The organism is Acidovorax sp. GW835-FHT14B10 (genome assembly GCF_058793725.1).
In genome coordinates this window covers 1-55893 of the sequence record NZ_JBXAGC010000024.1, presented here as the reverse complement: position 1 = coordinate 55893, position 55893 = coordinate 1, and the positions used below count along the sequence as shown (strand labels likewise).

At 66.0% G+C, this 55893-nt stretch carries 51 protein-coding genes and 1 pseudogene (1 of these 52 only partly in view); 22 read left to right on the top strand and 30 right to left on the bottom strand.

Annotated features, from left to right (window positions below; genetic code table 11):
- Positions 1-19, bottom strand: partial view of an NAD-dependent epimerase/dehydratase family protein gene (locus AC1Q5S_RS16955; RefSeq protein ID WP_422206259.1) — the 5' portion only. It extends 932 nt beyond the left edge of the window; 19 of the gene's 951 nt are visible here — the first part of the coding sequence; its start codon is at positions 17-19; its stop codon lies off the left edge, out of view.
- A gap of 181 nt (positions 20-200) precedes the next feature.
- Here AC1Q5S_RS16955 and AC1Q5S_RS16950 point away from each other — a divergent pair, with 181 nt between their 5' ends.
- Both AC1Q5S_RS16950 and AC1Q5S_RS16945 read left to right on the top strand, forming a co-directional pair.
- The gene (locus tag AC1Q5S_RS16950) at positions 201-1259 is read left to right on the top strand and encodes a CDP-6-deoxy-delta-3,4-glucoseen reductase (protein ID WP_303837308.1); all 1059 of its coding nucleotides are present in this window, start codon (positions 201-203) and stop codon (positions 1257-1259) included.
- Between the two features lie 103 nt (positions 1260-1362).
- Positions 1363-2340: a tripartite tricarboxylate transporter substrate binding protein gene (locus AC1Q5S_RS16945; RefSeq protein WP_303837310.1), complete on the top strand. Its 978-nt coding sequence runs from the start codon at positions 1363-1365 to the stop codon at positions 2338-2340.
- A 136-nt stretch (positions 2341-2476) separates the two neighbouring features.
- Here AC1Q5S_RS16945 and folK read toward each other — a convergent pair whose 3' ends face one another.
- The 4 genes from folK to hda are packed head-to-tail and all read right to left on the bottom strand — an operon-like array spanning position 2477 to position 6095.
- On the bottom strand, positions 2477-2983 hold the full coding sequence (folK, locus tag AC1Q5S_RS16940; RefSeq protein WP_422206273.1) for a 2-amino-4-hydroxy-6-hydroxymethyldihydropteridine diphosphokinase: 507 nt from the start codon (positions 2981-2983) through the stop codon (positions 2477-2479).
- Positions 2984-3013: 30 nt separating this feature from the next.
- Complete coding sequence (gene pcnB / locus AC1Q5S_RS16935) at positions 3014-4603, bottom strand: polynucleotide adenylyltransferase PcnB (RefSeq protein WP_422206261.1); 1590 nt, start codon at positions 4601-4603, stop codon at positions 3014-3016.
- A 36-nt stretch (positions 4604-4639) separates the two neighbouring features.
- Complete coding sequence (locus AC1Q5S_RS16930) at positions 4640-5350, bottom strand: histidinol-phosphatase (RefSeq protein ID WP_422206263.1); 711 nt, start codon at positions 5348-5350, stop codon at positions 4640-4642.
- Between the two features lie 46 nt (positions 5351-5396).
- Positions 5397-6095 carry a DnaA regulatory inactivator Hda gene (gene hda, locus AC1Q5S_RS16925; protein WP_422206265.1) on the bottom strand — a complete coding sequence of 233 codons (699 nt, stop codon included), beginning with the start codon at positions 6093-6095 and terminating at the stop codon, positions 5397-5399.
- A 175-nt stretch (positions 6096-6270) separates the two neighbouring features.
- Between hda and purM the strand changes: the two genes are divergently transcribed.
- Together purM and AC1Q5S_RS16915 are read left to right on the top strand one after the other, a co-directional pair.
- Positions 6271-7347, top strand: a complete 1077-nt coding sequence (gene purM, locus AC1Q5S_RS16920) for a phosphoribosylformylglycinamidine cyclo-ligase (protein WP_422206267.1) — start codon at positions 6271-6273, stop codon at positions 7345-7347.
- Between the two features lie 76 nt (positions 7348-7423).
- Positions 7424-8488, top strand: a complete 1065-nt coding sequence (locus tag AC1Q5S_RS16915; RefSeq protein WP_422206269.1) for an AI-2E family transporter — start codon at positions 7424-7426, stop codon at positions 8486-8488.
- A 98-nt stretch (positions 8489-8586) separates the two neighbouring features.
- Here AC1Q5S_RS16915 and AC1Q5S_RS16910 read toward each other — a convergent pair whose 3' ends face one another.
- From AC1Q5S_RS16910 to AC1Q5S_RS16900, 3 genes are all read right to left on the bottom strand, one after another.
- On the bottom strand, positions 8587-9642 hold the full coding sequence (locus AC1Q5S_RS16910; RefSeq protein ID WP_492239111.1) for an extracellular catalytic domain type 1 short-chain-length polyhydroxyalkanoate depolymerase: 1056 nt from the start codon (positions 9640-9642) through the stop codon (positions 8587-8589).
- A gap of 358 nt (positions 9643-10000) precedes the next feature.
- Positions 10001-10951 (bottom strand): PA2778 family cysteine peptidase, encoded by a 951-nt coding sequence (locus AC1Q5S_RS16905; protein WP_422203175.1) that lies wholly within the window; start codon positions 10949-10951, stop codon positions 10001-10003.
- On the bottom strand, positions 10951-11340 hold the full coding sequence (locus tag AC1Q5S_RS16900) for a PA2779 family protein (RefSeq protein ID WP_422203173.1): 390 nt from the start codon (positions 11338-11340) through the stop codon (positions 10951-10953). The genes AC1Q5S_RS16905 and AC1Q5S_RS16900 overlap by 1 nt, the downstream gene beginning before the upstream one ends.
- 454 nt (positions 11341-11794) lie before the next feature.
- Between AC1Q5S_RS16900 and AC1Q5S_RS16895 the strand changes: the two genes are divergently transcribed.
- On the top strand, positions 11795-12193 hold the full coding sequence (locus AC1Q5S_RS16895; RefSeq protein ID WP_422203171.1) for a universal stress protein: 399 nt from the start codon (positions 11795-11797) through the stop codon (positions 12191-12193).
- 175 nt (positions 12194-12368) lie between these two features.
- Here AC1Q5S_RS16895 and AC1Q5S_RS16890 read toward each other — a convergent pair whose 3' ends face one another.
- Entirely contained in the window at positions 12369-13220 is an 852-nt protein-coding gene (locus tag AC1Q5S_RS16890) for a SirB1 family protein (RefSeq protein ID WP_422203169.1), read from the bottom strand.
- An 88-nt stretch (positions 13221-13308) separates the two neighbouring features.
- Positions 13309-14874, bottom strand: coding sequence for a murein biosynthesis integral membrane protein MurJ (murJ, locus tag AC1Q5S_RS16885; RefSeq protein ID WP_303838181.1), 1566 nt, complete (start codon positions 14872-14874; stop codon positions 13309-13311).
- Between the two features lie 199 nt (positions 14875-15073).
- Between murJ and rpsT the strand changes: the two genes are divergently transcribed.
- The gene (gene rpsT / locus AC1Q5S_RS16880; protein WP_015015385.1) at positions 15074-15376 is read left to right on the top strand and encodes a 30S ribosomal protein S20; all 303 of its coding nucleotides are present in this window, start codon (positions 15074-15076) and stop codon (positions 15374-15376) included.
- Positions 15377-15574: 198 nt separating this feature from the next.
- On the opposite strand, the gene AC1Q5S_RS16875 is transcribed toward rpsT, so the two are convergent.
- Entirely contained in the window at positions 15575-15898 is a 324-nt protein-coding gene (locus AC1Q5S_RS16875; RefSeq protein WP_422203166.1) for a DUF3579 domain-containing protein, read from the bottom strand.
- Between the two features lie 228 nt (positions 15899-16126).
- Between AC1Q5S_RS16875 and AC1Q5S_RS16870 the strand changes: the two genes are divergently transcribed.
- The 3 genes from AC1Q5S_RS16870 to AC1Q5S_RS16860 all read left to right on the top strand — a co-directional run bounded on the left by AC1Q5S_RS16870 (position 16127) and on the right by AC1Q5S_RS16860 (position 18750).
- Entirely contained in the window at positions 16127-17323 is a 1197-nt protein-coding gene (locus AC1Q5S_RS16870; RefSeq protein WP_422203164.1) for an aspartate aminotransferase family protein, read from the top strand.
- A 22-nt stretch (positions 17324-17345) separates the two neighbouring features.
- Entirely contained in the window at positions 17346-18266 is a 921-nt protein-coding gene (gene argF / locus AC1Q5S_RS16865) for an ornithine carbamoyltransferase (RefSeq protein ID WP_303837811.1), read from the top strand.
- A 157-nt stretch (positions 18267-18423) separates the two neighbouring features.
- The gene (locus tag AC1Q5S_RS16860) at positions 18424-18750 is read left to right on the top strand and encodes a YkgJ family cysteine cluster protein (protein WP_303837813.1); all 327 of its coding nucleotides are present in this window, start codon (positions 18424-18426) and stop codon (positions 18748-18750) included.
- 21 nt (positions 18751-18771) lie between these two features.
- Here the strand turns inward: AC1Q5S_RS16860 and AC1Q5S_RS16855 are convergent, their stop codons facing one another.
- From AC1Q5S_RS16855 to AC1Q5S_RS16840, 4 genes are all read right to left on the bottom strand, one after another.
- Positions 18772-19932 (bottom strand): sensor domain-containing diguanylate cyclase, encoded by a 1161-nt coding sequence (locus AC1Q5S_RS16855; protein ID WP_303837815.1) that lies wholly within the window; start codon positions 19930-19932, stop codon positions 18772-18774.
- Positions 19933-20082: 150 nt separating this feature from the next.
- Positions 20083-20319 (bottom strand): hypothetical protein, encoded by a 237-nt coding sequence (locus tag AC1Q5S_RS16850; protein ID WP_422203160.1) that lies wholly within the window; start codon positions 20317-20319, stop codon positions 20083-20085.
- Positions 20320-20321: 2 nt separating this feature from the next.
- The gene (gene feoB / locus AC1Q5S_RS16845) at positions 20322-22193 is read right to left on the bottom strand and encodes a ferrous iron transport protein B (RefSeq protein WP_303837818.1); all 1872 of its coding nucleotides are present in this window, start codon (positions 22191-22193) and stop codon (positions 20322-20324) included.
- A complete protein-coding gene (locus tag AC1Q5S_RS16840) occupies positions 22190-22507 on the bottom strand; it encodes a FeoA family protein (RefSeq protein WP_303837820.1) in 318 nt (105 codons plus the stop codon). Before AC1Q5S_RS16840 ends, feoB begins: the two co-directional genes overlap by 4 nt.
- 193 nt (positions 22508-22700) lie before the next feature.
- Between AC1Q5S_RS16840 and kynB the strand changes: the two genes are divergently transcribed.
- From kynB to AC1Q5S_RS16820, 4 genes are all read left to right on the top strand, one after another.
- Complete coding sequence (kynB, locus tag AC1Q5S_RS16835) at positions 22701-23327, top strand: arylformamidase (protein ID WP_303837822.1); 627 nt, start codon at positions 22701-22703, stop codon at positions 23325-23327.
- A gap of 88 nt (positions 23328-23415) precedes the next feature.
- Positions 23416-24726, top strand: a complete 1311-nt coding sequence (gene kynU, locus AC1Q5S_RS16830; RefSeq protein WP_422203155.1) for a kynureninase — start codon at positions 23416-23418, stop codon at positions 24724-24726.
- A gap of 14 nt (positions 24727-24740) precedes the next feature.
- Positions 24741-25625, top strand: coding sequence for a tryptophan 2,3-dioxygenase (gene kynA / locus AC1Q5S_RS16825; protein WP_422203153.1), 885 nt, complete (start codon positions 24741-24743; stop codon positions 25623-25625).
- Between the two features lie 259 nt (positions 25626-25884).
- Entirely contained in the window at positions 25885-27096 is a 1212-nt protein-coding gene (locus tag AC1Q5S_RS16820; RefSeq protein ID WP_492239113.1) for an MFS transporter, read from the top strand.
- Positions 27097-27150: 54 nt separating this feature from the next.
- Here the strand turns inward: AC1Q5S_RS16820 and AC1Q5S_RS16815 are convergent, their stop codons facing one another.
- From AC1Q5S_RS16815 to AC1Q5S_RS16800, 4 genes are all read right to left on the bottom strand, one after another.
- On the bottom strand, positions 27151-28359 hold the full coding sequence (locus tag AC1Q5S_RS16815; protein WP_422202788.1) for an FAD-dependent monooxygenase: 1209 nt from the start codon (positions 28357-28359) through the stop codon (positions 27151-27153).
- An 80-nt stretch (positions 28360-28439) separates the two neighbouring features.
- The gene (locus tag AC1Q5S_RS16810; RefSeq protein WP_492239110.1) at positions 28440-31370 is read right to left on the bottom strand and encodes an aconitate hydratase; all 2931 of its coding nucleotides are present in this window, start codon (positions 31368-31370) and stop codon (positions 28440-28442) included.
- A 578-nt stretch (positions 31371-31948) separates the two neighbouring features.
- Positions 31949-32236, bottom strand: a complete 288-nt coding sequence (locus tag AC1Q5S_RS16805) for an H-NS histone family protein (RefSeq protein ID WP_303834038.1) — start codon at positions 32234-32236, stop codon at positions 31949-31951.
- A 126-nt stretch (positions 32237-32362) separates the two neighbouring features.
- Entirely contained in the window at positions 32363-33667 is a 1305-nt protein-coding gene (locus AC1Q5S_RS16800) for a hemolysin family protein (RefSeq protein WP_303834040.1), read from the bottom strand.
- Positions 33668-33691: 24 nt separating this feature from the next.
- On the opposite strand from AC1Q5S_RS16800, the gene AC1Q5S_RS16795 reads away from it, so the two are divergent.
- Entirely contained in the window at positions 33692-34537 is an 846-nt protein-coding gene (locus AC1Q5S_RS16795; protein ID WP_303834042.1) for a symmetrical bis(5'-nucleosyl)-tetraphosphatase, read from the top strand.
- Between the two features lie 12 nt (positions 34538-34549).
- Here AC1Q5S_RS16795 and AC1Q5S_RS16790 read toward each other — a convergent pair whose 3' ends face one another.
- Together AC1Q5S_RS16790 and AC1Q5S_RS16785 are read right to left on the bottom strand one after the other, a co-directional pair.
- A complete protein-coding gene (locus tag AC1Q5S_RS16790; protein WP_422202790.1) occupies positions 34550-35590 on the bottom strand; it encodes an FAD:protein FMN transferase in 1041 nt (346 codons plus the stop codon).
- Positions 35591-35602: 12 nt separating this feature from the next.
- Complete coding sequence (locus AC1Q5S_RS16785; RefSeq protein ID WP_303834045.1) at positions 35603-36019, bottom strand: c-type cytochrome; 417 nt, start codon at positions 36017-36019, stop codon at positions 35603-35605.
- A 297-nt stretch (positions 36020-36316) separates the two neighbouring features.
- Between AC1Q5S_RS16785 and AC1Q5S_RS16780 the strand changes: the two genes are divergently transcribed.
- From AC1Q5S_RS16780 to AC1Q5S_RS16745, 8 genes are all read left to right on the top strand, one after another.
- Positions 36317-36709: a DUF2946 family protein gene (locus AC1Q5S_RS16780; RefSeq protein WP_492239109.1), complete on the top strand. Its 393-nt coding sequence runs from the start codon at positions 36317-36319 to the stop codon at positions 36707-36709.
- Between the two features lie 11 nt (positions 36710-36720).
- Positions 36721-38658, top strand: a complete 1938-nt coding sequence (gene nosZ / locus AC1Q5S_RS16775) for a TAT-dependent nitrous-oxide reductase (protein ID WP_303834047.1) — start codon at positions 36721-36723, stop codon at positions 38656-38658.
- Positions 38659-38776: 118 nt separating this feature from the next.
- A complete protein-coding gene (locus AC1Q5S_RS16770; protein WP_303834049.1) occupies positions 38777-41398 on the top strand; it encodes a NosR/NirI family protein in 2622 nt (873 codons plus the stop codon).
- Positions 41395-42672 carry a nitrous oxide reductase family maturation protein NosD gene (locus AC1Q5S_RS16765; protein ID WP_303834051.1) on the top strand — a complete coding sequence of 426 codons (1278 nt, stop codon included), beginning with the start codon at positions 41395-41397 and terminating at the stop codon, positions 42670-42672. The genes AC1Q5S_RS16770 and AC1Q5S_RS16765 overlap by 4 nt, the downstream gene beginning before the upstream one ends.
- Positions 42647-43588 (top strand): ABC transporter ATP-binding protein, encoded by a 942-nt coding sequence (locus AC1Q5S_RS16760; RefSeq protein WP_303834053.1) that lies wholly within the window; start codon positions 42647-42649, stop codon positions 43586-43588. Before AC1Q5S_RS16765 ends, AC1Q5S_RS16760 begins: the two co-directional genes overlap by 26 nt.
- A gap of 29 nt (positions 43589-43617) precedes the next feature.
- Complete coding sequence (locus AC1Q5S_RS16755; protein WP_303834055.1) at positions 43618-44433, top strand: ABC transporter permease; 816 nt, start codon at positions 43618-43620, stop codon at positions 44431-44433.
- Positions 44430-45023, top strand: coding sequence for a nitrous oxide reductase accessory protein NosL (locus AC1Q5S_RS16750; protein ID WP_422202792.1), 594 nt, complete (start codon positions 44430-44432; stop codon positions 45021-45023). Before AC1Q5S_RS16755 ends, AC1Q5S_RS16750 begins: the two co-directional genes overlap by 4 nt.
- 4 nt (positions 45024-45027) lie before the next feature.
- On the top strand, positions 45028-45684 hold the full coding sequence (locus AC1Q5S_RS16745; protein ID WP_422202793.1) for a nitrous oxide reductase accessory protein NosL: 657 nt from the start codon (positions 45028-45030) through the stop codon (positions 45682-45684).
- Between the two features lie 111 nt (positions 45685-45795).
- On the opposite strand, the gene AC1Q5S_RS16740 is transcribed toward AC1Q5S_RS16745, so the two are convergent.
- The 9 genes and pseudogenes from AC1Q5S_RS16740 to AC1Q5S_RS16700 form a co-directional block, all read right to left on the bottom strand.
- Positions 45796-47280 (bottom strand): DEAD/DEAH box helicase, encoded by a 1485-nt coding sequence (locus AC1Q5S_RS16740; RefSeq protein WP_303834061.1) that lies wholly within the window; start codon positions 47278-47280, stop codon positions 45796-45798.
- Positions 47281-47493: 213 nt separating this feature from the next.
- Complete coding sequence (ypfJ, locus tag AC1Q5S_RS16735; RefSeq protein WP_422202794.1) at positions 47494-48366, bottom strand: KPN_02809 family neutral zinc metallopeptidase; 873 nt, start codon at positions 48364-48366, stop codon at positions 47494-47496.
- A 430-nt stretch (positions 48367-48796) separates the two neighbouring features.
- Positions 48797-49960, bottom strand: a complete 1164-nt coding sequence (locus AC1Q5S_RS16730; RefSeq protein ID WP_303834066.1) for a benzoate/H(+) symporter BenE family transporter — start codon at positions 49958-49960, stop codon at positions 48797-48799.
- A 248-nt stretch (positions 49961-50208) separates the two neighbouring features.
- Positions 50209-51585, bottom strand: a complete 1377-nt coding sequence (locus AC1Q5S_RS16725) for an MFS transporter (protein ID WP_422202795.1) — start codon at positions 51583-51585, stop codon at positions 50209-50211.
- Positions 51586-51662: 77 nt separating this feature from the next.
- Positions 51663-52439 (bottom strand): 1,6-dihydroxycyclohexa-2,4-diene-1-carboxylate dehydrogenase, encoded by a 777-nt coding sequence (locus AC1Q5S_RS16720; protein ID WP_303834068.1) that lies wholly within the window; start codon positions 52437-52439, stop codon positions 51663-51665.
- Positions 52440-52453: 14 nt separating this feature from the next.
- Entirely contained in the window at positions 52454-53488 is a 1035-nt protein-coding gene (gene benC / locus AC1Q5S_RS16715) for a benzoate 1,2-dioxygenase electron transfer component BenC (RefSeq protein ID WP_303834070.1), read from the bottom strand.
- A gap of 17 nt (positions 53489-53505) precedes the next feature.
- Positions 53506-53994 carry a benzoate 1,2-dioxygenase small subunit gene (gene benB, locus AC1Q5S_RS16710; protein WP_303834072.1) on the bottom strand — a complete coding sequence of 163 codons (489 nt, stop codon included), beginning with the start codon at positions 53992-53994 and terminating at the stop codon, positions 53506-53508.
- The gene (locus AC1Q5S_RS16705) at positions 53991-55355 is read right to left on the bottom strand and encodes a Rieske 2Fe-2S domain-containing protein (protein ID WP_422202796.1); all 1365 of its coding nucleotides are present in this window, start codon (positions 55353-55355) and stop codon (positions 53991-53993) included. The genes benB and AC1Q5S_RS16705 overlap by 4 nt, the downstream gene beginning before the upstream one ends.
- A 113-nt stretch (positions 55356-55468) precedes the next feature.
- Positions 55469-55819, bottom strand: a pseudogene (locus AC1Q5S_RS16700) (dioxygenase family protein); the annotation flags it as partial.
- Between the last annotated feature and the right edge of the window lie 74 nt (positions 55820-55893).

Genomic DNA, 55893 nt, shown 5'->3' with positions numbered 1-55893 from the left:
TCAGGGCAACGGTGCTCATGCGGCCCCCTGCCACGCAAGGGTGTTGCGCACACCGTGGCGCGGACACGCAGCAGGCGTGCACGGCAGCCCCACGGGGCGGCAGGCCCGTGCGCTGTTAAGGGGACGATCAGGTACTAAAGGCAAAATCGGGACCATTCGCTTGAAGACAATTGGAAGAATAGCCCAAGGATACCCACCCTATGACCAGCACCGAGACTGCCAACGCAGCGTTCCAGATCACCGTACAACCCAGCGGCCGCGCTTTCAGCACCCATGCCGGCGAAGCCATCCTGGCGGCTGCCATCCGCAGTGGCGTGGGCCTGCCCTACGGCTGCAAGGACGGTGCCTGTGGCTCGTGCAAATGCAAGAAGATCAGCGGCGCCGTGCACCATGGCGAGCACCAGTCCAAGGCCCTGACGACCGACGAGGAAGCCGCGGGCTTCGTGCTGACCTGCTGCGCCCATCCGCTGACCGACGTGGTGCTCGAATCGCGCCAGGTCACCGACGAAAGCGCCTACCCCGTCAAGAAGTTGCCCGTGCGCGTGACCAGCTTCGAGAAAAAATCGCACGATGTCATGCAGCTGCGCCTTCAGCTGCCCGCCGCCGACACCTTCCGTTACCACGCGGGGCAATACATCGAGTTCCTGTTGCAGGGTGGCGTGCGCCGCGCCTATTCGATGGCCAACGCCCCCCACACCCAGGCCGACACGCCGGGGCTGGAACTGCACATCCGCCACATGCCGGGCGGCAAATTCACCGACCATGTGTTCGGCCCCCTGAAGGAAAAGGAAATCCTGCGCATCGAAGGCCCGTTCGGCAGCTTCTTCCTGCGCGAGGATTCGGACAAACCCATCGTGCTGCTGGCATCGGGCACCGGCTTTGCCCCCATCAAGGCACTGATCGAGCACATGCAGTTCAAGGGCATCGCACGCCCCACCACGGTGTACTGGGGGGGCCGCCGGCCCGGCGATCTGTACCTGCACGACTGGATGCTGTCGCGCGCCGCGCACATGCCCCACCTCACCTACGTGCCCGTGGTGTCCGATGCCCTGCCCGAGGACGGCTGGACGGGCCGCACCGGCTTTGTGCACCAGGCCGTGCTGCAGGACTTTGCCGACCTCTCGGGCCACCAGGTGTATGCCTGCGGTGCGCCCATCGTGGTGGACTCGGCGCGCACCGCCTACAGCGCGGAACGCGGCCTTCCGCCCGAGGAGTTCTTTGCCGATTCGTTCACCTCCGAGGCCGACAAGCACGGCTAACCCCCCCGGTGCCCGCACGGCACGCCGCCGGCAGCGGTGTGCACCGCACCGGCCCGCGGCCATTTTTGCGCCAGGGCGGTTCCATTTTTTGCACAATGGGGCCATGAACCGTCGAAACATCCTCCTCGCAAGTGCCGCTGCCGCAGCGGTTTTCTCTTCTTCCCTGGCCCTGGCGCAGGACGCGGGCGCGCCCATCCGCCTGATCGTGCCCTACGCCCCCGGCGGCCCGCTGGACATCACGGCGCGCGCGCTGGCCGAGCGGGTGCGCGAGTCGCTGGGCACGGTGATCATCGACAACAAGGGCGGCGCCGGGGGCAACATCGGCGCCGACGCCATCGCCAAGGCGGCTCCCGATGGCCTGACCATCGGCATCGCCGCCACCGCCACGCACGCCGTGAACCCCTGGCTGTATGCCCGCATGCCTTACGACGCTGGCAAGGACTTTGCCGGCATCACCCAGATGGTGCGTGTACCCAATGTGCTGGTGATGAATGCCGAGAAGGCAGCGCAACTGAAGATCAACAGCGTGGCCGACCTGATCGCCTACGCCAAGGCCAATCCGGCCAAGCTCAACTACGGCAGTGGCGGCAACGGCAGTGCGGGCCACCTGGCGGGCGAGATGTTCAAGCAGCGTGCCGGCATCTTTGCCCTGCACATCCCCTACCGGGGCGGCAACCCGGCCCAGCTGGCCCTGCTGAGCGGCGAGGTGGATTTCAACATCGACAACCTCGCCACCGCCGCGCCCAACATCCGCGCCGGCAAGCTCAAGGCCCTGGCCGTGACCAGCCTGCAGGCCAGCCCCGCCCTGCCCGGCGTGCCACCGCTGTCCAGCACCTTCAAGGGCTTTGCTATCGACACCTGGTGGGGCCTGGTGGCCCCCGCCGGCACGCCCAAACCGGTGATCGCCAAGCTGAACAAGGCCTTCGTGGCCGCCCTCAATGCGCCCGAAACCAAGACCCGCTTTGGCGCCCTGCTGGCAGAACCGGTGCCCACCACACCCGAGCAGTTCGACGCCTTCATGGCCAGCGAGCGCGCCAAATACCAGGCACTGGTCAAGGCCTCGGGTGCCAAGGTGGATTGATGGAGCGCAGGCCATCTGCCGCTGCAGCTGATGGCGATTTTTGAACGAAAAGTGGCTCCAGCGCTTTATTCATAAGCGCGAGCAGCCATATTTTCAGAAGCACCCCGTCACAGGTCAGACGGTTTTTCGGTGCCTGCTAGAACGCCCACCCCGCGTCCTGCACCCGGTCGATACGCTGCGCCGCAACGGCGGCCAGCAGGTGCTCCGGCACCCGATCGGGCGCCAGCTCGGCCAGGGGGCGCAGCACAAAGGCACGCTCGGGCATGCGCGGGTGCGGCACCGTGAGCGTGGGGGTGTCGATCACCTGGTCGCCATAGAGCAGGATGTCCAGGTCCAGCGTGCGCGGGGCGTTGCGGTAGGGGCGCTCGCGCCCGGCCGCCTGCTCGATCGCCTGCAGCTGCACCAGCAAGGCATGGGGCGCCAGGGTGGTCTCCACCTGCACCACGGCGTTCAGGTAGTCGGGTCCGCCCGCATCCACGGGCGCGCTGCGGTAAAGGGACGAGATGCGCTGCACGCGCGTGCCCGGCAAGCCGGCCACGGCGGTCAGCGCGGTGCGCAAGGTGGCCTGCCGATCACCCAGGTTGGCCCCGAGGCCGATCCAGACAGACACGGCCACAGGGGTCGCAGAGGCCGCAGGGGCCATGAACGGGCCAGCAGCCTGCATCACCAAAGCTTATTCGCCGGCGGCTGCGGAGGCAGTTCCTTCGCCATTGCCGCCACCCGGCTTGCGGCGGCGGCGGCGGCGCTTCTTGGGCGCATCGCCGTCGGCCAGCGGCGCGGCGTCGTCGGGCAACGGTGCAGCGCCAGCCGTCGCAGCACGGGGCGCCGCCCCGGCTGCCGGTGCAGCGCGCGGCACCCGCTTGACCACGGGCTGGGCCTTCTGGCGCGCCTTCTGCTCTTCGCGGGCCTGGTCCATCAGGTCGTCGCGGCGGTCATCGCTGGCGTTCTGGAAGTCCTGCCACCATTCGGCCAGGGCTTCCTCGACTTCGCCCACGTCGGCACGCAGGCGCAAGAAGTCGAATCCGGCACGAAAGCGCAGCTGGGCGACCATGCCAAAGGGGCCGTTGCCCACACGCTTTTCAAAGCGCGGCTGCATGACCCAGATCTCGCGCATGTCGGCGGCCAGCTTGCCGCGGCCCGACACGTCGCCGATGCGCTTGTCGAAAACGTCGTCGATCGCATCCTGCAAGGCCGGCAGCGGGTGCTGGCGCTGGTTCTGGCGCTCCGTCCAGCCCTTGTGCACGTCGTCCCACAGCACGCAGGCCAGCAGGAAGCTGGGGGCCACGGGCTTGCCTTCGCCCACGCGGCGGTCGGTGTCGGTGAGGGCCGCCTTCACGAAGGGCGTGTCGGCGCGCTCCACCACCACGTCCAGCAGCGGGTAAATGCCTGTGGCCATGCCCAGCTTCTTGAGCTGCTCGATGGTCGCAATGGCATGCCCCGTTTGCAGCAGCTTGAGCATTTCATCGAACATGCGGCTTTGCGGCACCTCGGCCAGCAGGGCCTGCGACTGCACCAGGGGCGCGGCGGTCTTGGCGTCGATGCTGAAGCCCAGGGGGCTGAGCTTGGCCGCAAAGCGCACGGCACGGATGATGCGCACCGGGTCTTCGCGGTAGCGCGTGGCCGGGTCGCCAATCATGCGCAGCGTCTTCTTCTTGGCGTCCTGCAGGCCCTTGTGGTAGTCCACCACCACCTGGCTGACCGGGTCGTAGTACATGGCGTTGACGGTGAAGTCGCGGCGCGTGGCGTCTTCGTCCTGCGGGCCCCAGACGTTGTCGCGCAGCACGCGGCCGCTGGCGTCAACGGCATGCTGCATGCCCGACAGCTGGGCCTTGCTGGTCTTCTCGTTGCCACTGACCTGGCCTGCCGCAGCGTTGTCGAGGTAGGCGCGAAAAGTGGACACCTCGATCACCTCGTGCTCGCGTCCCCGGCCATGCACCACGTGCACGATGCGAAAGCGCTTGCCGATGATGAAGGCGCGCCGGAACAGCCCCTTGACCTGCTCGGGCGTGGCGTCGGTGGCCACGTCAAAGTCCTTGGGGCGCAGGCCCAGCAGCAGATCACGCACGGCGCCGCCCACGATGTAGGCCTCAAAACCCGCCTGCTTGAGCGTGGCCACCACGTCGGCGGCGCGGCGATCCACCAGCTCGGGGTTGATGCCGTGGACCGATGCCGGAACCTCTGCGCGCTTGCCGAAATGGGGCTTGCCGCCCGAGGTGCCGGGCGTGGATTTGCCGAGCAGTTTGTCGATGAACTTCTTGATCATGGGTAATGGGTAATCAGGGGTGCCGGAGCACAGGTGTCAGGAGGCAGCCTGGCTGGCAGAGGCCGTGAACAGGTCCAGTATGCGCCAGCCGCGCTCCTGGGCCAGCGCGCGCAGGCGCGGGTCGGGGTTGGTGGCGACGGGGTGGTTCACCTTCTCCAGCAGCGGCACGTCGTTCATGGAGTCGCTGTAGAAGGTGCTCTCGACATCGCTCCAGGAAAGCCGCCGCTCGGCCAGCCATTGTTCCATGCGCAGCACCTTGCCTTCGCGCATGGTGGGAATACCGTCGATTTCGCCCGTGTACCAGCCCTGCGCATCCCGGGCCAGCCGCATGGCCAGCAATTCTTGCACGCCCAGGGCCTGCGCGATGGGCCGCGTCACGAACTCGTTGGTGGCGGTGATGATGAGCACGTCATCGCCGGCCGCCTGGTGCTGGCGCAGCAGCTCGCGTGCCTGCGGGTGGATGGCCGGCTCGATCACCTCGCGCATGAACTGCGCATGGGCGGCGGCGGCGGCCTCGGGGCCGCGCTGGCGCACGGCCTCGGTGGCAAACCGCACATAGTCGTGCACATCGAGCGTGCCGGCCTGGTAATGGGCATAGAACTCGTCGTTGCGGCGCGCGAACTCCACGGGATCGTTCCAGCCGATGCGGATGGTGAACTCGCCCCACTCGTAGTCGGAGTCAATGGGCAGCAGCGTATGGTCCAGGTCGAACAGCGCAAGCCGCGGGCGGCGGGGATCAGAGGTCATTCAGATTCACAAAAAGGGCAAAGGGGGGGCGCACCGGGTGGCGGCATCATTCCGATTCGAGCATGGCCTTGAGCAAGGGGATGGTGATGGCGCGCTGGGTGCGCAGCGCATAGGCATCGAGCTGGTCCAGCAGTTGCATGAGGCTGCCCAGATCACGCGAAAAACGGTTGAGCATGAAATCCATCACCTCGTCGCCCAGAAAAACCCCCCGGGCATCGGCCTCCTGGCGCAGCACCGCCCGGCGGGCGGCTTCGTCGAGCAGCTGCAGCTGGAACACATGGCCCCAGCCCAGGCGGGTGCGCAGGTCGTCGCGCAGTGGCAGGTCGGCCGGCGGCAGGCTGCCGGCAGCCAGCACCCCGCGTGGCATGCCGCTGGCGGGGCTGATGGCGTTCACGAACCAGTTGAAGGCCATGGCCTGCTGGGCAGTGCTGTACAGGTGCACATCGTCCATGACCACGGCGGTCCAGCGCTCGTCAAACTCTGCGGGCGCGGCCACCGACGCATCGAGCCAGCCAACGCTGGCTCCCTGGTCACTCAAGGCCTGGTGCACCGCCCGGAGCAGGTGGGTCTTGCCGCTGCCGGCCTCGCCCCACAGGTAAGTGGGAACCGGCGAACGGGTGCCCGGCGGGTGGCCCTCCCCCACCCACAGCCGCAGATGCTGCAGCGCGGCCTCGTTGGGGCCGGCAAAGAAACGCGCCAGGGTCGGGCCCGTCGCCAGGCCAATGTCCAGGGCCAGTTGCTTCATGGCTGCAGCCCGCGGGCACGCAGGCCAGCGCGGGGGAGAATGGCAGGAAACGGCATGGGCTGGAAAAGCAAAACGGGGCAAGAAGAAAGGGTGAACGGACGGCGTGCGGTGCACAACCCGTAAAATCTGCGCAAATTTTAGTCTGCCGCGCACGCTGGTCCGTGCCATCCCTGCCATGAGCTCCTCTGCATCCACCCCCACCCCCCTGTCCTACAAAGACGCTGGCGTTGACATTGACGCGGGCGACGCCCTGGTCGAACGCATCAAGCCGCTGGCCAAAAAGACCATGCGCGAGGGCGTTCTGGCCGGCATCGGCGGCTTTGGCGCGCTGTTCGAGGTGCCCAAGCGCTACCAGGAACCCGTGCTGGTCTCCGGCACCGACGGCGTGGGCACCAAGCTCAAGCTGGCGTTTGAATGGAACATGCACGACACGGTGGGCATCGACCTGGTGGCCATGAGCGTGAATGACGTGCTGGTGCAGGGCGCCGAACCGCTGTTTTTCCTCGATTACTTCGCCTGCGGCAAGCTCGATGTGGACACCGCCGCCGCCGTGGTGGGCGGCATCGCCAAGGGCTGCGAGCTCTCCGGCTGCGCGCTGATCGGCGGCGAAACCGCAGAGATGCCCGGCATGTACCCCGCTGGCGAATACGATCTGGCCGGTTTTGCCGTGGGCGCCGTCGAAAAATCCAGGATCCTCACCGGCAAGAACGTGAAGCCCGGCGACGTGGTGCTGGGCCTGGCGTCCAGCGGCGTGCATTCCAACGGCTTCTCGCTGGTGCGCAAGTGCATCGAGCGCGCGGGCGCCAATCTGCCCGCCACGCTGGACGGCAAGCCCTTCAAGCAGGCGGTCATGGAGCCCACGCGCCTGTATGTGAAGAACGTGCTGGCTGCGCTGGCGCAACATCCGCACTCGGAGGATTCCGCCTCGCCTGGCGGCATCAAGGCCCTGGCCCACATCACCGGTGGTGGCCTGCTGGAAAACATCCCCCGCGTGCTGCCCGAGGGTACCGCCGCCCACCTGCACAAAGGCAGCTGGCCCCAGACCGAGCTGTTTACCTGGCTGCAGAAGACGGCCGGCATCGACGACATCGAGATGAACCGCACCTTCAACAACGGCATCGGCATGGTGGTGGTGGTGGACGCCGCCGCCGCCGAAGCCACGGCCGCCACGCTGCGCGCTGCGGGCGAGCAGGTGTACGCCATTGGCACGATTGCTGCGCGCGGTGAAGGGGCCGCCGTGGTGGTGGCCTGATCGACACTTTCCCCGCTCCGTTCCGACGCCCTGCATGGCGCAGCGCCCCTCCCCAGGCCCCATTGCCCCCGCTTCGATGGAGGCCCCACCCACCCAGCTGCCAGCGCGTCCCTTGAGCCAGGGCGTCGTGGTGGCCAGCTACCTGCTGGTGGCGGCCACGCTGCTGCTGGTGATGTGGCGCGGCCTGCTGCCGGGTCTTTTGTGCGTGTGCCTGGGTTTTCTGCTGACGCGGGCGTTGACCCGCTGGTTTGCGCAAGGTCTGGGCCGCATGCGGCGCCCGTCCCATCCGCCCACCTCTGGCCTGCGGGCTGCGCAGATGACCGCTGCCGCCCTGGTGATGCTGCTGCCGCTGGCGCTGCTGGCAGTGGGCCTCACGCACTCGCGCGGCTATCTGGTGAACGCCCCGCAGCAATACCAGGAACTGCTGAACTACATGGCCCGCACGGTGCTGGAGCTGCGCCTGAAATTGCCGGCGGACATGGCCGCCCACCTGCCGGAAGGGGCGGCGGAGATCCAGCGCACCATCGCCAGCTACCTGGGCGCCAAGGCCGGTGCGCTGGCCATGGCCGGGCGCGCCTGGCTGGCTGGTGTGCTGTTTGCGTATGTGGGCCTGCTGATTGGCGCGCTGGCCGCCGTGCGCCCTGCGGTGCTGGCGCGTGGCCCGCTGGCGCAGCAGCTCAGGCTGCGCATCGCCCTGTTTGGCGAGGCATTCCGCCAGATCGTGGCGGCGCAGTTCTGGATTGCGGCGTTCAACACGCTGCTCACCGCGCTGTTCCTGCTTTTTCTGTTGCCGCTGTGGGGCCTGGAGCTGCCCTACACGCCGGTGCTGATCACGTTCACGTTTGTCGCGGGGCTGGTGCCCATTGTGGGCAATCTGGTGTGCAACGTGGTCATCACCATCGTGGGGCTGTCGGTGTCGCCGTTGGCGGCAGCGGCCTGCCTGGGATTTCTGATCCTCATCCACAAGGCCGAATACGTGATCAATGCCAAGGTGGTGGGCCGGCGCACGCAGATGGGGGTGTGGGAGCTGCTGTCGGTGATGTTCGTGGCCGAGGCCGTTTTCGGTCCGGCGGGGCTGGTGGCAGCGCCGCTGTTTTACGCCTACCTCAAGAAAGAGCTGGTGGCGGCGCGGCTGGTTTAGCCACCACCGGCCGGCCCGGCGCGCAATGCGGGGTCACTCAGACGCTTCGATCACAAGAGCTTTCTGCCCTCAAGACAAGGGGCAACGGCTATTTCACTTCATTGCTTGAACTGCCGTGCGACAAACGCCCACACCAGTGCCGACGCATCGGGCCCCGCCGGATCGCTGTAGGGCATGCCGGACGAGCCTCCGCTCCAGGCGTGGCCCAGGCCGACGATTTCGCGCAGTGTGACCTGTGCGCGGCCGCGTGCCTTGTACTCGGTCACTCGCATCGCATGGCGTTTGCCGCGCTGCAGGGTGCGCACCGTGCCGGCGCGCGCGCCCAATGCCGCGGCCCACAGCTCGGCCGTGGCCACCGCGTTGCGCACCGAGACCACGCTGTCGCCATCACCATGCAGGATCAGCAGCGGGGGCAGCGGCGCAAGCACCGGTCCTTGAGCGGCCAGCGCCGGTGAAGGACCGGGCAGATGCGCCGCGCGCCGCCCACGCATGGCCGCCATGGCGGTGGCGGCGGAATCGGCCGAACCGGGTGCCACACCCGAATGCATGGCCACGGCACAGAACCGGCCGGGGTAGCGCGCCGCCAGCAGCGCGGCCATGCTGGCGCCGGCCGACAGCCCTGCCACGCCCACGCGGGCGGTGTCCACCGGGTGGCGCCGCGCCACCCGGTCGATCGCGGCCAGCAGCGTGGCCGCCTCGGCATCGGCCTTGCCGCTTCGGCGGTCAAACCAGTTCCAGCAGCCATGGGCATTGGCCAGGCGCTCCTGCTCGGGATAGAGCACCAGAAAGCGATGGCGCACCGCCAGGCGGTTCATGCGCGAACTGGCCGCCAGTTCGCGCCCGGTCTGGCCGCAGCCATGCAGCATCACCAGAAGGGGCCGCTTTTCGCCCCGACGCAGCGCCAGCCCCGGCGGCACATACAGGTGAAACCGCCGCGCACCCGCAGGGCCGGGGGCAACACCGGCAATCCATTCCCCGCTGGCGGGCAGCGGCTTGTGCGGCGTGCGGAGGACGGGTACGGCTGGGGACCGCGCGCGCGGCACGGCCGCCGCCTTGGTGCGCACGGGTTGGGTGGCGCGCGCAAAGGCCTTGAGGTTGCGCCGGTACGCGCGCGCCAGAACAGACAGGGGAAACAGGGGTGAGCGGCGGGACATGGATGCGGTGGCCATTCATCTGGAACTACCCTGTTCAAGATAACAGCTTACGGGCCAGCGCGTCATTTGCTCCTTATTCAATAGCTACCAACGCTTGATCCATAAGCACGAACACTCTATTTTTCCAAAATTTCCCTGAAATTGCAGTGCAACCATGGTGCACCGGAGGTCCACCCTGCACGGCTTTGGGAACTTAGGGCTCCCTCTTCGTCCGGCATCCCCTGAAGGGATCGAATCTTGTCTGCGGCGGAGCGCACGCCCTGTTCGGGAGCAAACGCAAGCTGCGCGGTACGCTGCCTGGCGATGCGTTCCGGCACATGGTGGCGACCCCGCTCCGGAGGGTCGCCTTCAGCACGCTTTATGGTGCCCTGATTTTTTGCTGCAGCTCCTGGTACTGCGCCAGGCGTGGTCCGCCCAGCGCCACGGCACGGTCGATGGCAGCACGGGCCGCACGTCGCTGCCCTTGTTCCAGCCGCACCTGCGCCAGGTTATTCCATGCATCGGCAAAGTCGGGATGCGCCCGCGTGGCCGCCGCATAAGCCTGCCCGGCGCGCGCCAACTGGCGCTGCGCATACGCTGCATTGCCTGCCCCCAGCAGGCTGGCCCGATGGTCCGGCCAGCGTGCCAGCGCCGTGGCGTAGGCCGTCTGGGCGGCGCGTGGGTTCACGCGCTCCAGCGCTGCCACGGCCGTTGCCCAGACATCCGCCTCGGCCGTCACTGGCAAACGCTCCGGCGCCACCGCGCGCATCGCCCAGTACCCGGAACGCGCCCAGGTGTGCTCGAAGGTGGACAGCGCCATCACCATGCGCTCGGTGACACCGGAATGCAGCACCACCTCGTTGCGCGCGCGGTCGTAACCAATCACCACCGCGTAATGCCACAGGGGTGATATCGGCAGCGACAGGTTTTGCAGGATCAGCACCGGCTGCCCGCCCGCCACTTCCTGCAGCAGATCCTGCAGGCGCGGCGCCAGGGGATAGGCCACCAGCCCCTGCCGGCGTGTGGCTGCCAGCATTTCCAGCTGCAGCGCCCCCTGACGTCCCGGCACATAGACCTGCTCGGTGAGTTCGCCCGGCGTCACCGGGATGCCTGCCGCCTGCGCCACCATGGCCAGCGAGGCGGGGCCACACAGGTGGTCATCCTGCGCAAAGAACGGCACATGCTCCAGCAACGCTGTGGGCGGCAAGGCCTGCGGCCAGCGCTGGTCCAGGGCAGTGAGTTGCGGCGATGCACATCCTGACAGCAGCAGGGCGCAAAGAAGAACCCCCGCCGCAGCGGGGGTCCTCCAGCCAGCGCGGCGAGGGCTCATCAGCGAACCGAGCGGGTGAACGGAAATACCTTGGTCAGCCCCAGGATGTCCGTGACCAGCAGGACGATGAAGACCGTGAATACCACCCCCAAGATATCACCGCCGGCCGGCGCCTGGTCCACGCGGGAGGCCAGCTGGGCCACTTCCGCGTCGGACATGGCCTGCACGCGCGCGATGGCGGCATTGGCATCCACCCCCTGACCCTGCAGGGCGTTGCGCACATCGTCACGGGCCAGGAAAATGCTGACCCGATCACGGTCGGTACTCGATGCAGAAGTTGCCAGTACCTGGTCGGTGCCCACGATGCCCGCCTGGGCTGTGAGCGGCAGGCCCGCCAGCGTCAGCCCGGCCACCAGGCAGGAAACAACCACACGTTTGAATGCAGACATCGAAAACTCCAATCGGTATATTTTGTAAAGCATTGCACCGTGATGGCGCAACACCCTGGCGGCGAATCTACCGGATGCCCTGAAGCACCGTCAACGCGACTTACAAGCCAACACGCCAACCATCAGATCGTCACATTTCTTCGGCGCGCGCGGCCACGCACATCGGCTACGCGCCGCGCAATGCCGCCGAGAACCCTCTCTGCCCGGCATGGGCCAGCCCGCGATCGCGCCATTGCGCCGTTCAGATACGCCGGTGCGCCAGATCTGGCACCAGTTCGGCCCCCCGGAATACCGCCGGAGTGCGGCAGCCGGTCGCGTTGAGCACCGGAACAACACCGCCCCACCCTCCTGCGCCAGGCGTTACCATTTGCGAGCGCAGACTGCCCCGGTCACGCACGGCCAGCCCAAGCCTTGGGCGAGCCGCCATTCCGACAATACCAAGGAGATACAAGACATGACCATCCTCGTCGCATACGTACCCCGCCCCGAGGGCCGGGCCGCACTGGACAAGGGCATCGAAATCGCCAAGCGCCGGCAGGAACCCCTGGTGGTGGTGAACGCCGGCCCCGGTGGCCAGCAGGAAGACACTTCGCTGGCCGCCGGCTTCGAGGTGGAGCAGGTGGAAGAATTGCTGGCCGCGCAAGGCATCACCGCCGAGTTCAAGCAGTTTGTGCGCGGCAAGAGCGCCGTGGACGAGATCAACGACCTGGTGGAGTCGCGTGACATCTCCGTGCTGGTGATCGGCCTGCGCAGGCGCACCGCCGTGGGCAAGCTGATTCTGGGCAGCGTGGCCCAGGAACTGCTGATGACGGTGTCCTGCCCCGTCCTTTGCGTCAAGGCTGCGGGCGCCTGACAATTCGCCAGTCAAGCAAGAGCAAAAAGCGCTTGCCTGGCAAGCGCTTTTTTCATTTCAGACACCCATTCACGCAGATCTGTATTCAGCCGGAGAGCCAGGCGGGAAGCCACAGGCAGTGCTGTGGCACGGCAAGGCGAACCCACCACGTCATACGGTGGAAGGCCCATCCATATCAGCGGCCCGCGCTGCGCAGGGTGCTGATGCGCTCGGCGATGGCATCCACATCCAGCGCGTCTTCGGCATGCGCCAGATAGGTCTGCAGATCCGCCACGGCCTGCGCCGTGTTGCCGCGCTCGGCATGCGCCAGGCCCCGGTCACGCCATTCACTCCAGGTCTGGGGCAGCAGCACGATCAGGCGGTCCTGTACGGCGATGAGGCGCTGCCAGTCTTCCTGCGTGCGGTGTACTTCCTTGAGGTTGCGCAGCATGCGCGCAATGATGTCGCGCGGCGTGGCCGCCTGCAGGTACAGACCCAGCGGCACGTCGTAGTCGTCCACCAGGCCGCTCTGGCGCTTGTAGGGCTCCAGCCGCTCGGACAGCTCTTCCCGGCTGAGCGACTGCCCCGATACGGGGTCCATCACCACCTGCCCCTTGGGCAGCAGCACCTTGATCATGAAATGCCCCGGAAAGGCGATGCCCCGCGCGTGCAGGCCCAGGCCCTGGGCCAGTTCCATCCACAGCACGGCCAGCGATATCGGGATGCCGCGGCGCGTGCGCAGCACGGCGTTGAGATAGCTGTTTTCGGGGTCGTAGTAATTGTTGACGTTGCCGGCAAAACCCAGGTCGGCAAAGAAAAACTGGTTGAGCATGCGCAAGCGCTGCAGAGCGGACGCATCGGCCGGCATGCGGCGCTGCAGGCGCGCCGCCAGCTGGTCCACGTCGCCCAGCAGCTGCTGCACATCCAGGTCGATGTATTCGTCCTGCGCCAGACTGGCGGCGGCTTCGAGCAGCGGGAAATGCTCGTCGCTTTGCACCAGCGCGGCAAAGTACTCCAGCGCAGTGGGGACGGAATAGCTCAGGGACATGGAAGCGTTGTACGGTGGGCGCCCTGTGGCGTCAAGCCACACCAGGCGCGGATTGCAGGATCATGTCGACGCTCGCGGCGCAGCGGCATCAGCGCCGCAGCATCTGCCGCAGCTGGAGTCCGGCGGCCCACAGCGCGCCAAAATACAGCGCCACCGACGCGCTCAGCACCAGGGCCAGCAAACCCGCACGCTGGCCGCTGTGCGCGCGCATCTGCACCCACGGAAAATACTGCGCGGCCCACACCAGCAGCACCGCCAGCAAGGTGCTGGCAGCCACCACCTGCAAGGCAAAGCGTGTCCATCCAGGCTGCGGCTGGTAACTGCCGCGGCGCAGCAGGCCTACCAGCAGCCACAGCGCATTGACCAGTGCGCCCAGCCCGATCGACAGCGCCAGCCCCGCATGGGCCATGAACGGCACCAGGGCCACATTGAGCAGCTGCGTGATGACCAGCACCGCCACGGCGATCTTCACGGGCGTGCGGATGTCCTGGCTGGCGTAATAGCCTGGTGCCAGCACCTTGATGGCCACCAGCCCCAGCAGGCCAGCCCCGTAGCCGGCCAGGGCGATGGCGATGTTCCCCACGTCGCTGTCCAGCAGCGCGCCGTGGTGGAACAGCGTGGCCACCAGGGGCGTGGCAAAGGTCAGCAGCGCCACGGCACAGGGCACGGCCAGCAGCACCACGATGCGCAGGCCCCAGTCGAGCATGGCCGAATAGCGCAGTGCGTCGCCAGCGGCCTTGGCAGCAGCCAGCTGGGGCGTGAGCACCACCCCCAGCGCCACGCCGAGCAAGGCGGTGGGAAACTCCATCAGCCGATCGGCGTAAAACAGCCACGTGACGCTGCCCGGCGCCAGATACGAGGCGATCTGGGTGTTGACCATGAGCGACACCTGCGCCACCCCCACCCCCAGCAGCGCCGGCGCCATGAGGGTGAGGATGCGGCGCACGCCGGGCTCGGCCCAGGCGGCGCGCACGGCGCCCCAGGTCACCCCGATGCGCGGCAGCAGGCCCAGGCGGTACAGCACGGGCACCTGCACCGCCAGTTGCAGCATGCCGCCCAGCATCACACCGCCGGCCATGGCGTAGATGGGCTCGATCCCCCGTGCTGCCAGTTGCGGCGCGCCCAGCCAGGCGGCAGCGATCATGCACAGGTTCAGCAGCACCGGCGTGGCGGCCGGCACGGCAAAGCGCTTCCAGGTGTTGAGCACACCCGCCGACAGCGCCACCATCGACATGAAGCCGATGTAGGGGAACATCCAGCGCGTCATCAGCACGGCGGCATCGAAGCTGGCCGGGCTCTGGCGCAGGCCGCTGGCCAGCAGCCACACCAGCAGCGGGGCCCCCAGCACACCCAGCACGCAGGTGAGCAACAGCACCCAGGCCAGCGCCGTCGCCACGCTGGCAATCAGCACGCGCGTGGCGGCCTCGCCATGCTGGGCCTTGGAGGCGGCCAGCACCGGCACGAACGCCTGGCTGAAGGCGCCCTCGGCAAAAAGGCGCCGGAACAGGTTGGGAATGCGGAAGGCAACGTTGAAGGCATCGGTCAGCGCGTTGGCGCCAAACATCGAGGCCATCAGGAGGTCGCGCACCAGGCCCGTCACACGGGAGGCCAGGGTCAGCAGGGAGACAGTGGAGGCGGCTTTGAACAATGACACCGCAGGGAGTGTATTCGCCCTGCGCCGCTTCGCGTCTTCCCCCGAGGGGGACGCTCCCCGCCGCCTGGCAACGCCAGTTCCACGGGTGCGCTGGCGATGGCGCAGCGCCGGGCTGGGGTGACGCAGTGGTGACGAAAACCGCTCTGGGCTATAATCGCGGGCTTTGCTGGCATCATCCTCAGACTCAAGGAACTAAACCATGGCATCCGCTAAACCCAAGAAGAAGAACCCGCGCCTGGCGTCGGGCCGCAAGCGCGTCCGTCAGGACGTCAAGATCAACGCCGCGAACACCTCGCTGCGCTCCAAATACCGCACCGCTGTCAAGAACGTCGAAAAGGCGGTTCTGGCTGGCGACAAGACCAAGGCGACCGAACTTTTCGCCAAAATGCAAGCCGTGGTGGACACCGTGGCCGACAAGGGCATCTTCCACAAGAACAAGGCAGCTCGCGACAAGAGCCGTCTGTCTGCCAAGGTGAAAGCCCTGGCACCCGCAGCCGCTTAAATCCACCGCCTGCTTCGGCAGGCAAACAGCCCGGACGGGTCATACCGTTCGCCGTTTGTAACGGGTGCGCTGCCAGCAACGAACAAAACCGCCTTCGGGCGGTTTTTTCGTTTTCGAACCTGCTTCTTGCGACGAGAAAGGCGGGGCACAACAAAACGGCCCCGAGATTCTGGGGCCGCGTTGCAAACATTGCCGGTTTCAGGGCCCGGGCACGAGCGGGTCGGGCAGCAGGCAGGCCTCGGCCACCTGCAGATTGTTGTCACGGGCGAAATTGATGACGAAATCCCAGGCCATGGGCTCGTGGTCGCGCAGGTCGCTGTTCACCACCACGCATTTCACCCCATTGAGCGTGGTGGGAATGCACCAGGGCGAGTAGCTCAGGTGGCTGCCGGGCTTGGCGCCCCCCGGGCGAAAGCCGCTCATCACCCCGGCCAGCCGCTCGGCCCAGTCGCTGGGACGAAAGGTTTTTCCTTCGTGGGTGATGCCCTGGATGAAGACTTCTTTGGAGGAGGGGGAAACCATCGGGGTCTGAGTGGTGGAGGGCGGATAGCGCAGGATCACTGCGTGCTGCACCGCGCCGGGTATTCTAACTCTTATATAAGAGCTGAACCGCCTCCCCATCCACCAAGGCATTGCAGTGATGCGCAATCGTCATCTTCGGGGGCATGCGCTCGCCCTAGAATCGTGCTTCGCTTTTTCGGGTGCGGCCGCCACGGCCGGCCCTTCACCCTGTCGCCTGGAGTCCACTGCATGACCGCTTTCATTGAGGCCACCTCGCCCCACGTGATGAACACCTATGGCCGCGTGCCGATTGCGCTGTCGCACGGGCAAGGCTGCCGCGTGTGGGACGTGAACGGCAAGGAGTACCTCGATGCCCTCGGCGGCATCGCTGTGAACACGCTGGGCCACAACCATGCCAAGCTGGTGCCCGCGCTGCAGGACCAGATCGGCAAGATCATCCACTCGTCCAACTACTACCATGTGCCCGGCCAGGAGCAACTGGCCACCAGGCTGGTGGAGCGCTCGGGCATGACCAACGTGTTCTTCTGCAATTCGGGGCTGGAGGCCAACGAGGCCGCCATCAAGATTGCGCGCAAATACGGCGTGGACAAAGGCATCGCCAAGCCCGAGATCGTGGTGTATGAAAAAGCCTTTCATGGCCGCTCGATCGCCACCATGTCGGCCACCGGCAACCCCAAGATCTACAGCGGCTTTGGCCCGCTGGCCGAAGGTTTTGTGCGCGTGCCCGTGAACGACATCGACGCCATCAAGCAAGCCACTGAAGGCAACCCCAACGTGGTGGCCGTGTTCTTCGAGACCATCCAGGGCGAAGGCGGCATCAACCCCATGCGCATTGAATACCTGCAGCAATTGCGCAAGCTGTGCGACGAGCGCGACTGGCTGATGATGATCGACGAGGTGCAGTGCGGCATGGGCCGCACCGGCAAGTGGTTTGCCCACCAGTGGGCCGGCATCGTGCCCGACGTGATGCCTCTGGCCAAGGGCCTGGGCTCGGGCGTGCCGATCGGCGCCGTGGTGGCAGGCCCCAAGGCCGCCAACGTGCTGCAGCCCGGCAACCATGGCACCACGTTTGGCGGCAACCCGCTGGCCATGCGTGCGGGCAATGAGACCATCCGCATCATGGAAGAAGACGGCCTGCTGCACAACGCCACCACGGTGGGGCTGCACCTCAAGACTGCGCTGCAACACGCGCTGGGCAGCCTGCCCGGCGTGAAAGAAGTGCGCGGCCAGGGCCTGATGCTGGGCGTGGAACTGGCCCAACCCTGCGGCGTTCTGGTGGGCCAGGCGGCCGAGGCCGGCCTGCTGATCAGCGTCACGGCCGACAGCGTGATCCGCCTGGTGCCGCCACTGATCCTCACCATCGCCGAGGCCGACGAGATCGTCGCCAAACTCACCCCCCTGGTCAAAGCACTGCTGGCGCAATGAGCCAGCCCGCAACGAGAGCGCCATGAAACATTACCTGCAGTTCAACGACCTCAGCGCCGACGAATACACCTACCTGTTCGAGCGCGCCGCGCTCATCAAGAAGAAGTTCAAGGCCTACGAAAAGCACCACCCGCTGGCCGACCGCACGCTGGCCATGATCTTCGAGAAGGCCAGCACGCGCACGCGCGTGAGCTTCGAGGCCGGCATGTACCAGCTGGGCGGCTCCGTGGTGCACCTGACCACGGGCGACAGCCAGCTTGGCCGCGCCGAGCCGATAGAAGACAGTGCCAAGGTCATCAGCCGCATGGTGGACCTGGTGATGATCCGCACCTTCGAGCAGACAAAAATCGAGCGCTTTGCGGCCGACTCGCGTGTGCCCGTCATCAACGGCCTGACCAACGAGTACCACCCCTGCCAGATCCTGGCGGACCTCTTCACCTTCATCGAGCACCGCGGCTCCATCCAGGGCAAGACCGTGGCCTGGGTGGGCGACGGCAACAACATGGCCAACACCTGGCTGCAGGCCGCCGCGCTGCTGGGCTTCAAGGTGCATGTGAGCACCCCCCGTGGCTATGAGGTTGATGAGAAATTGGCCGCTGGCGCAGGTGGAATAAGCGCCAGCAGCTATCAGTTTTTCAGCAACCCGCTCGAAGCCTGCCGGGGCGCCGACCTGGTCACCACCGACGTGTGGACCAGCATGGGCTACGAAGCCGAGAACGAAGAACGCAAAAAAGCCTTTGCCGACTGGTGCGTGGATGCCGAGATGATGGCCGCCGCCAGGCCCGACGCCCTGTTCATGCACTGCCTGCCCGCGCACCGCGGCGAAGAAGTCGAGGCCGACGTGATCGACGGGCCGCAATCCGTCGTCTGGGACGAGGCAGAAAACAGGATGCACGTGCAGAAGGCACTCATGGAGTACCTTCTGCTCGGTCGTATTGCATGACATGCAATACGGTGGCGCGCCAGCGCCAGCAGCCTGTTTCGGCGCAGGCTCATATCCGCAACGCGGATGTGAAGCGGCCGAAGGTCGCGTGCCGCAGCCAAAATCGCATGCACCTCCAGAAGGCACTCATGGAGTACCTTCTGCTCGGTCGGGTTGCATGACCCACCCCTGCCTCACCTGCGGTGCCTGCTGCGCGAGCTTTCGTGTGGATTTTTCGGTGCATGAAACGCAGGAGTTGGGCGGTGATGTGCCCGATGGTCTGGCAGTGCAGGTAACGGGCGCAACCAGCCGCATGCGCGGCACCGACCACAGCCCGCCACGCTGCGCCGCACTCACCGGCCAGGTGGGCACGCGGGCGGCCTGCGGCATCTACGAATGGCGCCCCTCGCCTTGCCGCGAGTTTGCAGCAGGCAGCGCAGCCTGCGACCGGGCGCGCATGCGCCAGGGGCTGCCGCCCTATCCCGTCGAAACACCTTGGGCCTGACGGTCCCGCAAGCCCCCGGCGCTACGCGGCTGGCGTCACGGCCGTGGCAACACCATCGGCCTGTGCCTGCGGTGCAGCCGGCGCTGCGCACACCCGGTTGCGCCCGTCGGCCTTGGCCTGGTAGAGCGCCCGATCTGCCAGATCGATCAGCGCCGCCGGCTTCATGCCTGCGTCTTGCGCGCATGCCACTCCGATCGACAGCGTGACCTGCACCGATTGGCCATCGGCCAGCCAGCGCCGCTCGGCCACCTGCTGGCGCAGGGCCTGTGCGCGCTCCACGGCAGTTTGCAGGCCCATGCCGGGCAGCAGCAGCAAGAACTCTTCCCCGCCATAGCGGCAACAGCTGTCACTCGGTCGCATGGACTGCAGCAGCAGGGCCGCGACCTGGCACAGGACATCATCCCCGGCAGCATGGCCATGGCGGTCGTTGATCTGCTTGAAGTGATCGAGATCGAGGAGCAACAGCGCCAGCGTGGCGCCTTCGCGCGCGCAAGCGTCGATTTCGCGCGGCAGGGCCGTGTTCAGGTAGCGGCGGTTGTGCAGGCCGGTCAGGGGGTCGCGATGGGCCTGCTCGGTGAGCTGCTCCTGCAAGGACTGAACGGCCTGCAACTGGCTTTGCAGCGCGGCTTCGCTTTTGCGCAGCCGGGCCCGCGTGGCGCTGAGCGCGACGGTGCGGGTATGGGCGTCGCGGGCAAACAAGACCAGGTAAATCGACAGGCACAGCATGCTCATGGCGCTGACGCGCAGCGAGGTATCGGGGGTAAAGCGCCAACCGGCCACGGCCACCATCAGCGCCGCACCGGCCGCCACGGCAGCCAAGGCCTGCAGCAGGCCCTTGAGCGCCCGGAACGCGGTCAGGTTGATGCCGCCGCAAATGACCAGGGTGTAGGCGATCCAGAGCGGAAACCCGAGCGCTGCGGCCCAGAGGCCAAAACAGAAATTGTCGAGCAACAGGTTCTGGATTTCCGCCGCCAGCGGATCCTCGGCATGGCGGGCCCGCAGATACACCACATGCGGATAGACCAGAAACTGCAGCGCCATGAGCCACCATGTCCACGCGCCATGACCATACTCCAGAAAATGGGCGGCAAGGACGACCGCAAAGATCAGCCAGGACGCGCTGCGATTGCGGTGGTTCATTCGAACCACCCAGTGGGCGGGCACGGCAGGGATGGTGATCATGAAGTGGGTGACGGCAGCGGAAAAAAATCTCCCGAGAACGGGTGCAGGAAGAACCGCACCATCTGTCATCGCATCACGATCGCGGGCAGGGAATGTTTCGCACTGTAACAAAACCGGCAGATACGGGACCATCGGTCCGCACCTCTCCCGTCACCGCTTGGGATGCATCCACACCGCCTGGCTCTCCGGCTCCGGTGCCTGCGCACCGGTGGCGCGCGCTGGCGTGGCGCAGCCCCCGCAATCGCTACAGGCTCCGCAGGACGGCGCCTTGCCCAGGCCCGGCCGCAAAGCGTCCAGACGCCTGCGCAGCGCAGCGGGCATCCAGTACCAAGCCGCATAGCCCCCTGCCAGCGCCACGATGGCGCCCACCGCAATCTCTTGCCACATGGTCAACCCCCTCCCCACGCCAGCGCCAGCCGGTAGGTCATCCAGCTGGCCGCATAGGCCAGCGCAAACAGGTAGGTGGCCATCAGCAGCGCCAGGCCCCAGGAATCCGTCTCGCGCCGCACCGTGGCCAGGGTGGAGAGGCACTGCGGCGCAAACACGAACCACACCAGCAGCGACAGCGCCGTGGCCAGCGACCATTGCTGCGCAATCAGCGGCCCCAGTTGCGCCGCCACATCGTCACCCGAAGCGGACAGCGCATACACGGTGCCCAGCGCGCCCACCACCACCTCGCGGGCGGCCATGCCGGGCACCAGGGCAATGGAGATCTGCCAGTTGAAGCCCAGCGGCGCAAACACATGTTCCAGCATCCGGCCCAGCTGCCCGGCCAGGCTGTACTCGATGGCGGGCCCCGTGGCGCCCTCTGGGGGCGCGGGGAAGGTGGACAGGAACCACAGCAGCACCGTGAGCGCCAGGATGATGCCGCCCACGCGCTGGAGGAAGATGGCGGCACGCTCATACAAGCCCAGCGCCAGGTTGCGCGCGCTGGGCACGCGGTAGGGCGGCAGCTCCATCAGCAGCGGGGTGGGCCGCACCTTGCCGCGCCAGAGCTTGAGCACGGCGGCCACGGCCATGGCGCCGAGGATGCCGCCCAGGTAGAGCGCGAACATCACCAGCCCCTGCAGGTTGAACCAGCCCGCCACGGTGCGCTCAGGGATGAAGGCGGCGATCAGCAAGGCATACACCGGCAGGCGTGCCGAGCAGGTCATGAGCGGCGCAATCATGATGGTGACCAGCCGCTCGCGCCAGTGCGTGATGGTGCGCGTGGCCATGATGCCGGGGATGGCGCAGGCAAAGCTCGACAACAGCGGGATGAACGAGCGCCCCGACAGCCCCACCGTGCCCATGAGCCGGTCGAGCAGAAAGGCCGCGCGCGGCAGGTAGCCGGAGTCTTCCAGCGCCAGGATGAAGAAGAACAGGATCAGGATCTGCGGCAGGAACACCAGCACGCCGCCCACCCCCGCCACGATGCCATCGACCAGCAGGCTGCGCAGCACGCCCTCGGGCAGGCGTGCCTGCAGCCACTGGCCCAGCGCATCGACCGTGCCGGTGATGGCGTCCATGGGCGCAGCCGCCCAGCTGAACACCGCCTGGAACATCAGGAACATGGTGCAGGCCAGCAGCAGCGTGCCCCACAGCGGGTGCAGCACCACGCGGTCCAGGGTGTCGTCCACCTGCGCCAGGCCCTCGGGCTCGCGCACCGCCAGCCGCAGGATGCGGCGCGCCTCCTGCTGCGTGCGCAGCACCTGCTCCACACCCTGGGGCTGCCAGGGACGGGCCTGCAACGCGCCCTGGGCACGCCAGCCATCGAGCCACTGCAGCAGCTCGGCCGCGCCGCCCTTGCGGATGCCCACGGTTTCCACCACGGGCATGCCCAGTTCGTGCTCCAGCACGGCACGGTCGATGGTGATGCCCGCGCGGCGGGCGGCATCGCTCATGTTGAGCGCCAGCACCATGGGGATGCCCATGGCCTGCGTCTCCAGCACCATGCGCAGACCCAGCCGCAGGTTGGTGGCATCGACCACGCACACCAGCAGGCCGGGCGCGGCCTCGCCGGCGCGCTGGCCGGTGACCACGTCGCGCGTGACGGCTTCGTCCGCGCTCAGTGCATTGAGGCTGTAGGCGCCGGGCAGATCGAGCACGCGCACGCGCTGGCCCGACGGGGTGACGAGCTGGCCCTCCTTGCGCTCGACCGTCACCCCCGCATAGTTGGCCACCTTCTGGCGGCTGCCGGTGAGCAGGTTGAACAGCGCCGTCTTGCCGCTGTTGGGATGGCCCAGCAGCGCCAGGCTCAGGGGGGTGGTCTGCGCATTCATGCCGTCACCTCACCGACGGGTGCCGTGGTGCTGACGCGTACCAGCGCCGCCTCGCGCCGGCGCAGGGCAAAGGTGGTGCGCCCCACGCGCACGGCCAGCGGATCGCCCGCCGGAAAGGCCCGCGCCACTACGCGCACGGGTTCGCCCGGCAAGAAACCGATTTCGAGCAGCCGCAGCAGCACATCACCATCCTGCGGCGCGGCATCCATGTGCAACGCACTCACCCAGGCGTCCACCCGCAGCGGCAGATCGGCCAAGCCTAGAGAGTGTTCACGGGACGGAACGGATGCATCGCTGCGGGACAGATCGGTCAATGGCTTCACCAGATTTCAAATGAAAACAATTCTCATTCTATCGCGTGTCGCAACAAAATGCAGCGGCACCGGGACAACCCACGCTCTCTTGATGCGGCGCAAATCCGCTGGGCTGCTTCGCCGGGTCGGCTTTTTGCCCAGGCGTTGCCATAAAGCGACACCACGAATTTGCCAGCGCGCTACCTTGTCGCCCATGCAAAAGCTCTGGGACATTTCCCCCGCGATCCACCCCGGCGCGCCGGTATTTCCCGGTGACACGCCCTACCAGCAACAGTGGTCCGCCACGATCGCGCCCGGCTGCCCGGTGAACGTGAGCGCCATCACGATGTCGCCCCATGTGGGCGCGCACGCCGATGCGCCGCTGCATTACGACGCGCAGGGCGCAGCGGTGGGTGAACTGCCGCTGGCGCCTTTTCTGGGCCCCTGCCGCGTGGTCCACGCCATCGATTGCGGCGCGCTGATCACCTGGGAACACATTGCCCATGCGGTGGACGCCAACTTGCCTCCACGCGTGCTGGTGCGCACTTACGTCCAGGCCCCCGTGCAATGGGACGGCCAGCTCACCGCCTACGCCCCCGACACCATAGCGCGCCTGGCCGACCGGGGCGTGCTGCTGGTGGGCATCGACACCGCCAGCATCGACCCGGCCGACAGCAAGACACTCGACAGCCACCAGGTCATCCGCCGCCGGGGTCTGCGCGTGCTGGAAAACCTGGTGCTCGACGACGTGCCCGAGGGCGACTACGAGCTGATCGCCCTGCCGCTCAAGCTGACCACCGCCGACGCCTCGCCCGTGCGCGCCGTGCTGCGTGCGCTGTGATGCACTGAACTCAAGCCTTTTTTGGCTCTGACGCTTATCTCATCAGCGCTAGCAGCCAGCAAAACAGAAGCAACCGACCTGAACCGCCATGACCCTCACCCTCCAGGACTGCCGCGCCCTCGATGCGCAAGACCCGCTCGCGCCCCTGCGCGCGCACTTCAGCCTGCCGCCCGGCGTGATCTACCTCGACGGCAATTCGCTGGGCGTGGCGCCGAAGGCCACCGCCGCCCGCGTGGCCGATGTGGTCACGCGCGAATGGGGCATGGACCTCATCCAGTCCTGGAACACCGCGCGCTGGTTCGACCTGCCCCAGCGCCTGGGCAACCAGCTGGCCCCGCTGATCGGCGCGGGCCCGGAGGAAGTGGTGTGCACCGACAGCACCTCGATCAACCTCTACAAGGTGCTGAGCGCGGCGCTGAACATTGCCCGCGAAGACAGCCCCACCCGCCGCCGCATCGTGAGCGAGCGCAGCAACTTCCCCACCGACCTCTACATTGCCGAAGGCCTGTGCCAGGAGCGCGGCCTCGAACTCGTGCTGGTGGAGCCCGAAGACATGGCCGCCGCCCTCACCCGCGACGTGGCCGTGCTCATGCTCACGCATGTGAACTACCGCACCGGCGCCATGCACGACATGGCCGCCATCACCGCCGCAGCGCATGCCCAAGGCATCCTGTGCGTGTGGGACTTGGCGCACAGCGCGGGCGCGGTACCCGTCGATCTGAACGGAGCAGGCGCCGATTTCTCGATGGGCTGCGGCTACAAATACCTGAACGGCGGCCCCGGCGCGCCCGCGTTCGTGTGGGTGCACCCGCGCCATGCCAGCCGTTGCTGGCAACCGCTGTCCGGCTGGTGGGGCCACGCCGCGCCGTTTGCCTTCACGCCCGACTACCAGCCCGCGCCCGGCATCACGCGCTACCTGTGCGGCACGCAGCCCATCATCAGCCTGTCGGCCCTGCAGTGCGGGCTCGACGTGTTCACCGCCGCCGAGGCGCTGGGCGGCATGGCCGCGCTGCGCAGCAAGTCGCTGGCGCTCACCGATCTGTTCATCCAGCTCGCTCAGGAGCGCTGCGCGGGCCACGGCCTGGGCTTGGCCACGCCGCGCAACCATGCACAGCGCGGCTCGCAAGTCTGCTTGACCCGGGACGAAGGCGCAGGCATCAACGGCCAGGGCAGCGGCGCCTATGCCATCGTGCAGGCGCTGATCGCGCGCGTCGTGATCGGCGACTTCCGCAAGGGTGACGGCGGCCAGGGCCCGCACAAGGACATCCTGCGCTTTGGCTTCACACCGCTGTACATCGGCTTTGAAGACGTGTGGAATGCCGTGGAGCACCTGCGCCAGGTGCTGGAGGCCGCCGAGTGGCAGCGCCCCGAGTTCAACCAGCAACACGCCGTGACCTGAGAAGGAAACCCGCCATGTGCCCGTTTTCGCCAACACCCGACAGCACCGGCGCCCCGGCATCCGCCCTGCCCGAATCCATCGTCCACGCCGAGCACGCCCAGCTCGACTTCAGCCAGCGCATGAGCTATGGCGACTACCTGCAGCTCGATGCCGTGCTCAGCGCACAGAAGCCGCTGTCGCCCGCGCACGACGAGATGCTGTTCATCGTGCAGCACCAGACCAGCGAGCTGTGGATGAAGCTCATGCTGCACGAGCTGCGCGCCGCCATCGGCCATATCGCGCGCGACGAGCTGCAGCCCGCGTTCAAGATGCTGGCGCGCGTGAGCAAGATCCTGGAGCAGCTGGTGCACGCCTGGGACGTGCTGGCCACCATGACGCCGTCCGAATACAGCGCCATGCGCCCCTACCTGGGCAGCTCCAGCGGGTTCCAGAGCTACCAGTACCGCTGCATCGAATTCGCCCTGGGCAACAAGAACCGCGCCATGCTGCAGCCCCACGCCCACCGCCCCGACCTGCTCGCGCAGGTGCAAGCGGCCTACCAGGCGCCATCGCTGTACGACGAAGCCCTGCGCCTGCTGGCCCGGCGCGGCCTGCCCGTGCCCGCCAGCCACACCGACCGCGACTGGACCCTGCCCTATGCCGAAAGCGATGCGGTGGAACATGCCTGGCTCACCGTGTACCGCCACCCGGCGCAGCACTGGGACCTGTACCAGCTGGGGGAGGAACTGACCGACCTCGAAGATGCGTTTCGCCTCTGGCGCTTTCGCCATGTGACGACGGTGGAGCGCATCATCGGTTTCAAGCGCGGCACCGGGGGCACGGGCGGCGTGAGCTACCTGCGCAAGATGCTGGACGTGGTGCTGTTTCCCGAAATCTGGAAGCTGCGCACCGATCTGTAAATTTCAGGCAAAAATGGCTCCAGCGCTTGTGCGGCAAGCGCTGGCAGCTACCCAATGCGAAGCACCACCGCAGCAATGGCGACAGCGCCCGCACGCGCCAGCTGGTAGGCTGCATGTTCCTGGCAACACCCACCTTGCCCCCACCACTCCCGCTTCACCGCCCGTGCCCCATCCCGACGCCGCCCCGCCCCACCCCCCGCCCTTGCCCCCCTCCCCGCCAGAGGCAGCTGCGCCGCCTGCGCGGGCCACGCTGTGGTTCATGCTGCTGGCCCTGCTGTCGGCCTTTGCGCTGAGCCAGGCCTACCGCACCGTCACCGCCATCATGGCCACGGGGCTGCAGGCCGACTTTGCGCTCTCGCCAGCATCGCTGGGGGCGTTTGCGGGGCTGTTTGGCCTGTCGTTTGGCGTGACGCAATTTTTCATGGGCATCGGCATGGACCTGTACGGCCTGCGCCGCACGGTGCTCAGCGCCTTTCCGCTGGCCATTGCCGGGGCCGCCCTGTCGGCCTGGGCGCCCGGTTATGGCTGGCTGATGTGGGGCCAGCTGCTGATTGGCGTGGGCTGCGCGCCGGCCTTTCTGGCCTGCACGGTGTTCATTGCGCGGCATTTTCCGGCGTCGCGTTTTGCCTTCCTGTCGGGCGTGGGCATGGGTGTGGGCGGGCTGGGCCTGCTGCTCACCGGCACACCGCTGGCCTGGCTGGTGCAGCGCTCGGGCTGGCGCAGCGGCTTCGCGCTGCTGGCCGTGCTGTCGGCGCTGGCCTGGCTGCTGATCTGGCGCTGCGTGCACGAGCCGGCCGTGGCCGGCCCGGCGCCCGCGCGCGAGCGCTGGGGCACGGCCGTGCGCCGCTTTGGCGCGCTGTTCATGCTGCCGCACACGCTGGGCATCCTGCTGCTGGGCATGGTGGCCTACGCCTCGTTTCTGGCGCTGCGCGGCCTGTGGATAGCGCCGATGCTGATCGACCGCTATGCGTTCACGCTGGTCGAGAGCGGCAACATGGCCGTGGCCATGTCGCTGGTTTCGCTGTTCTCCCCGGCCTTTTTTGGCCGCCTCGACCCCGGCCCGGCGCGCCGGCGAGCCTGGATCGCCAACTTTTCGCTGCTGGTGGCGGCGCTCTACCTGGGCCTGGGGCTGGTGCACCACGCCACGCTGAACCTGGTGCTGGTGATGTGCATTGCGGTGCTGTCGGGGTACTCGGTGCTGCAGTATTCGGATGTGCGCTCGTCCTACCCGCCCGATCTGACGGGGCGCGCACTGTCGGTGTTCACCATGGCCATGTTCCTGGGCGTGGGCCTGGTGCAGTGGCTCACCGGCTGGGTCGCAGACTGGGCGCAGGGCCAGGGGCGGGAGCCCTACAGTGCGGTGATGGGCGCGATTGCCACCCTGCTGGCGCTCGGCTCGGTCGCGTTTCGCTGGCTGCCGCTATCCCCGCTGCTGCAGCCAGCCGGTGGGCCTGGCAAAGAATCTGCCTGAAAGGCACGCCAGCGCTCTGGATAAAGTGCCAGCAGCTATTTTTTATAGAGCGATCTATAGCGAACTGGCGCTGGAACCGTCGCCCCGGTAAAGCCAGGGCACGTCCAGCAACCGCTCGCCCAGCAGGCGTAGCGACACATCGCGCGCCCAGCGCACGGGGCCCGTGGCGTGGAAAATGCGGCCGTTGCGCGTGGAGCGGGCCTGCACGCGCGCGTTGCGCTGCCAGCGGTTGAGCGCATAGCGGGTCAGGCGCAGGGGTACATCCAGGTCGTGCATGGACAGCGCGCGCTGCAGCTCCGCCGCATCCTCGATGGCCATGCCGGCGCCCTGCGCCAGGTAGGGGCGCATCGGATGGGCGGCGTCGCCCAGCAAGGCCACCACGCCCCGGGCCATCTCGGCGGGTTCGCGCACAGGGGGGCGGTCGCACAGCGGCCACAGGCGCCAGCCACCGCCGGCATCGACCACGCCGCGCACCGCCTGCTGCAGCGCGGTGCAGGTGCCCTGCAGGGCGGCTTCGAGATCGGCGCTATTGGCCGCGTGGTCCCAGTTTTCCAGGTCCTGCGGCGCGGGGCCCTGCACGATGACCACCAGGTTCTGCAATTCGCCCCGGCGCACGGGGTACTGCACCACATGCAGGCGCGGCCCCAGCCAGGCGGTCACCTGGCGGGTGCGCAGCCCCTTGGGCAGCGCGTGCTGCGGCACCAGCGCCCGGTAGGCCAGGTGGCCCGATACGCGCGGGCGCTGTTCGCCCAGCAGCTGCGCGCGGGTGCGGCTCCACAGGCCGTCTGCCCCCACCAGCGCATCCCCCTCCACGTCCTTGCCCCGGCTGGTGCGCACCGTCACCACGCCATCGGCATCGGTGAAGCGGTCGATGGCCTGGTCCAGATGAAGTTGCGTGTCGGTGTATTTTTCGACGGCCGCCAGCAGCAGGCCATGCAGGTCGGCGCGGTGGATGGTGGCGTAGGCCGCGCCGTAGCGCTCCACCGCCGTACTGCCCAAGGGCAGTGCAGCCAGTTCCTGGCCCGTGAGCGCGCTGCGCACCTGCAGCCGCCCGGGAAAGGCCGCCACATCCTGCAAGGGGCGCTGCAGGCCCCAGGCCTGCAGGCGGCGCACCACATTGGGCCCCAGCTGCACGCCGGCGCCCACCTCGCTGAATGCGGCAGCACGTTCATACAGCCGCGCCTCCCACCCGGCGCGCGAAGCCCCCAGGGCCGCTGCCAAACCGCCAATGCCGCCTCCCGCGATCAACACCTGTTTTCTCATGACCGCATTGTGCCGCGCACGACCGGTGATCTGCCTGGAGTGGCCTGGAATTGGCCGCGCGTGCGCGTTCAGCGGACCGGTCACGCGCCCGTGAGCAGCTGGCGCAGCACGAACGGCAGAATGCCGCCCGCGCGGTAGTAGTCCACTTCGATCGGTGTGTCGATGCGCAGGGTGACCACCACTTCCTGGCGCGCCCCGCCCTCGCGGTGGATGACCAGCGTGGCATCGCTTTGCGGCGTGAGTGCGGCATCGGGCAGCACATCGATCACCTCGCGGCCCGTGAGGCCCAGCGACTGCCACGAATCGGCGCCCTTGAACTGCAGCGGCAGCACGCCCATGCCCACCAGGTTGGAGCGGTGGATGCGCTCGAAGCTGCGCGCCACCACCGCCTTGATGCCCAGCAGCTGCGTGCCCTTGGCGGCCCAGTCGCGGCTGGAGCCGGTGCCGTATTCCTCGCCGGCAAACACCACCGTGGGCGTCTTCTGCGCCATGTACTGCATGGCCGCATCGAAAATGAACATCTTCCGGCCCTGCAATGCCCCCTCGTTCTGGAACACCGTCACGCCACCTTCTTCGCGCGAGCCGTCGGCGGTGGGCGCAATCATCAGGTTCTTGATGCGCACGTTGGCAAAGGTGCCACGCATCATCACGTCGTGGTTGCCGCGGCGCGCGCCGTAGCTGTTGAAGTCGGCTTTTTGCACACCATGCTGCAGCAGCCACTGGCCGGCGGGCGAACTCTCCTTGATGGAACCGGCGGGTGAGATATGGTCGGTGGTGATGGAGTCGCCAAACAGCGCCATGATGCGGGCACCCTGTACGGATTCCGAGCCTTTTTGGCCTGCGGCGCTTTCACCGTTTTCTCTGGCTGCTACAGATTCCAGAGCAAAATCGGCAAAGAACGGTGGCTCGGCGATGTAGGTGCTGGCGGGCCACACGTAGGTGTTGCCGGTCACGCCCTTGATCTTGCCCCACAGCTTGCCCGGGTCGCTGGCCACCTTGGCGTAGTTATCGCGGAAGGCCTTGCCCTTCATGGCGAACTTCATAAGCTGGTGGATTTCGTCGCTGCTCGGCCAGATGTCGCCCAGGTAGATGTCCTTGCCGCCCTTGCCCTGGCCGACCGGCTCGGTCATCAGGTCCTTGAGCACCGTGCCGGCAATGGCGTAGGCCACCACCAGCGGCGGGCTGGCCAGGAAGTTGGCCTTGAGGTTGGGATGGATGCGCGCCTCGAAGTTGCGGTTGCCCGACAACACGGCGGCGCACACCAGGTCGTTGCGGGTGATGGCCTCGTTGAGCTCGGGCGTGAGGTCGCCGGCGTTGCCGATGCAGGTGGTGCAGCCGTAGCCCGCCAGCGCAAAGCCGAGCTTTTCCAGGTAAGGCAGCAAGCCGGTTTCGCTCAGGTATTCGGTGACGATGCGCGAGCCGGGCGCCAGCGATGTCTTGATGTGCGGTTGCACTTTGAGCCCCGCCTCCACCGCCTTCTTGGCCAGCAGGCCGGCGGCCAGCAGCACGCTGGGGTTGCTGGTGTTGGTGCAGCTGGTGATGGCGGCAATCAGCACATCGCCGTTGCCGATCCTGAGGGCCTGGTCGCCATCGCCGGGCAGGTCGCACACGGTGCTGGCTTGGCTGGCATGTTGCGCCGTGGCCAGCGTCGGGCGGTTGCTCACCATTTCCACCACCGAGCGCGCGGCGCCAGGCTGCGGCGCTGGCGCATCCTCGGCCGGGCCCCCTTCACCACAGCCAACCCGGTGGCGCTGCAACAGGCGCTCGGCCGACTGGTTGAAACCGTTTTCGGCATTGGACTTGCTGAACAGGTCGGCGAACTGGCCCGCCACCTTGCCCAGCTCGATGCGGTCCTGCGGGCGCTTGGGGCCGGCCAGGCTGGGGGTGACGCTGCCGAGGTCGAGCTTGACGACCTGCGAATAATCCACCTCGCCCGCCAGCGGCACGCCAAACAGGCCCTGGGCCTTGAAGTAGGCCTCGAAGGCTTCGATCTCGCCCTTGGTGCGGCCCGTGCCCTTGAAATACTCCATCGTCCGCTCATCCACCGGGAAGAAACCCATGGTGGCGCCATATTCGGGCGCCATGTTGCCGATCGTGGCGCGGTCGGGCAGCGCCAGGGTGCGCGTGCCTTCGCCAAAGAATTCGACGAACTTGCCCACCACCTTGTGCTGGCGCAGCAGCTCGGTGACGGTAAGCACCAGGTCGGTGGCGGTGACACCTTCGCGCAGCTGGCCGGTCAGCTCCATGCCCACCACGTCGGGCGTGAGAAAGTACACGGGCTGGCCCAGCATGGCGGCCTCGGCCTCGATGCCGCCCACGCCCCAGCCGACCACGCCAATGCCATTGATCATGGTGGTGTGGCTGTCGGTGCCCACCAGGGTATCGGGGTAGAAAACGCCGTCCTTGCGCTGGTGCACGCCACGCGCCAGGTATTCGAGGTTGACCTGGTGCACGATGCCAAAGCCCGGGGGCACGACGCCAAAGGTGTCAAAGGCCTGCATGCCCCATTTCATGAACTCGTAGCGCTCGCGGTTGCGCTCGAATTCGAGTTTCATGTTCAGGTCGAGCGAGTTCTTCTTGCCGTAGTGGTCGACCATGATGGAGTGGTCCACCACCAGGTCCACCGGCACCAGCGGCTCGATCTTCTTGGGGTTCTTCCCCAGTTTGGCGGCCACGCTGCGCATGGCGGCCAGGTCGGCCAGCAGTGGCACACCGGTGAAGTCCTGCAGCACCACGCGCGAAACGACAAACGGGATCTCGTCCTTGCGCGCAGCCTGCGGCGCCCAATGGGCCAGCTGCTGCACATGCTCGGCGGTCACCTTGCGGCCATCACAGTTGCGCAGCACCGATTCGAGCACGATGCGGATCGACACGGGCAAGCGGCTGATCTGCGGAAACTGCTTGGCCAGTGCAGGCAACGAATAGAACTGCCCCGACTTGCCGGACGCGGTCTTGAACTTCTTCAGCGTGGACGCAAAAGCGTGGCGGGCGGGCTTGGACGACGATGCCATGGCGAACTCCTGTGAGGGACAACAAGAGGCCATTCTGGCAGCGCCGTATATCGGCGCAATGCCTGGGGTCATGGAAGCGGGCGCGTTACCGATGGACCCACGCGGGAGCTGCCTTCGAATCAACCCCCGAGCGTATCGGGCATCCCGCATGAATGCCCCATTGCCGCCATCGCGCGCAGGGTGTAACACTTGGTATCGTAGGCAATGCGCATACTGCGCACTGAATAGAACGCCCGATCCATTGCAGGCCCATTCCATTCAAACCTGTGCAGACCCCGAGCTGTCGTTCCGGACGATATATGCGGGCGAGGGTAATGCCCCACTGCGTTCCAACACACCGTGGCGCGAGCGATTCATCTCCACACCCACGGTATGGGATGCACCCACCGATGCCACCGCGCAGGAACCGGCTGTGGCATTCATCCAGGGAACCACGATTCAAACGGCCGATACCGGGGAAATGCGCCCCTGCGCTGGCACCCGGAGAAGGCGCCGCGCCCCTTCATTCTGGCGCGGCGAATGGCCCATAAAAAAAGCCCGCATCGGCGGACTTTTTATGGACGCATACGCAGCCTGGATTAAATCGCAAACTGCTCGCGGTTCTCGTTCTGAATCCACTTTGGTGGTTTGCCGCGTCCGGTCCAGGTCTGACCCGTGGCGGGATTGCGGTATTTGGGAGCCACCTTGGAGCCAGCACTGGCACTGCGTGCCCGGCCAGCGGGAAAAACATCCTGCGCCGTCAGGCCAAACTCCGCAATCAGGGCGCGAACCTGCGCAACTGCTTCAGACAGCTCGTTGCGCCGGGCTTCATTGATCTTGCGCTCAAGGTCTTCACGCTGCTTCAGGAGTTCTTTGTAGCTGGACATGGTGTGTGATTAAAGGTAATTGCGAAGGAGCCTGCATTATAGGAATAATGCGCGGATTTGTGCACACCGTGTCGCATTGGGGTTGATTTCACCCGCACTTTTCAACACTGGCAGGGCGCTGGATATTCAATTCCTCTCCAATGGTTGATCGGGTTGCGCGAGCACCTTATCAATACGCTTGCCATCCAGGTCCAGGATTTCGAATATCCACCCGGCACAGGCAATGCGCTCTGCAACTGCCGGCAAATGGCCTGATTCGGCCATCAAAAGGCCTGCCAGGGTGTTATAACGGCCGCGGTCTTCTTCAGGCAAATCCCGAATATCGAGCCGCGCCTTGAGTTCCGTCACGGGCATCAAACCATCCAGGAGCCACGTACCATCGTCGCGCAGGGTTGCCCAGGCATCGGCCGATGCGCCCGGCTGCAATTCCCCGGTAATGGCTTCCAGCAAATCACGCGGCGTCATGATGCCCTGCACCACGCCGTATTCATCCACCACAAAGACCATGCGGCCCGACCGGGCGCGGAACTGTTCGAGCAACTCCATGCCGCTCAGGGTTTCGGGCACGAACGATGCAGGCTGCGCATAAGACTCCACGGTTCCGTGTGCCTCGGGGCCCAGTTCCAGCATGCGCGCCACGCTGATCACGCCCACCACTTCATCGAGGGAGGCGCGGCACACCGGGTACCAGGAGTGGGCGCCATGCTCGCCGCCCGTGCCCGCCATGCGCAGGCCTTCGAGCACTGTCAGGCCGGCATCGAGCCATTGCACATCGGTGCGCGGCACCATCAGCGAGGTCAGGGGCCGGTCGTCGAGACGGAACACGTTCTGCACCATCTGGTGCTCGTGGTGCTCGATCACCCCCGCATCGCGCCCCTCCTCCAGGCTGGCGGCAATTTCCTCCTCGGTCACCATCCGACCGGCATCGTTGTCCACCCGCAGCAGCTTGAGCACCCCCTGGGTGGACAGCGACAGCAGCCGCACGAAAGGCTTGGCGCCCTGGGCCACCCAGGTCATGGGGCGCGCCACGAAACGCGCGACGGCTTCAGGGTAAAGCTGGCCAATGCGCTTGGGCACCAGTTCGCCAAACACAATGGTGATGAAGGTGATCACCGTCACCACGATGGCCGTGGCGCTCACGCTGGCAGCGCCTTCTGGCGCCCCCAGGGTCTGCAGCCACAGGCCCAGGTCGTAACTGAAAGCGGCCTCGCCAATAATGCCGTTGAGCATGCCGATGGAGGTAATGCCCACTTGCACCGACGACAGGAACTGCGTGGGATTGTCGAGCAAGGTCAGGGCCGCCCGCGCGCCCTTGTCGCCGCCTTCTGCCATGGCAACGAGCCGGGATTTGCGACTGGACGCCAAGGCCAGTTCCGACATGGCGAACACGCCATTGAGCAGTGTCAGCAGCGTGATCAGCAGAAAATCCATGAATCAATAGGCAAGAAGAACACCATGGCACTTTACTGTATTGGCGATATCCAGGGTTGCGACCGCGCATTGGGACGCCTGCTGGATCTCATCGATTTTTCGGCGAGCCGCGACACCGCCTTCCTGCTGGGCGATCTCGTCAACCGGGGCCCCGACTCCGCTGCCGTGCTGCGCCGCTGCATGGCGCACGGCGATGCCCTGCGCCCCCTGCTGGGCAACCATGACCTGCACCTGCTGGCGACCGCATATGGCGCCCGCAAACCCTCGCGGCGCGACACACTGGCCAATGTGCTCGATGCCCCGGACCGGGATGCGCTGCTGCAATGGCTGCGCCTGCAGCCGCTGGCCCGCCAGCATGACCACGGGGGGAAACCTTTGCTGATGGTGCACGCAGGAGTGCTGCCCTCCTGGAATGCCGCGCAAACCCTGGATCTGGCCGACGAAGTGCACCGCGTCTTGCGCAGCGCCGATCTGCCCGCATTCCTGCAGCAGATGTACGGCAATACCCCGGACCACTGGGACGACTCCCTGACCGGACCGGACCGCCTGCGCGTGGTCGTGAATGCACTCACGCGACTGCGGTTCTGCTCGAAACAGGGGGTGATGGATTTCGAAAGCACCGAAAGCGCCAGTGCGGCGCCCCCCGGGCTGATGCCCTGGTTTGACGTGCCCGGTCGCGGTACGGCCCAGACCTTGGTCGCGTTCGGACATTGGTCCACCCTGGGCTGGCTGAACCGCCCCCACTGCCTGGGCCTGGACACGGGCTGCGTGTGGGGTGGCTGCCTGAGCGCGGTGCGCTTTGGCGGCTCCCTGGAGGAGCGCGAACTGCTGCAGGTGCACTGCGAGCAGGCGCAGGCCCCTGGCGCCTGAAGCAATCGCCCGTCAGGCGGCCCCACGCGCCAATGCGGCCGCCATGCCCGCGGAATACCACGCGCTGCCATCGCCCGCGACCATCAGCGCCTCCACCCCCGGCTGGCGCGCTACCAGTGCCTGCCCGGCCTGCGCGCCCTGCACCATCAGGGCAGCGCCCAGCCCATTGACTTGCGCCACATCGCGCGCCAGCAGGCTGACACCGTGCACACCGACGGTAGGGTATCCCGTGCGGGGATCCAGAATATGGTGCGCCCGCTTGCCGGCCGCGAAGAAATAGCGCTCGTAGTCACCGGACGATGCCACCACCGCCGGACCCTGCACCGAGAGCGCTCCCAGCAGGCGCTCGGGTGCGCGCGGATCACGCAGGCCCACGCGCCATGGACGCCCCTGCAGCTGCCCCATCACCAGGACATCGCCACCACCGTTGATGAGCGCATTGCCCACGCCCTGCTGGCGCAACACCCGCATGCCGGCTTCGAGGATAGGCAGCTTGGCAATGCCCCCGAGGTCCAGGGCCATGCCTTGCCGGGTCAGATAGGCCGTGCCCGCTGACTCGTCCAGCACCAGGCGGCGCGCGTCCACCAGTTGCCGTTGTCGGGCCACCACACCCGCCGCAGGCACAGTCTGGTGGCCTTCTTCAAAGTTCCAGCCCTTGAGGGAGCCCACCGTGATGTCAAAGGCACCGCCGCTGAGCCGGAACATCTGCTGCGCCGTTTTCAGCACGCCCATTACTTCGCTCGGAACCGCGACGGGCTGGATGCCTGCAGCACGGCTGATGCGGCTGACTACGCTGTCAGGCCGGTAGCGGCTGAAAAGCGCTTCCAACCGGGCCATTTCAGCATAGGTCCGGTCGATGGCATGGCGCAGCTCGGGCGCTTCGCCACCGTCGGCCACGATATCGACCTGCGTGCCCATGAGGGCCCGCGATCCCCGTTGCGGCGCCCCGAAAACCGGGGCCGCCGAAGCCCACGACACACACCCCAGCAAGGGCAGTGCCATGGCTATCCGGCGCCTGGTCGGGCTGAACACCGTCGATTCAGCGGATGTCATGGCGCGTCGCGGTCAGATGGACTGATCGGCCATGTAGTCCACAGCGGCCTTCACTTCGTCGTCGGTCAGGGTGGAGCCGCCGCCGCGCGCAGGCATCATGCCCTTGGCACCCGTGAAGCCCTCGATCGCATGCTTGTACAGCGTGTCCTTGCCCTGGGCAATGCGCGGACCCCAGTCGGCCTTGTCGCCGGGCTTGGGAGCACCTGCCACGCCTGCGGCATGGCACAAGGCACAGGTTTTGCCATACACGCTCTTGCCGACCGTGTTCTCAGCCACCGGTGCGGGCGCTGCTGCCGGAGCCGGCGCAGGAGCCGCGGCCGGGGCGGGTGCGGGAGCCGGCGCAGCCGCTTCCGTCGATTTCTTGTCGCCACAGGCACCGAGCGCCAAAGAGATTGCCGCGATGGCAAGCAGGCCAGATAGTTTTTGCATGGGGTTGTTCCTGTTCAGAAGGTCAATAAAAGAAAAAGCGGTAAGGCTCCGCAAGGACGGCGATGACGCCATATAGATACCAAGGCGCCGCCCCGGCCCGCAGACCAACGGCTTGGTTCGCTCACACTTTCCAAGGCACCCGATCCTCATTCACACCCACGGAAACGGCGTGCCTGGCAAGCATCATAAGAAGGATGCAATGGTTCATGCAATATGCGTAATATAGACCCGAGAGCCTGACAATAGCGGTCCTTTCGGTTGTCATCATTTGACATAGATCAATTTGATTCATTTTGAATGAATCTATATTCAACCTCCATGTGCATTCCTCGTCCAGCCTTGATCCGATCCCGTTGGTGGGTCTTGGCGTGGTTTCTGATGTCGCTCGGCGTGGCCACTGCAGCGCCCATGGTCCAGCCCCGGTTGCTGGATACCGTCTGCTCCGCTTCCGGAGCCCCGAAGGTCATCCTCCACACCGACGACGGAGCTGTCGAACAAGCCGCTGCTGACGCACTGCACTGCCCCCTGTGCCTTGTGGGCGGTGCACCTCCCAACACCGTGCTTGCGCTGCCGCCCGCAACTCCTGCGACCGCCGCCCAGCCCGTTTTCCCTGCTTTTTCCCGCGCTCCTGCCGCCACGGCAGCACCGCCACCGGCGCGGGCACCCCCGTTTTTTCCGAGCCAATCCTAAAGAGGTGAACCATGAGCGATAAGAGAGAAGTCAAACCAGAAACCGTCGGTATCGGCCGTCGTCGTTTCATCAATACCGCCGCACTGGCAGGCCTGACCGTCGGCGTGGCAGCTTGCAATGACAAGCCAGCCAATGCGCCCGCAGCAGCAGCGTCGGGCCCTGTCGCGGCACCGGCTGCAGCCCACTCCGGTGGAGCGAATGCAACACACCTCAAACCCGGTGAACTCGATACCTATTACGGCCTGTGGAGCGGCGGCCACAACGGCGACGTTCGCGTGCTGGGCCTGCCTTCCGGCCGCGAGCTTCTGCGCATCCCCTGCTTCGTGCCCGATGCGCTGGTGGGCTGGGGCATCACCAATGAATCCAAGGCCGTCATGGGCACCAAGGCCGACGGCAGCCTGCGCTACACGGTGGCCGACACCCACCACCTGCATGGTTCCTACAAGGACGGCAACTACGACGGCCGCTACGCCTGGGTCAACGACAAGATCAACAGCCGCATCGCGCGCATCCGCCTCGATTACTTCATCTGCGACAAGATCACCGAGCTGCCCAACGTGCAGGGCTTCCACGGCATCTTCCCCGACAAGCGCGATCCGGTCGATCCGGCCATCAACTACACCACGCGAGTGTTCTGCGGCGCTGAATTCGCCATTCCCCTGCCCAACGATGGCAAGGACGTGAACGCACCCGAGAAGTACCGCTCGATGTTCAGCTGCGTGGATGCCGAGACCATGGAAATGCGCTGGCAGGTGCTGATCGACGGCAACTGCGACCTGACCGCCACGTCCTACGATGGCAAGCTGGCAGCCACCAACCAGTACAACGTCGAAAACGGCGTGCACTACGAAGACATGATGTCGGCCGAGCGCGACGCCTGCCTGTTCTTCAACATTGCCCGCATCGAAGAGGCCGTGAAGGCCGGCAAGTTCAAGACCGTCGGCTCGTCCAAGGTGCCGGTGGTGGATGGCACCCGCGAGGCCAACAAGGACCCGAAGACGGCCCTCACCGCCTATGTGAGCGTGCCCAAGAACCCCCACGGCGTGAACGCCAGCCCCGATCAGAAGTACTTCATCTGCGCCGGCAAACTGTCGCCCACGGCCACCGTGATCGAATTGGCGAAGGTGCTGGACTGGTTCGACGGCAAGATGGAAAAAGTCGACGGCGCCATCGTCGCCGAGGTTGAAATCGGCCTGGGCCCGCTGCACACCGCCTTCGACGGCCGCGGCAACGCTTACACCACGCTGTTCCTGGACAGCCAGGTGGTCAAGTGGAACGTGGAAGCAGCCATCAAATTCCATGCGGGCGACAAGAACGCCAAGTACGTGGTAGACCGCCTGGACGTGCACTACCAGCCCGGCCACATCAACGCCACGCACTCCGAGACCGTCGCCGCCGATGGCAAGTACCTCGCCGTGGGCTGCAAGTTCTCCAAGGACCGTTTCCTGCCGGTGGGCCCCTTCCACCCCGAGAACGAGCAGCTGATCGACATCTCGGGCGACAAGATGGTGCTGATGGCCGACCACCCGGTGCGCGGCGAGCCCCACGACTTCATCATCTTCAAGCGCGACATCGTCAAGCCCAAGCAGGTCTATGACCTGAACGAGTTCCCCCTGGCCGTCAAGGACGCCAAGGAATCCGGTGTCTTCCGCAACGGCAAGAAGGTCACGGTGAAGCTCACCTCCCAGGCGCCTGCCTTCAGCCTGCGTGAATTCACGGTGAAGAAGGGCGATGAAGTCACGCTGATCCTGACGAATCTCGACAAGATCGAAGACCTGACGCACGGCTTCGCTGTGCCCAAGTACAACATCCAGTTCGTGATCAACCCGCTGGAGACCAAGTCGGTAACCTTCATTGCCGACAAGCCCGGCGTGTTCTGGGCCTACTGCTCCACCTTCTGCCATGCGTTGCACCTGGAGATGCGCACGCGCATGATCGTCGAGGCCTGAGGAAAAACACCCCTGTGTGGCCATGCCCGTGGCATGGGCTCCACCCAGGGGTTTTGAGCCAATTAGGCCTGTAATGCGGGCACACCAACCGGTGCCTGTTATTGTTTGGATAGTATTTATGCCCTCCCTCGGTCCACGGTTCGCAGCCTTCTGTTTTGCACTGTTCATGGCGCTGGCCCTTCTGGCGCCGCGCGCACATGCCAGTGCCTACGAGGCGGAGCTGCCTGACAACCTGGCCAGCACGCCCGCCATGTGCTCGCTGCTGCCTTGTGCCGAGGTCTTTCCGGGTGCCACGCATTTTTCCGACCGCAAGGGCCAGCCGCCCTACGTCGAGGCCTACGACAGCGACTCGGCCCAGAAAAAGCTGCTGGGCTATGTGATGCTGTCCACCGACATCACCGACACGCCCGCCTATTCGGGCAAGCCGGTGGTCACGCTGATCGGCATGGACACCCAGGGCCATTTCGTCGGCGTAAAGGTGCTCAAGCATTCCGAGCCCATCCTGCTGCTGGGCATTCCCGAATCGGCCCTCATCAACTTCAACAACCAGTACATCGGCAAGTCGGTGGTCGACACCATCGAGGTCGGCCCCTCGCGCCCCGACGAGAACGTGATCGGCCTGGATGCCATCTCCGGCGCCACCGTCACCGTGGTGGCGCAAAACCAGGTGGTCATGACCTCGGGCGCCGCCGTGGCGCGCCAGGCCGGCATCATCGCGCCCACCGTGCGCGAGCCCGCGCGCTTCGTCGCCACCGGCCAGAGGTACGACTGGGCGCAGCTCGTGAAAATGGGCACGGTGCAGCAGCTGCTCGTCAAGCCCGAGCAGGTGGGCCTGCCGCGCGGCCCCGAGCCCTTCATCGAACTGTGGTTTGGCGACCTGAACCACCCCGACTTTGCCCGCAGCCTCCTGGGTGACCGCGGCTTTGACAGCCTGCGCTCGCGCCTGAAGGAGGGCGAGAACGCGCTGTTCATCATCAAGACGGGGGGCCAGGAATCCTTCAAGGGCTCGGGCTTCGTGCGCGGTGGCATCTACGACCGCGTGCAGGTCAAGCAGGGGGCGGATTCCTTCACCTTCCGTGACCTGGACTCGTACAACCTCTACGGCCTGGAGGCAGAGGGCGCGCCGCGCTATGCCGAATCGGCCATCTTCATCATCCGCTCGCATGCGTTCTCTGCCGCCTACCCCTGGAAGCTGGCCTTCCTGGGCAACCGGGTGGACCGCGCCACGGGCCACCGCAGTTTTGCGGTGTTCGAGTCCAAGTACTGGCTGCCCGCCAGCAGCCTGGAAGGTGGTCGCCCCAAGGTCGAGGAACCGGCTGCCCCCTGGGTGCGCATCTGGAAGTCACAGGCGCTGCCCATTTCCCTGTTCATCCTTCTGCTGGCGGCCGTCACGGTGGTTTATGCCTTGCGCGAAAAGCTCACGCGCCTGTCAACGCACAAGAACAAGTGGCCGGTCAACGGTTTCAAGTACACGTTCTGGGCCATCAGCATCTTCTGGGTGGGCTTTGGCTACATGGCCCAGCCCTCCATCACGCAGGTGCTGACGTGGTTCCACGCGCTGCTGTTCCAGTGGACCTGGTCGCTGTTCCTGTCCGACCCGTTCATCTTCCTGTTCTGGATCTTCATCATCGTCACGGCGTTCCTGTTTGGCCGCGGTCTGTTCTGCGGCTGGATGTGCCCGTTCGGCTCGCTGCAGGAAGCCGTCTACAAGATCGCCCGGGCGCTGGGCCTCAAGCGCTTCCAGACCCAGCTGCCGCAGAAGTGGCATGACCGCCTGAAGTGGATCAAGTACGCCGTTTTCTTCTTCTTGCTTACCGTGTCCATGTTCTCCATGGGCCTGGCCGAAAAACTGTCCGAGGTCGAACCCTTCAAGACCACCTTCCTGGTCGGGGTGATGAACCGCGCCTGGCCCTACGGCCTGTTCGTGGCCGCCATTCTGGGTGTGTCCCTCTTCATCGAGCGGCCGTACTGCAAATACATCTGCCCGCTGGGGGCATCGCTGGCCATGCCCAGCACCTTCCGCTGGTTTGGCCTCAAGCGCAAGCAGGACTGCAACAGCTGCAAGGCCTGCGCCGTGGGCTGCGGTGCACAGGCCATTGATGCCGACGGCCGCATCGACCACCGCGAGTGCCTGCACTGCCTGGATTGCATGATTTTGTACACCGACACCAAGGGCTGCCCGCCCCTGGCCAAGGAGCGCAAGCGCCGCGAAAAAGACGGTCTGGAGATCACACCCATTGGCGCCAACGGCTACTTCATCCCGATCCACCCGGCCACGGTGCAAGACCAGATATCCCCCAAGGCCAGGGACGGGGTCGATCCGCGCATGCCTACCGACCGCACCCTGCCTGCGCACAAGAGGGATGTGGGCCTGATCGCCTGGCTGTGGCTGGAGCTGCGCGACCACTTGTGGCCCTGGAGCCGCGAGGGCTGGAACAGCCAGCGCGCGCTGCAGGTCGCCGGTCTGGCGCTGGCCATTGCCGCCACCTTCGCCTGGGTGCAGGGGGCGCTGGGCCATCTGTCCTCGGGCGCCATCATCGGCTGGTGGTTTGGCTGGAGCGTCTACGAGGTGCTGATCCGCCTGTCCGGCCGCCGCTACGTGAAAGACGGCCCCTGGTGGCGTGACCAGTACCGCGTCGCCGGTGTGATGGATATGATGAGCTATGTGGGATTCAAGAACCTGATGATTGGCGCTGCGCTGTTCCTGGTGCTCAAGGCCCTGGGCTGGCTCATCGCATGAAGATATTGACCCACTTGACCCATTTAAGCCTGGCCCTGGCACTGCTCATCGCCGGAGCCTGCCAGGCCGCCACCCTGAGCGTGCGCCCCGGCGACGACCTGGCCGCCACGGTGGCCAAGGCACAGCCGGGTGACGTGATCGAAGTGGCGCGCGGCCTGTACCGCGCCAACCTGCGGATCGACAAACCCCTGACCCTGCGCGGCCTGGACCGGCCCACCATCAGCGGGGGCGCCCAGGGCGACACCATCCGCGTCACCGCCCCCGACGTGGTGATCGAGGGTCTCATCGTGCGCGACTCGGGCACCAACCTCAAGGACCAGAACGCCGGCATCTACATCTACCCCGGCGCGCACCGTGCCGTGGTGCGCCACTGCGATCTCACCTACAACCTGTTCGGCCTGTGGATCGAGAAGTCCAACGACGTGCAGGTGCTGTCCAACACCATCACCGGGCTGCGCGATGTCAACTCGTCGCAGCGCGGCAATGGCGTGCAGCTGTACAACACCAAGGGCGCGCGCATCGAGAACAACCAGATCAGCTTCGTGCGCGATGCCCTCTACATCGATGTATCGCACCACGCCATCTTCCGGGGCAACAAGCTGCACCACAGCCGCTACGGCACGCACTACATGAACTCCTACTACAACCTGTGGGAAGACAACGACACCTACCTGAACCGGGGCGGCCTGGCGCTGATGGAAGTGCGCGACCAGGTGGTGCGCAACAACCGCGCCTGGGGCAACTCGGACCATGGAATCATGCTGCGCACCATGCAGGACTCGGTGATCGAGAACAATGTCGTGGCGGACAACGGCCGTGGCTTCTTCATCTACGACGTCGAATACATCCAGCTCAAGGACAACCTGGTGACAGGCAATGCCGTGGGGGTGCACCTGTCGGCGGGCTCCACCCGCAATGCGGTGGAGGGCAACGACTTCGTCGGCAATCGCGAGCAGATCCGCTATGTGGGTGCCCGCGATGAGCGCTGGGGCACACAACGCGGCAACTACTGGAGCAACTACCTGGGCTGGGACCGCGACGGCAACGGCATGGGCGACGTGCCCTACGAAGCCAACGACATGGTGGACCGCCTGACCTGGCGCCATCCCACCATCAAGCTGCTGCTGGCAAGCCCCGCCGTGCAGGCCCTGCGCCTGGTGGGCCAGCAATTCCCCGTGCTGCGCGTACCCACCGTGGTGGACCCCAAGCCCCGCATGCAGCCCAACCACCCCCAACGGAGCCACTGGCGTGACACGCAACCCTCACAACGCTGACCCCTCCGACCCTCCCGCGATCGAAGTGCGCGGTGCCCTCAAGCACTACGGCGCGCTGCACGCCGTGGACGGCATCGACCTGCGCGTGGAGCGCGGCGAGATTTTTGGCCTGATCGGCCACAACGGCGCCGGCAAGAGCACGCTGTTCAAGATGATCCTGGGCCTGGTGCCCGCCACCCGGGGCGAAATCCTCGTGAGCGGGGCCTCGGTGCATGGACGTGGCTTTCGCGCCGCACGCCGCCACCTGGGTTACCTGCCGGAAAACGTGGTGCTGTATGACAACCTGACCGGCCTGGAGACGCTGCATTTCTTCGCCCGGCTCAAGGGCGCGCCACTGCAGCAATGCCCGGTGCTGCTGGACCGCGTGGGGCTGGCACAGGCCGCACACCGGGCCGTGCGCGAATACTCCAAGGGCATGCGCCAGCGCCTGGGGTTTGCCCAGGCACTGCTCGGCACCCCGCGCGTATTGCTGCTCGACGAGCCCACCAACGGCCTGGACCCGCAGGCCATCCGCGATTTTTATGCCACGCTGCGCACGCTGCAGACCGAGGGCGTGACCATTGTCATCACCTCGCACATCCTCGCCGAGCTGCAGGAACGCGTGGACCGGCTGGCCATTCTGGCCACGGGCAAGCTGCAGGCGCTGGGCAGCGTGCAGGCCCTGCGCGAGCAGACGCAGATGCCGCTGACCTTTGCACTGACGCTGGCAGAGGCCGACCGCGCGCCCGTGGCCCAGGTCCTGGCGCAACTGCCCGGCATCACCACGACCCCCTCCCCCGTCGGGCTGGACCTGGGTTGCCCGCGCGACGCCAAGATGGCCGTGCTGGGCGCGCTGGCGCCATTTGGCGCACGCGTGCGGGACCTGCACATCCATGAGCCCTCGCTCGAAGACGTTTTCTTCGGTTTCTCCGGCTGACCGGGCGCCGTACCGATTCAAGATCCCCCATGGAACTGACACAGATCTTCACCATCGCCGCGAAAGAGTTTCGCGACCGCATGCGCAACCGCTGGGTGCTGGCGGTGGCCCTCGTGTTCACCGTGTTCTCGCTGGCCATTGCCTACTTTGGCGGTGCACAGCAGGGCACGGTGGGCTTTCGCTCCGTCGAATTCACCATTGCCAGCCTGGTCAGCCTGGTGATCTACCTGATCCCGCTGATCGCGCTGCTGCTGGGCTTCGACGCCATCGTGGGCGAGCGCGAGCGCGGCTCGCTCGACCTGCTGCTGTCGCTGCCCATCACGCGGCTGGAGCTGCTGCTGGGCAAGTACCTGGGCCTGGCCGCAGCACTCACCCTCTCGACCCTGGCGGGCTTCGGCCTGGTGGCCGTGCTGCTGTACCGGCAGTTCAGCTGGGCGGGCATGTTCCACTACGGTGGCTTCATGCTCAGCTCGGTGCTGCTGGGCCTGGCATTCCTGAGCATGGCCGTGCTGCTGTCGGTGCTGGCACGCGAGCGCACGCGGGCCTCGGGCCTGGCCATCGCCACCTGGTTCTTCTTTGTGCTGGTGTTCGATCTGCTGCTGCTGGGCGCCCTGGTGGCCACCGGCGGCGCCTATGGCGGTGCGACCATGGCCTATCTGTTGCTGCTCAACCCCGCAGACGTGTTCCGCATCCTCAACGTGTTCTCGCTGGAAGACGTGCGCACCCTGTACGGCCTGACCACCATCGTCCCCGAAGCCTTGGCCAAGCCCTGGCTCATGGGGGCCGTGATGGTGGGCTGGATCGTGGTGCCACTGGGCCTGGCAAGCTGGAGATTCAAACCATGACCACTTATCTGTGCTCCTGCCGCCGCCACACCGGTGCCGGCACCGCCGATGGCGTGCGGCGCCAACTGCTCGGCTGGGCCGCCCTGGCCTCGCTGGGTGCGCTGGGCCTGGGCACCCTGTCCGGTTGCAAGGACCCGTCCAGCACCGCGCAGGCCCTGGCGCCGGTGGAGATCGACCGATCCACCAGCTGCGAGCTCGACGGCATGCTGCTGGCCGACTACCCGGGCCCCAAGGCCCAGGTGCGCTTTGCGGGCCAGGAAAAACCCTCCTTCTTCTGCGACACCGTCGAACTCTTCAGCACCTTGCTGGCGGGCGAGCAGGTGCGCACCGTGCAGGCGGTGTATGTGCAGGACATGGGCCAGGCCGACTGGAATGCCCCCCAGGGCCACTGGATCGACGCCAAAACCGCCATCTACGTGGTGGGCGGCAAGCGCCATGGCTCGATGGGGCCCACCATCGGCAGCTTTGCCCTGGAGGCCGACGCCCAGAAATTCGCGGCCGAATATGGTGGCAAGGTGCTGCGTTTTGCCGAGGTCACGGCCGACATGGTTGACCTGAGCGGTGGCGCCCTGCACGATACCCGCATGTAAGCCCATGCACGCGCTGCGACAGTCCCATACCCGACGCCAGGCACTGCTCGCCGGGCTGGCGTCGGCGGGCGCGCTGGCTGGCGCCGCAGCGTGGGAGTTTTCTCCACCGGGCGCAGGCGATCGTGCAGCAGGGCAGCCGCTGCCCGACGATGTCTGCGTGGTGGCACCGCCCACACCGTTCGATTCCGCCCCCGGCCAGCCGCTGGGTGCGCCCCGCGCCATCCCCCCAGATGCGCGCTGCCCGGTGTGCGGCATGTACCCTGCCCGATCGCCCCAATGGGCGGCACAGACCATCTTCGCCAATGGGGATGCGCATTTTTTTGATTCCCCGCTGAGCCTGTTCCAGTACCTGGCCAACGTGGGGCAGTACAGCCCGGGGCGCACGGCGCAGGACCTGGTGGCCCGCTATGTCACCGACACGGAGACGAGCACCTGGATTGCCGCCGACACAGCAATGTATGTGGACGGCTCGTCCGCCCGCGGGCCCATGCGTGCGGGCAACCTGCCCGCATTCGCCTCGGCCGAGGCGGCACGGCGCTTTGCCGGCCAGCGGGACGGGCGTGTGATCGCCTTTGGGAGTGTCGATGGCGCCGTGCTGGAGCGGCTGGCACCCGGGCGCAGTGTGGACCACCGTGCGCACCAACCACCGTTGGCAAAGTAATTTTGATAGCGCGCAGCGCTTGCTGAATAAGCACTAACGATCTATTTTCAACAAAGCGGCAGACCGGTTTCGCGGTGCATCCCAGGCCTGCAACACGGCCCGGCCAGGGGATCACTGGTCGGAGGTTTCCGGCTGCACGGCTTTGAACAGCGCCGCCACCTTGCGCTTGGGCTTGATGTTGGCCGACACGCTGCTGCGCGTGGGCGATTTGGCTGCGGCCTCCCAGGCGGGTGCTGCGGTGGTACTGCTCGCCTCGTACGGTTTCTCGAAGAACGGGTCGCGCGAGGCCACTGCCGGACGAAAGCCCCGGTAGTTTTCACGCGGCTCGCGGGGTTCGCGGCGCTCACTGCGCTCGCGCAGCGTCGGCGGGGGAATCCCGTCGCGCGGGTCACCCGTTTCGCCCGCTTCACGCCAGGCACGGCGGCCGTCATTGATGCGGCCCTTGGGCCGGTCTTCGTCGTATTCGAGGGCCTCGATATCGAGCTTGGTCTTGAGCAGCTTCTCGATGTCGGCCACCAGACGGGCATCGCTGCCCGACACCAGGGTGACCGCCAGACCCGATGCGCCCGCACGGCCCGTGCGGCCGATGCGGTGCACATAGTCTTCGGCGTTGAACGGCACATCGAAGTTGAACACCGCTGGCACATCCTTGATGTCCAGGCCGCGCGCCGCCACGTCGGTACAGACCAGCAGATCGACCTCGCCGCTCTTGAAGGCTTCAAGGGCCTTCAGACGCTCGTCCTGGCTCTTGTCACCGTGCAGGGCGGCGGTCTTGAGGCCTTCGCGCTCCAGGCTGCGGGCCAGGCGTGCGCAGCCGAGCTTGCTGTTCACGAAGATGAACGCCTGCTTGATGCCACGCGTCTTGAGCACCTGGTGGATGGCGCGGCGCTTGTCATCGTCAGTGGCGCTGTAAAAGCGCTGCTCCACCGTGGAGGCCGTTTCGTTGGGACGTGCCACCTCGATGGTGATGGGGTTTTGCAGGTAGCTGCCGGCCAGGCGCTTGATCTCGGGCGAGAACGTGGCGCTGAACAGCAGCGTGGTGCGCTGCTTGGGCAGGTAGCTCAGGATGCGCTGCAGGTCGGGCAGGAAGCCGATGTCCAGCATGCGGTCGGCCTCGTCGAGCACCACATATTCAACCTGGTTGAGCACCGCGTTCTTGGCCTCGATGTGGTCGAGCAGACGGCCCGGCGTGGCCACCAGCACCTCGACGCCCTTTTTCAACTCGATGGTCTGGGGCTTCATGTCCATGCCGCCAAACACCACGGTGCTGCGCAGCTTGGTGTATTTGGCGTACAGCGCAATCTGCTGGGCCACCTGGTCGGCCAGCTCCCGCGTGGGCAGCAGCACCAGGGCGCGCACCGGGTGGCGGGCGGGAGAGGTGGAACTGCTCTCGTGCTTGAGCAGGCGCTGCAGCAGGGGCAGCGAAAAGGCCGCCGTCTTGCCGGTGCCCGTCTGGGCAGCGCCCATCACGTCTTGCCCGGTGAGCACCACCGGAATGGCCTGCGCCTGGATGGGCGTCATGGACTCGTAGCCCATTTCGGCCACGGCGCGCGCCAGCGGCTCGGCCAGCGATAGATTGGAAAAAGAACTTGTCATTTAGCCCGCTATTGTCGCACCGGTGGCCCAATAGGCGTAATTTTGAGCGTTGCCCCTGCACGACGGCAGCAGGGCACGGTCACGGGCCTCCATCAAAAGCTATATTTTTTATAGCCTTCAGCGCTTTACCCATAAGCGCTACCGCTTGTTTTTTAGAATTTTCACGCCCGCACGAAAGGCGCCCCGGCGGCGCCCACACCATACCCCAGGCAATCAGAGATTGCGGCTGGAAAACGTGTCGCAGCCCTTGACGCTGCCGTTCTGTAATCCATTGTTGAACCAGCGCTGGCGCTGGACGCTGCTGCCGTGCGTAAAGCTTTCCGGCACCACGGCACCACCGCTGGAGCGCTGCAGGGCATCGTCGCCGATCTTGGCGGCGGCGTTCATGGCCTCTTCCACGTCACCCTGTTCCAGAATCTGGCGTGCATTCTGTGCGTGGTGCGCCCACACGCCGGCAAAGCAGTCGGCCTGCAACTCCAGCCGCACCGACAGGGCGTTGTATTCGGCCTGGCTCACGCGGCCACGCATCTGGTCCACCTTGGCGCTGATGCCCAGCTGGTTCTGCACATGGTGGCCCACCTCGTGGGCAATGACATAGGCCTGGGCAAAATCGCCTGGCGCGCCCAGGCGGTTCTTGAGCGTTTCGTAAAACCCGAGATCGATGTAGACCTTCTGGTCGGCCGGGCAATAAAAAGGCCCCATGGCGGACTGGCCCGTGCCACACGCCGTGGGCGTGGCACCCCGAAACAGCACCAGGCGTGGCTCCTGGTAGGTGCCACCGCCCTGGCGAAAGAGCGCCTGCCAGACATCCTCGGTGTCGGCCAGCACGGTCGAGACAAAACGCCCCATGCTGTCATCGGCGGGCGGGCGCTGGGCGGGGCCCTGCTGCACCTGCGCCGTGGGCGCGCCGCCACCACTGAGCAGGCTCAGGATGGTGAGCGGGTTGATGCCCAGTGCCCAGCCCCCCAGCAAGGCAATGACGATGGTGCCAATGCCGATGCTGCGCCCCCCGGACACGGGCATCCCGCCGCCACCGCTGCGGCGGTCTTCCACGTTGTCGGACTCGCGATTGCCTTCCCATTTCATGCTGCAGCTCCTGTCTGTGTTGTCCCTGCGCCCGGCAGACCCAGGCCCCATCTGGCACCGTCCCCTGAACCAGCGACGGCGCCATGCCTCCCGCCATCAGCGGAGGCCCCCATGGCCCAAGGACAAGCCAGCACCCGCTTCTACAGCACACCAAGCCGGCCGCACGTTCACCGCCGAACCCGCCGCGTGGGTGCACTGCGCAGGCATTACTCTTTCAGTCCCCTGAAGTGTACGCAGTATCCCCATGGCACGGTCTGCTCAAGCGGCACGCTCAACGCTTCGCAGACCGCTTTGCACCTTGGGTGAAATGACCTGGCCGGCGAAATCGCCGCACTGCTGCGGGACAGCTCGGTGCGCACGGCTGCGGCATCCGAGGGCGATGTGCCGGCAAACGCCGCCTGCAGCGTGGGCGCCTTGGCGCAGGCCGTGGTCAGCGAACCACTGCGCGAGCAGGGAGCAGCCAGTAAGACGCCAGGCCAAACACCACGCCCCAGAATGCAGCCCCCAAGCCGAACAGCGACATACCCGACGCCGTCGCCAGGAAGGCGATGACGGACGGCTCGATGCAAGCCTCCTCACCCACCAGCAGGCGGATATTGGAGACAATGGCGCCGGTCAGCGCCAGCCCGGCCAGCGCGGCAATCAAGGCGGGGGGGAATGCGGTGAACATCTGCACAATGGCACCCGCAAAGGTCCCCCCCACCAGGTAGAAGACGCCATTGGCGATGCCGGCAACATACCGTTTGTCTGCGTCTGCATGTGCATCCCTGCCAGTGCACAGCGCCGCGGTAATGGCGGCCAAAACCACGGAAATACCACCAAAGCACGCCACAAGCAGCGAGGCCGCCCCGGTCCCGGTCACCACCGCCCTGGCAGGAACCTGGTAGCCCGCCAGCCGCAACACCGCCATGCCGGGGAGGTACTGCCCCGTCAGACTGACCAACACCAGAGGCAATGTAAAACTCAGAAAGACGCCAAGATCGAACCGGGGCATGAAAAACACCGGTCTGGCAAGCGCCAGGTCCACGGCCTGCAGGTCGGTCTTTCCCATGGTCCAGGCCACCACAAAACCGGTGAAGGCCACCGCCACGACGCTGTAGCGCGGCCACAGCCGCTTGATGGCCAGGTACGCCACCAGCATGGCGAACACCACGACAGGCGCGTCCATGCTGGCCCGAAAAGTCTGGGTGCCAAACTGGAACAGAATGCCGGCCATCATGCCCGCTGCGACGCCCTTGGGAATCAGGTTCACGATCTTCTCAAAATAGCCGGTGACGCCGATGAACATGACAATGACCGCCGCCGTCAGGTACGCGCCCACCAGCTCGGGCATCGCTGGGAAAAAGCCCAGCAGCAATGCCGACCCCGGCGCGGACCAGGCCGTGATGATCGGCATCCTGAGCCACCAGCTCAGCAACAGGCCGCTCACGCCAGCCCCCATGGAAATGGCCCAGATCCAGGAAGTCAGTTCCGCACTGGAGACATGGCCCACCTGCGCTGCCTGGATGAAAATGAGCAGGGGTCCTGCGTACGAAATCAGAACCGCCAGAAATCCGGCCGTCCAGGCCGTGATGGACCAGTCCTTGAATGCCATGGTTTACCTCTCAGCACCAAGCATGCCGATGGGATCGATGAGGGCGCCTGGTGTGTCGGCGTCGCTGCGGCATGGACGGTACCCCGACCAAAGCACAAGGACTCTGTCCATGCAATCCAGCGCCGCTTGCCACGCCTGCGGATGCGTGCGAGGGGATGGGCCGCCAGGCAAACCGTACCCCCCTCGCTTGCAATGCGGGGCGTCGACCAGGCGGGCGGCTGGGCCACACGTTACCGCCGCTCCTCGAATCAACGCGTTTGCTCGGCACGCAGGGCGTGGAGTGGAGCCTGGCGGGTGACAGGGTTTGCACGGGTTGGATGGACGCTGCCGGCGCAGCGCAGGCTGAACACCCCCATGGCCAACGCCGCGATCAAGCCAGGCACGGCAAAGAACAGGAAGTTCATTTTCAATGGCAGCGCCGCTGCCATCAACGAGCCGCCCAGCAAAGGCCCCACGATAGCCCCTGTTCGGCCCACGCCGGACGCCCAGCCCAGCCCCGTGGAACGCATCTGCAACGGGTAGAACTGGGCCGTGTTGGCATACAGCAGGATTTGGGTGCCGATGGTGGTGGCGCCGGCAATGGTGATCAGCAGATAAAGAACGGGCATGGGGCTGTTGAAACCCAGCAGCGCAATCGCCACCGTGCCCACGGCAAAGAATGCCACCACCACCTTGGGCAAGCTGAAGCGGTCGCCCAGCCAGCCACCGGCAATCGCACCCGCCATCCCGCCGAAGTTCAGTGCCAGCAGGAACGACAGGCTCGAACCCAGGCTGTAGCCGGCACCCGCCATGAGCTTGGGCAGCCACGAGCCCAAGGCATAGACCATGAGCAGACAGCAGAAGAATGCCAGCCAGATCATGATGGTGCCTGCAGCGCGCCCGTCCTTGACCAGGTCCAGCATCGGAACCCCGACACCCTTGGCATCCGTGGATACCAGGGTTGCGCCGGCGTCGATCTTCACGTCGGGGTTGACACGGGCCAGCATGTCCCGGGACTCCTTGTCCTTGCCCTGGCGCACGAGAAAACCCACGGACTCCGGCAGCTTCCACATGATCAGCGGCAACAGCAGCAGGGGCACAGCGGCGGCGTGGAACATGGCCTGCCATCCAAAACGCGGCAGAACGTAAATGCCCAGCCCGGCCGAGAGCATGCCGCCCAATGAGTACCCGCTGAACATCAGCGCCACCAGCGTGCTGCGGGCGCGCTTGGGTGCGTACTCGTTCATCAGCGCCACGGCATTGGGCATGAGGCCGCCGCAGCCCAGCCCGGCAATGAAGCGGTAGATGCCGAACTCGGCGGGCGTCTTGGCAAAGCCGTTGAGGAAAGTGGCGAGGCTGAACATCACGAAGCAGATCGCGATGCCTTTCTTGCGGCCAATGCGGTCGGCCAGCGGGCCGAAGATGAAGGCGCCGAACATCATGCCGAACAGCGCGTAGCTGCCCAGCGCTCCCGCCTGCACCGGGGTCAGAGCCCACTCGGACATCAGTGCGGGCAGCACCACGCCGTAAATGAACAGGTCGTAGCCGTCAAAAATCAGCAGCAATGCGCACAGCGCCACCACCATCCCATGGAAGCGGGTGAAACGGGCGTTGTCGATGATGGGGTTGATTTCGATTGTTTTCATATGTGTCTCCTCAAAAAAGATGGGCACGCACTCAACACACCGGCCGACAAGCGGTGTGACACCCGCGTGCAGCACAATCAGCCCTGGTCGCCACCGCCAACAGGGATGACCGTACCGGTGATGTAGGACGATTCGTCCGACGCCAGGAACAAGATGGCGGATGCCTGCTCATCCAACGTGCCGTAGCGCTTCATGAGCGTGCTGTCCACGGTCTGGTCCACGATCTGCTGGTACCAAGCCTGCTCTTTCTTGCTTTGCTTGGCGGTGTTGCGCGGAATGCGGCGGGGCGGGGCCTCGGTGCCGCCGGGGGCCACCGCATTGATGCGGATGCCGCGCTCGCCGTTCTCGAAGGCCAGGCAGGCAGTCATCGCGTTCACGCCACCCTTGGCTGCGCCATAGGGCACGCGGTTGACGCTTCGCGTGGCGATGGACGACACGTTGACGATGGCCCCCTTTTTCTTCTTGAGCATGTAGGGCAGCACGGCGCGGCAGCCCCACAGCGTGGGAAACAGCGAGCGGCGCACCTCGGCCTCGATTTCATCGGGGCTGTAGTGCTCGTAGGGCTTGGTCCAGATGGTGCCGCCCACGTTGTTCACCAGCACGTCGATGCGGCCAAAGGCCTTGTGCGTGGCCTCCGCGGCCTGCAGCGCACCCTCGAACTTTTCCAGGTCGGTCTCGATGGCGATCACGCGGGTGGTCTCGGCCAGCCTGTCGCGCAGTCCGTGCACCAGGGGGGAACGGTCCACCAGGGCCAGCGTGGCGCCCTCTTGTGCCGCCCGCTCTGCCACACGTTCACCAATGCCTTGTGCGGCTCCGGTGATCAGCATCACCTTGCCTTCGAATCGCTTGTGCATGGGTCGCTCCTCGGTCACGCCGCCACCGGTGCTGCGGTCTGCACCTGGGTGGGGGTGAACTTTTCATAGTGAAAGCTCGCAGGGGCAATGCCCGCCGCCTTGAAGTGGCGCTGCACGGCGTCCACCATGGGGGGCGGGCCGCACAGGTACACATCGACATTGCCGTCGTGCAATGCGGCAGGCGCCATGTGGTCCGTCACGTAGCCCTGGTGCGGGTGCGAGGTGGAGGCATCAGCCACACAGGTGCCGAACGTGAAGCCCGGAATGCGGCGCGCATAGCCCTCCAGGCGGTCCACCATGACCAGGTCCTGGTCGCGTGTCACGCCATACAGCATGTGGATGGGCTGGATACAGCCCTGCTGCGCCAGCGTCTCCAGCATCGACAGGAAGGGCGCCAGACCGGTGCCACCGGCCAGGAACAGCAGCGGCCGCGTGACCGGGCGCAAGTAGAAACTGCCCAGCGGGCCGGTCATCTCCAGCTTGCTGCCGGCCTGGGCGCTGGTGAGCCAGCTGCTCATCAGGCCCTCGGGTACCTGCTTGATCAGGAACGTCATGCGGCTCGCACCGGTGGCCGAGCTGAACGAGTACGAGCGGTGCTGCCCGCTGCCGGGCACGCCAATGTTGACGTACTGCCCGGGCAGGAAAGCCGGGGCATCCTCGGGCACCTCCAGTGCCAGCTCATAGGCGGAGTCGCTGTAGCGTTCCACGCCCGCCACCGTGCCGCTGAACTTCGCCGTACCCGTCTTGCAGGTCGTGGAGGGCACCGGCACCGCAATCACGCAATCGGAACGGGGGACCATCTGGCAGGTCAGCACCAGCCGCTGCCCGGCCTCCTCGGCCGTCAGCGCGTCTTCGATGTAGTCGTCGCCCAGGTCATAGGTGCCGCTCTCGGCGCGGCACTTGCAGGTGCCGCACACGCCGTCCGAGCAATCCATGGGCAGGTTGATGCGCTGGCGAAAAGCGGCGTCCAGCACTTTCTCCTGGGCGTCGCAGGTGATGAAGCGGGTCACCCCGTCTTCGAAATTCAGGGCAATACGATAGCTGCTCATTGTGGTCTCCTGGCCGCTCAGACGTGGTACACGTCAATCACCTGACGGATGTAGTCGTTCTTCAGAACGATCTTCTTGCGGGCGATGCGAAGGCGGCCTTCCACGCGCCGCAGCGTGACGAACATGGTGCCGAAGAACTCGTCGGTGGCCTTGTAGCGGTGGCTGAGTGTGTGGAAGTTGTAGCGCACGTCCACTGCATCGCCACGGTCGTCCAGCACCTCCACGTTCTGCACGGCATGGCAGGTGCGTGGCTCGGGCATGGATGCGCCGGAGCGCTCGGTCTTGATGCGGAACACCCGGTCTTCCAGCCCGTTGCGGTTGGGGTAGTAGATCAGCGAGATCTGGCTTTGGGGGTCTTCGGTCAGGCGGTCGTCATCGTCCCAGGCGGGCATCCAGTACTCGACATCCTCGGCGTGCAGCGCCAGCCATTCGTCCCACTGGCGGTCGTCCAGCAGGCGGGCTTCGTGGTACAGGAATGTGCAGATGGCGTTGTAGTCGGCGTTCATGCTGCTTCTCCCTTGCGCTCCTGTGCCACGGCCTTGCGCATCTCCTGCGCCCAGTATTCGTGCTGGCACACGAACAGGCCTTCGTCTTCGCTGCGCTCACCGCTCAGAAGGGGGTTGAGACCCATCTTGCGGGCGTTCTCGTCGGGCCCCTCGATCCACAGCGGGGCGCCGCGGCTCAGGTCGTTCCACGGTGCGGCCTTGCCGGCATAACCGTTCTGGCACGAGCGGAACTCTTCCAGGTCATCGGCCGTGCCCATGCCCGACACGTTGAAGAAGTCCTCGTACTGGCGGATACGGGTGGCACGGTCTTCTGGGCTTTCGCCCTTGACGGCGAAGCAATAGATCGTGATCTCGGTCTTGTCCACGCTGATGGGGCGTGTCACGCGGATCTGCGTGGAGAACTGGTCCATCAGGTACACGTTGGGGTACAGGCACAGGTTGCGGGTCTGCCTGACGATGAACTCGGCCTTGTCTTCACCCAGGCGCTCCTTGAGCTCCTCGCGGCGGTTGTAGACCGGGCGCACCTCGGGGTTCATGGTGTTGGTCCACAGCAGGATGTGGCCGTTCTCGAAGCCGTACACGCCACCCACGCTCTTGCTCCAGCCGTTGGCATCCACGGCCTTGGTGTCGCCTTCCTTGCGGCGGCCCATGGTGGCCGCATAGTTCCAGTGCACCGAGCTCACGTGGTAACCATCGCAGCCGTTTTCCATCTGCAGCTTCCAGTTGCCGTCGTAGATGTAGGAGGAATTGCCGCGCAGCACTTCCAGGCCTTCAGGCGCCTGGTTCACGATCTGGTCGATGATGACCTTGGTTTCACCCAGGAAATCCTGCAGCGGCTGCACATCGGGGTTGAGGCTGCCGAACAGGAAGCCCCTGTAGCTTTCAAAGCGTGCCACTTTCTTGAGATCGTGCGAGCCGTTCTTGTTGAACTGCACCGGGTACTCGGTGGTCTTCTCGTCCTTGACCTTGAGCAGCTTGCCGGTGTTGTTGAAGGTCCAGCCATGGAAGGGACACGTGAAGCTGCCCTTGTTGCCATGCTTCTTGCGGCACAGCATGGCGCCGCGATGGGCGCAGGCGTTGATCACGGCGTTGAGTTGGCCGTCCTTGCCCCGTGTGATGACGATGGGCTGGCGGCCGATGTACGTGGTGAAGTAGTCATTGATCTCGGGGATCTGGCTTTCGTGCGCCAGGTAGACCCAGTTGCCTTCGAAGATGTGCTTCATCTCCAACGCGAAGATTTCAGGGTCCGTGAAGATGTCTCGGCGGCAGCGGAAGACGCCGTTTTCCTTGTCGTCCTGCAGAGCGCCTTCGATCAGGGCTTCAACATCAGGGCGCTCGGCTGTGGTAGCGGTGGTGTTCATGGTGGGGTTCCTCAGGGTGCAGCTGTCCCCTGCTGCGCTTGGCGCGGCAGTGCAGGGGAGAAAGCAAAAGGGAGCGGGATCGGCCGGGTGGCGGGGCGCCCGGCCGCGGTGGATCAGGCCGCCAGGCGTGGGCGGTCCACGAGTTGGTTGTCCACGCCGTTGACCAACGCGCTGAGCGTGAAGTCAAAGACGATCTCGGCAAACGGGCCGTCCACGCCCTGCGCCTTCATGCTGGCGGCATCGGTGCGCTCGACCAGGGCCGGCACCAGGCCTTCGCGGGTGGCGTAGGCGAAGTCATCGTTCACCAGCGGGTCGCCGTCGATATTGATCTGCGTGGTCAGCTTGCGGTGGCCGGGCGCCGTCACGAAGAAGTGGATGTGCGCAGGGCGGTTGCCGTGGCGACCCAGCTGGTTCAGCAGGGCTTGCGTGGGGCCGTCGGGTGGGCAGCCGTAGCCCTTGGGCAGGGCAATCGCATCTAAAAAATAGAGTCAAATCCAACGACACTGCAGGGCTTGAGTAATCTGCCAAGCGCTGTTTA

What these genes read in the sequence shown, in the direction of transcription:
- AC1Q5S_RS16950 (WP_303837308.1), top strand. Translation starts at nt 201, where the DNA reads ATGACCAGCACCGAGACTGCCAACGCAGCGTTCCAGATCACCGTACAA.
- AC1Q5S_RS16945 (WP_303837310.1), top strand. Translation starts at nt 1,363, where the DNA reads ATGAACCGTCGAAACATCCTCCTCGCAAGTGCCGCTGCCGCAGCGGTT.
- folK (WP_422206273.1), bottom strand. Translation starts at nt 2,983, where the DNA reads ATGGCCCCTGCGGCCTCTGCGACCCCTGTGGCCGTGTCTGTCTGGATC.
- pcnB (WP_422206261.1), bottom strand. Translation starts at nt 4,603, where the DNA reads ATGATCAAGAAGTTCATCGACAAACTGCTCGGCAAATCCACGCCCGGC.
- AC1Q5S_RS16930 (WP_422206263.1), bottom strand. Translation starts at nt 5,350, where the DNA reads ATGACCTCTGATCCCCGCCGCCCGCGGCTTGCGCTGTTCGACCTGGAC.
- hda (WP_422206265.1), bottom strand. Translation starts at nt 6,095, where the DNA reads ATGAAGCAACTGGCCCTGGACATTGGCCTGGCGACGGGCCCGACCCTG.
- purM (WP_422206267.1), top strand. Translation starts at nt 6,271, where the DNA reads ATGAGCTCCTCTGCATCCACCCCCACCCCCCTGTCCTACAAAGACGCT.
- AC1Q5S_RS16915 (WP_422206269.1), top strand. Translation starts at nt 7,424, where the DNA reads ATGGAGGCCCCACCCACCCAGCTGCCAGCGCGTCCCTTGAGCCAGGGC.
- AC1Q5S_RS16910 (WP_492239111.1), bottom strand. Translation starts at nt 9,642, where the DNA reads ATGTCCCGCCGCTCACCCCTGTTTCCCCTGTCTGTTCTGGCGCGCGCG.
- AC1Q5S_RS16905 (WP_422203175.1), bottom strand. Translation starts at nt 10,951, where the DNA reads ATGAGCCCTCGCCGCGCTGGCTGGAGGACCCCCGCTGCGGCGGGGGTT.
- AC1Q5S_RS16900 (WP_422203173.1), bottom strand. Translation starts at nt 11,340, where the DNA reads ATGTCTGCATTCAAACGTGTGGTTGTTTCCTGCCTGGTGGCCGGGCTG.
- AC1Q5S_RS16895 (WP_422203171.1), top strand. Translation starts at nt 11,795, where the DNA reads ATGACCATCCTCGTCGCATACGTACCCCGCCCCGAGGGCCGGGCCGCA.
- AC1Q5S_RS16890 (WP_422203169.1), bottom strand. Translation starts at nt 13,220, where the DNA reads ATGTCCCTGAGCTATTCCGTCCCCACTGCGCTGGAGTACTTTGCCGCG.
- rpsT (WP_015015385.1), top strand. Translation starts at nt 15,074, where the DNA reads ATGGCATCCGCTAAACCCAAGAAGAAGAACCCGCGCCTGGCGTCGGGC.
- AC1Q5S_RS16875 (WP_422203166.1), bottom strand. Translation starts at nt 15,898, where the DNA reads ATGGTTTCCCCCTCCTCCAAAGAAGTCTTCATCCAGGGCATCACCCAC.
- AC1Q5S_RS16870 (WP_422203164.1), top strand. Translation starts at nt 16,127, where the DNA reads ATGACCGCTTTCATTGAGGCCACCTCGCCCCACGTGATGAACACCTAT.
- argF (WP_303837811.1), top strand. Translation starts at nt 17,346, where the DNA reads ATGAAACATTACCTGCAGTTCAACGACCTCAGCGCCGACGAATACACC.
- AC1Q5S_RS16860 (WP_303837813.1), top strand. Translation starts at nt 18,424, where the DNA reads ATGACCCACCCCTGCCTCACCTGCGGTGCCTGCTGCGCGAGCTTTCGT.
- AC1Q5S_RS16855 (WP_303837815.1), bottom strand. Translation starts at nt 19,932, where the DNA reads ATGATCACCATCCCTGCCGTGCCCGCCCACTGGGTGGTTCGAATGAAC.
- AC1Q5S_RS16850 (WP_422203160.1), bottom strand. Translation starts at nt 20,319, where the DNA reads ATGTGGCAAGAGATTGCGGTGGGCGCCATCGTGGCGCTGGCAGGGGGC.
- feoB (WP_303837818.1), bottom strand. Translation starts at nt 22,193, where the DNA reads ATGAATGCGCAGACCACCCCCCTGAGCCTGGCGCTGCTGGGCCATCCC.
- kynB (WP_303837822.1), top strand. Translation starts at nt 22,701, where the DNA reads ATGCAAAAGCTCTGGGACATTTCCCCCGCGATCCACCCCGGCGCGCCG.
- kynU (WP_422203155.1), top strand. Translation starts at nt 23,416, where the DNA reads ATGACCCTCACCCTCCAGGACTGCCGCGCCCTCGATGCGCAAGACCCG.
- kynA (WP_422203153.1), top strand. Translation starts at nt 24,741, where the DNA reads ATGTGCCCGTTTTCGCCAACACCCGACAGCACCGGCGCCCCGGCATCC.
- AC1Q5S_RS16820 (WP_492239113.1), top strand. Translation starts at nt 25,885, where the DNA reads ATGCTGCTGGCCCTGCTGTCGGCCTTTGCGCTGAGCCAGGCCTACCGC.
- AC1Q5S_RS16815 (WP_422202788.1), bottom strand. Translation starts at nt 28,359, where the DNA reads ATGAGAAAACAGGTGTTGATCGCGGGAGGCGGCATTGGCGGTTTGGCA.
- AC1Q5S_RS16810 (WP_492239110.1), bottom strand. Translation starts at nt 31,370, where the DNA reads ATGGCATCGTCGTCCAAGCCCGCCCGCCACGCTTTTGCGTCCACGCTG.
- AC1Q5S_RS16805 (WP_303834038.1), bottom strand. Translation starts at nt 32,236, where the DNA reads ATGTCCAGCTACAAAGAACTCCTGAAGCAGCGTGAAGACCTTGAGCGC.
- AC1Q5S_RS16800 (WP_303834040.1), bottom strand. Translation starts at nt 33,667, where the DNA reads ATGGATTTTCTGCTGATCACGCTGCTGACACTGCTCAATGGCGTGTTC.
- AC1Q5S_RS16795 (WP_303834042.1), top strand. Translation starts at nt 33,692, where the DNA reads ATGGCACTTTACTGTATTGGCGATATCCAGGGTTGCGACCGCGCATTG.
- AC1Q5S_RS16790 (WP_422202790.1), bottom strand. Translation starts at nt 35,590, where the DNA reads ATGACATCCGCTGAATCGACGGTGTTCAGCCCGACCAGGCGCCGGATA.
- AC1Q5S_RS16785 (WP_303834045.1), bottom strand. Translation starts at nt 36,019, where the DNA reads ATGCAAAAACTATCTGGCCTGCTTGCCATCGCGGCAATCTCTTTGGCG.
- AC1Q5S_RS16780 (WP_492239109.1), top strand. Translation starts at nt 36,317, where the DNA reads ATGAATCTATATTCAACCTCCATGTGCATTCCTCGTCCAGCCTTGATC.
- nosZ (WP_303834047.1), top strand. Translation starts at nt 36,721, where the DNA reads ATGAGCGATAAGAGAGAAGTCAAACCAGAAACCGTCGGTATCGGCCGT.
- AC1Q5S_RS16770 (WP_303834049.1), top strand. Translation starts at nt 38,777, where the DNA reads ATGCCCTCCCTCGGTCCACGGTTCGCAGCCTTCTGTTTTGCACTGTTC.
- AC1Q5S_RS16765 (WP_303834051.1), top strand. Translation starts at nt 41,395, where the DNA reads ATGAAGATATTGACCCACTTGACCCATTTAAGCCTGGCCCTGGCACTG.
- AC1Q5S_RS16755 (WP_303834055.1), top strand. Translation starts at nt 43,618, where the DNA reads ATGGAACTGACACAGATCTTCACCATCGCCGCGAAAGAGTTTCGCGAC.
- AC1Q5S_RS16750 (WP_422202792.1), top strand. Translation starts at nt 44,430, where the DNA reads ATGACCACTTATCTGTGCTCCTGCCGCCGCCACACCGGTGCCGGCACC.
- AC1Q5S_RS16745 (WP_422202793.1), top strand. Translation starts at nt 45,028, where the DNA reads ATGCACGCGCTGCGACAGTCCCATACCCGACGCCAGGCACTGCTCGCC.
- AC1Q5S_RS16740 (WP_303834061.1), bottom strand. Translation starts at nt 47,280, where the DNA reads ATGACAAGTTCTTTTTCCAATCTATCGCTGGCCGAGCCGCTGGCGCGC.
- ypfJ (WP_422202794.1), bottom strand. Translation starts at nt 48,366, where the DNA reads ATGAAATGGGAAGGCAATCGCGAGTCCGACAACGTGGAAGACCGCCGC.
- AC1Q5S_RS16730 (WP_303834066.1), bottom strand. Translation starts at nt 49,960, where the DNA reads ATGGCATTCAAGGACTGGTCCATCACGGCCTGGACGGCCGGATTTCTG.
- AC1Q5S_RS16725 (WP_422202795.1), bottom strand. Translation starts at nt 51,585, where the DNA reads ATGAAAACAATCGAAATCAACCCCATCATCGACAACGCCCGTTTCACC.
- AC1Q5S_RS16720 (WP_303834068.1), bottom strand. Translation starts at nt 52,439, where the DNA reads ATGCACAAGCGATTCGAAGGCAAGGTGATGCTGATCACCGGAGCCGCA.
- benC (WP_303834070.1), bottom strand. Translation starts at nt 53,488, where the DNA reads ATGAGCAGCTATCGTATTGCCCTGAATTTCGAAGACGGGGTGACCCGC.
- benB (WP_303834072.1), bottom strand. Translation starts at nt 53,994, where the DNA reads ATGAACGCCGACTACAACGCCATCTGCACATTCCTGTACCACGAAGCC.
- AC1Q5S_RS16705 (WP_422202796.1), bottom strand. Translation starts at nt 55,355, where the DNA reads ATGAACACCACCGCTACCACAGCCGAGCGCCCTGATGTTGAAGCCCTG.